The organism is uncultured Aquimarina sp. (assembly GCF_947492115.1).
Lineage (GTDB): Bacteria > Bacteroidota > Bacteroidia > Flavobacteriales > Flavobacteriaceae > Aquimarina.
The window spans coordinates 1-57,671 of record NZ_CANLMM010000011.1 but is presented as its reverse complement, the minus strand read 5'-3'; the positions used below and the strand labels follow the sequence as shown (position 1 = coordinate 57,671).

Here is a 57,671-nt window from a genome sequence, read left to right as displayed (position 1 = left end):
AAAATACCGGGTAAAGGATTAGAATCTATAGTATATAATAAATTGGATCAACCTGTGATGACCCAAGATGCCAATCAAAAGGCAAAAAATGAATGGTTATTTACTAAATATGATGCGTTTGGAAGAGTAACATATACCGGAATAATATCCAATGTAGGAAACCGAGAGTATATGGAACAAATATTGGAAAATAGTGATCAGCAATACGAAACAAAACTTGAGAATGGTGTAACTTTAGCGGGAACAACCATATATTACAGTAATGTTGCAAAACCGATTGGAGTTATTAAAACCTATACAATCAACTACTATGACAACTATACCTTTGATCACTCTGTTACGAATCCGGGTACCGTATTAGACCAAACAGTAACTTCTGAAGTTAAAGGATTGCCTACAGGAACCAAAGTGCGTGTATTGGGCACAGATGATTGGATTACCACAGTAACCTATTACGATGCAAAAGGAAGACCGATTTATGTGCATAGTACCAATGAGTATCTAAATACGGTAGATATTATAGAATCTCGATTGGATTTTGCGGGGAAGGTATTAGAAACCAAAACTACCCATACCAAAGGAAGCAATGCTCCTATTGTTACCGTAGATACGTTTACCTATGATCATATAGGAAGATTGTTAGATCAAAAACAAACGATTAACAATCAAGCTCAAGAACATATGGTAGCCAATACCTATGATGCATTTGGACAATTGGAATACAAAGAAGTTGGCGGTGGATTACAAAAAGTAGATTACACCTATAATGTACGTGGATGGTTAAAAACTATTAATGAAGGAACCACCAATAATGGAGATCTGTTTGGATTTGCAATTAACTATAATACGGTAGAAGGACGTTATGATATTCCTAAACTTTATAACGGAAACATTGCCCAAACCATTTGGAAAACTGCCAATGATAATATTAAAAGATCTTATGGGTATGAATATGATCCACTAAACAGGATAAAAGAAAGTTATTTTAGATATAACGAAAATCTTACAGATGCTTCTCTTAGATCATATGATGTAAGAAATATTGACTATGACAAAAATGGAAATATAAGTTCTCTTATCAGATACAATGAGATGGGAACTAATGATATTATGGATAACCTATCTTATGAATACGACTCTGGAAACAAACTATCCAAAGTTACCGATAGTGGTAATAGTACTATTGGTTTTATCGATGGCACCAACACCAACGATGATTATGTTTATGATCTAAACGGAAACATGACCATCGATCGTAATAAAGGAATTACTGGGATTAGCTATAATCACTTAAACCTACCAACTGCTGTAGCAATAAATGATCAGGCAAGATCTCACGTGGGAAATATTAGCTATATTTACGATGCCACTGGAATGAAATTAAAAAAGATCGTTTCTGGTGGAAGTTCTTTAACAACAGAATATGCTGGTAACTATATCTATGAAAATGGTCAGTTACAGTTTATGAGCACAGCTGAAGGGTATGTAGAACCAGTATTTGCAAGCAATGGCGTGGCAATCTCATCCTTTGACTACATCTACCAATATAAAGACCATTTAGGAAATATTCGACTATCCTACGCAGACAAAGACGATGACGGAAAAATAGACGTGCTAAGAAATGATGTAGACGTAGATGGAGATAATGACTATGCAAATGAGATCTTAGAAGAAAATAATTATTATCCTTTTGGATTAAAACATGAGGGATATAATAGTCTTATCACAAGCACAAATCCTGCATTAAAGTATAAGTATAATGGAAAAGAATTGAATGAAGAATTAGGGCTTGATTGGCATGATTATGGTTTTAGGAACTACGATCCTTCATTAGGAAGGTGGATGAATATAGATAACCTTGCAGAGCAATATCAATCTATGAGCCCATATAATTATACAATGAACAACCCCGTATTCTTTGTTGATCCTGATGGGCAGGAAGTAATTATCCATTTTGATAAGACTAATAATAGATTATATATTTATGATGATGATAAGTGGGATGATAATTTAGAAACTAAAGCAGTAAGTGCAGAAGAATATAAATTTTCTTTTGGAGAAGATGAAGAAAAGTACAATCAGATACTTGTAGTTCATAATGTCTTTTCTGGTGGAAATGATAGTGATGCCGACGGTGAAATTGAATATGGAGCTGATGAAAATCAGAGAGAAATTCCTAATGGAGAATATGATTTAGTTGACAATAAAACAGGTAGCAACCCTGACCACTATAGAATTGATTCAAAAACTGATGGAAATAGATATAATGACCGTTATGATGACCCGTCTGAAAGGAACTCCAAAGGAGAATTAAGAGATGGATTTAGATTACATCTTGGAACTTTGAGTTGGGGATGTGTAACTATTTGTGGTGGGCCTGATGTTAAGAAAAGACAGAAAGAATGGAATGTCTTGGATCAAATAATACAATCTACAAGCACAAGAACTGTTAATGATAGAAGAGGAAGACAATCTTTAAATCCTTTTTCTAGATTAACCGTTTATGGAACTATTACAGTATCGGGACAGAATCCAAAACCAAAAAAAGGTAATTAAAATGCAAAAATATAAGTTTGTTATAATCATTATAGTCGTTTGTTCTTTAAGTATTAGTTGTAATAATTGTGACCAAGTTCAAGGAATTGAAATTTCAGAACTCCTGAATAGACAGATAGATGATTCATATTGCGAAATACTTGACAATGCAATTAACTTGGATAAAAAATCAATAGTTAAAATTTCAAGATATAAGATATCTGATGCTGCTGGTTATGATCATGGTTATGTTTTGGTTCGTTTAATTGAAAAAATTGGAGAAGAAGAGTATTTTAACGGATTTCAAAACCTATCATTGAACGAAAAAAAGTCCGTTCTCTCTTATTTAAAAGCAGGTCTGGAAAATGGTGGAAATAAAATATATAAGTTTAAAAAACTTGATGAAATTTTTCCAATTTTGTCTAAATCGCTGAAATAGGAAATAGAACATAAACTTTAACATTGTAGAAGAATAAAAAAAGCCACCTTCGGGTGGTTTTTATGTTTTAAGAATACGCTTTTTTAGCATTATAATCCCTTATCAAAGCATCAATCACATTAAAAATCTGGTTTTGGTTATCTGTGGGCATATCCCCGCTACCGCTAGTCTTTGACTAGTGGCGTCAAAGATTAGCAATAACAAACAAGCAATCTAAAAGCTATACTACATCGGTATAGCTTTTATTTTATTTGGTAATATGAGTAGAAAGTATAAGTTTCATAATTCATTTGGTGTATACCTTGTGAGCTTTGTTATTGGCTGCTAGATTTTTTTGGATAATATAATAGGAAAACCACTAGTTACAAACTAGCGGCAGCGATTGAGAACTTAAAAAAAAATACCCGATAGCCCGGATTTGTAATCCGTGCAAATGAACAACACATTTAAAAATAAAAGCTGTGGTTACCATATCACAGCTTTTTTGTTTTTCGTAACTTACCCATATGAAAAGTTTTTTATCGTTCTTATTACTTTTACCACTACTCACCTATGCTCAAGACTTAACTGAACACAGATGGCAAGATCGTTTGATCATCATCTCTGCAAACTCATATCAACATCCAAAATTATTAGAACAAGTAAAAGAATTCCAAAATAAAACAGAAGAATTAGCGGATAGAAAACTGATCATATACCAAATAACACCAAGTTCTTACATAAAAGGGATTGAGAAAAACCAACCAACAAAAGACAATACACTTTATAAAAAGTATGATACTACAAATAAAAACTTTAAAGTCATACTGATAGGATTGGATGGAGGTCGTAAACTACAATCCAGCAAAGTAGTCTCCGCCACTCAAATTTTTGATCAAATCGATCAAATGCCGATGCGCAGGCAAGAAATAAAGTTGAAAAATTAATCGTTAGTATATGATACCTGTATCTTGTGGATTCCAGAACAAGTCTGGAATGACATAATTGATATTCTGAGACCAGCTTAAGAGTTATCATTCCGACCGAGGTTCTCGTTACAATTTTTCTACATTCTATTTCGAAAAACCACTCGAACTAACCATTTAATGAGTAATACAGTCTTCAGAGAACTAATTTTAAAGGATCATCAACGTCTCATCGAGTGTTTTTACATAGCCGTAGCGGAGTAAAAATGTATCGAGATGTAATAAACCTAACATTCTAAAAAAGGTTCTCGATACAATTTTTCTACATTCCATTTCGAAAAATCACTCGAACTGATAGTTCTTTAAAAATGGTTATCCTTTCAAATACTCCAATACATTGGCTTCTATCCTACTCTGGATATTGGAAACATCTGCTTTTTCAAAGGTAGTGCCTGTAATATTTTCAAACAGTTCTATATAGCGATCAGATACAGAATTGATGTACTCTTCTGACATTTCAGGAATCTGTTGTCCCTCTTTCCCTTGGAAACCATTACTAATGAGCCACTGTCTAACAAACTCTTTAGACAATTGCTTTTGTGGTTCTTCATTCGCTTGTCGTTCTTCGTATCCTTCTGCATAAAAATAACGCGAAGAATCTGGCGTATGAATCTCATCAATCAAAACAATTTTTCCATCTTTCGTTTTTCCAAACTCATACTTCGTATCTACCAAGATCAATCCACGCTCGGCAGCAATTTCAGTTCCTCTTTGGAATAACTTTCGAGTGTAATCTTCTAATACCAAATAGTCTTCCTCAGAGACAATGCCTTTAGCCAAAATTTCTTCTCTAGAGATATCCTCATCATGCTCTCCATTATCCGCTTTGGTAGATGGTGTGATAATCGGTTCTGGGAACTTATCATTTTCTTTCATCCCTTCTGGCATAGGAACACCACACAACATTCTTTTTCCAGCTTTATATTCTCTGGCAGCATGACCAGATTGATATCCTCTGATCACCATTTCTACCTTAAAAGGTTCGCATAAATGCCCAACCGCTACATTAGGATCGGGTGTAGCAATCAACCAATTAGGCACTAAATCTTCGGTAGCTTTCATCATTTGCGTAGCAATCTGATTTAGAATCTGCCCTTTAAAAGGTATTCCTTTTGGCATGACTACATCAAAAGCAGATAACCGATCCGTAGCAATCATGACTAGCAATTCGTCATTAATATTATAAACTTCTCTTACTTTTCCTTTATATACTGATTGCTGACCCGGAAAATTATAATTGGTATTTGTGATGGTATTCTTCATTGTGATTCCTATTGGAGAATTATTATAAATATTAAGTTTTACTTACTACTACTCTCCAGTTGCTTTAATTTTAAATGTCTTTTAAAAGAGGTAATCATTTTGGTTAATTCAGTGATATCCCCTCTATTCAATTCGTCTTGTTCTTCGGTAATAAAACCTCTTAATCGTGCTTTGGTGCTGCAAACAATACACTCATGTGCGCGATCCCAAGCGATTTGCAAATAGTTATTAAATTGATCATTAGAACTTGCCGAACCTTCGGCTATGTGTAGCGCAATAGCATCAGCCGCTATCGTAAACTGCGATGCTAATCGATTGGCTTCTTCTTTAGGAAACGCCTGAACCTGATCATGTACAGACTCACCAAAATCGATTGCTTTGTTATAAATAATTAAGTCCTCGAACTTAAAATGATATATATTTTTCAACGTACTACTTTTTAACTCAGAATTAGATGTTACAATACTTCAAAAACAAATCTACCATCTAACCATTTCGGTTTTCGATCTCTTTGTAGGCTGCAATTACCTTTTTCACCAATTTATGACGGATTACATCTTTGTCATCCAAATGAATGATTCCGATTCCAGAGATGCCTTTTAATACCAACAAAGCTTCTTTTAATCCAGAAGTTACTCTACGTGGTAAATCTATCTGTCCTGGATCCCCTGTAATCATAAACTTAGCATTCTTACCCATTCGTGTTAAGAACATCTTCATTTGCGCATGGGTAGTATTTTGTGCTTCATCCAAGATCACAAATGCGTTATCCAAGGTACGACCACGCATAAACGCCATTGGTGCTATCTGAATAACTCCTTTCTCTATAAAACTCTCTAGCTTTTCTGCAGGAATCATATCCCGTAACGCATCATACAGTGGTTGCATATAGGGATCTAGTTTTTCTTTTAGATCTCCTGGTAAAAAGCCAAGATTTTCACCAGCTTCAACTGCTGGTCTGGTTAGTATAATTCTTCGTACTTGTTTTTCCTTCAATGCTTTTACCGCTAGCGCAACACCGGTATACGTTTTACCAGTTCCTGCAGGACCAATCGCAAAAACCATATCATTCTTATTGGTCAATTCTACCAATTTGCGCTGATTAGCTGTTTGTGCTTTGATTAGTCTACCGCCTACTCCATGTACCAAGGTTTCTCCACTACCAACAGACGTTTCGTAATCCGCTTTACTATCGCTGGTTAATACACGCTCAATAACATTTTCATCGAGTTTATTGTATTTTCCAAAATGCTCTAAAAGCATATTTAGGCGCATATCAAACTCTTCGAGCATATCTTCATCACCATATACCTTTAGTTTACTTCCTCGAGCAACAATTTTCAGTTTAGGAAAATATTTCTTTAATAATTGAATATTACTGTTTTGGAGTCCGAAAAACTCTCTTGGATTGATTTCTGTTAGTTCAATAATAAGTTCGTTCAAAAGCTATAGTAATTTTTAGTATGATTTGTTTTTTGGATTGACTAAGTTTGTGCTCCCAATGGCTATCGGGATTATTTGAAGTTTTTGTCGGGGAATCAAAAATGAAAATGATAGTACAAGTTGAATTTTAGTAATAATCATATAATGCGTATAGTAGTCTAATATGATAAACTCGTAGGTTTTTATTAATAGATTTCTCGATTCAAAAAAACTTTGAATAACTTCTTAGCAAATTTACATATTTTTAAGCGCTTATAATCAAAAGATATTAACAATTCTTATCGATGCCAATAATAACTTTAACTACAGATTTCGGAATCAAAGATCACTTTGTGTCTGCGGTTAAAGGTGCTATCTATACCGAATTACCAGAAGCTACAATTGTTGATATTTCGCACGAGATTTCTCCTTTTCATATTACAGAAGCAGCATATATTATTCAAAATGCCTACAAAAGCTTCCCAAAAGGCAGTATTCATATCGTAGGAATCGACAGTGAACTCAATCCAGAAAATAAACATATCGCTGTTTTATTAGATGATCACTACTTTATCTGCGCCAATAATGGATTGATTTCTTTAATTGCTTCAGAATTTCGACCCGAAAAAATTGTAGAAATCAATATCCATGATGCCATCGGAACTAACTTCCCGGTACTTGATGTTTTTGTAGCGGTGGCTTGTCATATCGCACGAGGAGGTACTCTTGAGGTAATCGGTAAACCTACAGCCGAAATAAAACTTATTAAAGGAATAACTCCTATCGTAAATCTTGGCGACAAGCAGATCGTAGGAAGTATTATATACATCGATAATTATGGCAACCTTATCACCAATATCACTCGTAAACTTTTTGAGGATATTGGCAAAGGAAGAAGCTTTAAGATTACAGCCAGAAGCGCAGTATTTAGCAAAATCTATGAGCGTTATAGCGATGCCATCAATTTTGATATAGAGAAAAGTAAACGTGAAGAAGACGGTAAGAAATTAGCGGTTTTCAACTCTTCTGGATATTTAGAATTAGCGATCTACAAGAGTAATCCCAGAACCGTTGGTGGTGCTTCTAGCCTATTTGGATTATATTTTAGAGACACGGTTAGCATTACTTTTGAATGATCATATTATAACAATGGCGTTCGAGCGGGCTATCCGTTATATCTTTTTTCTTTACCCTTTTTCCTGAAGATTCAACTCTATTGAGAAAAAAGTATGCCACTGCTATCCCTAACGCAAAAACTTTGTAGCTTTGCTCATCCAGTTATATAAAAATGATCATACGCATTGTAAAATTAGGTTTCGTACCTGAACAGATAGACGCTTTTTTAGAAAATTTTGAAAAAAACAAAGATAAAATCCGAAATTTTGAAGGTTGTAAACATCTGAAACTGATTAGAGATATACACCAAACGAATCAATTTTTCACCTATAGCCATTGGGAATCTGAAGAACATCTCAATAACTATCGTAACTCTGCGTTATTTAAAGATATTTGGGCAAACACCAAAACTAAGTTCAATCAAAAACCAGAAGCTTGGAGTGTGGAAAAAATTGAAGAATTGTAACACCAAGATATAGGAACAGTACAAACAAAATCCTTATTTTCACCTCCTAATAACTTACATCAAAAGAGAGTACCAGCATATGCTTGCAATCATAAGAAAAGAGATTAATACATTTTTTGCATCCGCTGTAGGATATTTAGTGATCAGTATATTTTTAATTCTTAATGGTCTTTTTCTGTGGGTTTTTAAAGGTCAGTTTAATATCCTAGATAGTGGTTTCGCTAGTTTAACGCCTTTCTTTTTAGTGGCGCCTTGGATTTTATTGTTTTTAATTCCGGCAGTAACCATGCGTAGTATTGCCGAAGAGAGAAAACAAGGCACCTTAGAATTACTACTTACCAAACCTATTAAAAATTGGCAACTAGCTCTAGGAAAATATTTAGGAAGCTTAGCATTAATCTGCATCGCATTACTACCTAGTTTGTTGTATGTTATTACTGTTTATCAATTGGGTAACCCCGTTGGAAGTTTAGATAGCGGTAGTACTATAGGTTCCTATATTGCACTCTTATTATTGGGTGCTACCTACACCTCGATAGGAACCTTTGCTTCATCGTTAACTAATAACCAAATTGTCTCCTTTTTGATAGGACTTTTTCTGTGCTTTCTATTTTACTTTGGATTTAGTGGATTAGCCAATTACCAACTATTAGGTGCTGGTGATTATACCGTAGAACAAATCGGAATTCAATTACATTACGAGCGTATTAGTCAAGGAATTTTAGATACCAGAGATATTATCTATTTTTTGAGTATCATTTCGATTTTTATATTTCTTACATCGATTATTCTAAGTAAAAATACTAAGAAAACCATTAGTAAGCTTGCTTCTTTTGCCACCATTACAGTGGTAATTATCAATCTTCTAGGATCGTCATTTTATAATCGTTTTGACCTTACAGCAGATAAGCGATTTACACTATCGGAAGCGACGAAAAAACTATTAAAAGAAGCCGAAGTACCCATTGCGATTGATATACTTTTGGATGGTGACTTTCCATCAGAGTTCAGAAGATTACAAAATGAAACCAAACAAATAGTAGAGGAATTTAACTCGATTAATCCAAAGATTCAGTACGTCTTTACAAATCCTTTAGAAGAGGAAGAATTTAGAAAAGAAACACTCGAAGAATTACAGCGCCTGGGACTTACACCAATGGAAGTAAGTGTACAAGAAAGTGGTAAAACAGAAATCGAAACTGTAGTGCCATGGGCAATCATGAATTACCAAAAGCGAAGTGTAAAAGTCGCTTTGGTAAAAAACACCATTGGAGCCACTACCGAAGAACGTGTAAATAATTCTATACAGCAGTTAGAATATGTTTTTGCCGATGCGCTTAAAAAACTAATCCATCCAAAGAAACACAAAATCGCAGTACTTAAAGGAAACGGACAACTGCCGGATGGAAAGATTGCTGATTTTATTAAAACATTACAAGAGTATTATTTTGTTGGCGCTTTTACTTTAGATTCCGTAGCATCGAATCCTAAGAAAACCTTAGAAGATTTACAAAAATTTGATTTACTAATCAATGCAAAACCGACGGAAGCATTTTCTGAAAATGAAAAATATGTAATGGACCAGTTTATCATGGATGGTGGTAAATCATTATGGATGGTAGAATCTGTAGCAATGGAAATTGATAGCTTGTTCAAACCTCAGTCCAAAGGATCTGCAATTGCCTTTATGCAAGATCTACGATTAGGAGATGCTTTATTTTCGTACGGAGTACGTATTAATCCAGTATTGGTAAATGACTTATACTCTGCCCCGCTCATGCTTGCCTCTGGAGAAGGAAATAATACACAGTTTACACCTCATCCTTGGTACTATGCATCACTAACTAAAAGTAACAGCAATCACCCAATTGTAAAAAATATTGAATCTGTAAAGTTCGAGTTCTCGAACCAGATCGACACGCTTAAAAATGATGTAAAAAAGACCGTATTATTAACGAGCTCCGAACGTTCCAAATTGGAAGGAATTCCTGCAGAAATCAAACTAGACAATATCATCGGACAAAAACCTGATATGGAAAGTTATACAGAAGGAACACATAATCTGGCGGTGCTCTTAGAAGGAAACTTTAAATCAGCTTATAAAGACAGAGTAAAACCTTTTTCATTAAGTGATAATAAAGATCAAAGTGAAGACACAAAAATGGTAGTTATTGCGGATGGTGATGTGATCAAAAATGGAATCAGAAAAGGAAGACCGATTACTCTTGGATATGACCCGTATCTAAATCTACAATATGGTAATAAAGAGTTTCTTTTAAATACGGTAAATTATTTGCTAGACGATTCTGGTTTAACCGAAGTAAGGGGAAAAGAGATAAACATTGCTTTTCTAAATATAGAAAAAGTGGTAGCAACTCGAACCTTATGGCAAGTTATCAATATCGTAGTTCCTTTAGTTCTTCTTGGACTTTTTAGTCTATTCTTCTTTTGGTTGAGAAAAAGAAAATATACCCGATAGTAAGCATACTTAAAACCACAAAACTGATGAGGCTGTCAAAAGAGTATTTAAAACTTGTATTTGTTAGTCTTAGCCTGTCAAAGACAGATTGAAAACCAATAAATTAAAACTTCAACAAGCTCCTTTAGATTTGTTTTTAGATACTTATAAAAGAGAAAGGAAACAAAAGTAACCTATGAAAAGACTCTAAGTTTTAAGAATTAACGAGAACACCATTTTTATCTAGTGTAAATTCCTCCATAAATCTACAATCAGTTGTACTTCTAAAGTGTTATGAAAATGTTATTTAACTATTTTAGAAACCACTACATTATCAAAATGCTTATCTTCTTAATATGAATGGATTATCATATTTAGAAGGAATCAAAAAACAATTTTTGTACTATAAATCCTTAGGAGAACGAACAATAGACCAATTAGATGAAGACATGTTATTTTGGCAATATAATGAGGAAAGTAATAGCATAGCCATTATTGTAAAACACCTTTGGGGTAATATGAAATCCAGATGGACTGATTTTTTAACTACGGATGGTGAAAAGGAATGGAGAGCTCGTGATCAAGAGTTTGAAAACGATATACAATCTAAAGAAGAATTATTAGAGAAATGGAATGAAGGATGGCAATGTTTATTTGATGCCCTAGATAGTGTAAATGACGCAAATTTTGATCAACCGATCTATATCCGAAATATCGAACATTCGATTACTGAGGCTATTAATAGACAATTAGCTCATTATTCTTATCATATAGGACAAATTGTATTTCTTGGAAAAATGATTTGTGATCAAGATTGGAAATCTCTATCCATTGCCAAAGGAACATCCAACTCCTATAACGAAAAACGATTTGCACAACCAAGGCACAAGGCTCATTATACGGATAAATTAATGGATGACGAATAATATTATCAAAACCTTAGATTCCATCCATTTCTTTTGTTTTTTTATCCCAGGCTTTTACAAAATCTGTAGTAAATAATACTTCGCTAGAACTCTTAATCTTTTGGAGCCATTTCTTTTGTTTAGGGCTTAAAAACTGTTGTGTAGGACGACCATCTCCAAGAGCACTATTTATTTTTGTTTTCTGAAGTTCTGTAAGCGGTAGATATACAAATTTAGTTTGTTGTAAGTAGTAATGAATATCCTTTGGCGATGATCGGTAAGACTTATTATGATCCATCAAACTCATCCCACTAGATTTCGCATAATTATCTAGCTCTTTTTTAGTTATTTCATTAGAATTATAAACCACTTCTACTACTTCACTATGATCCATGAATCCTGATTCTGTACTAAGTACTTCGGGCAGTCTTCCTAATTCTTTTTCACCACTCCAAAAACAAGACATTCTGTAATAAGCCTTTTGGGTATTTGTGGCTAATAGTTCTTTTTCTAATAAGTTGATGTATTCTGGCACTACTTTTCCTCTTTTCTGCAAAGCTTCTATAATGCGTTGCGTTAAGGAAATCGCTTCATAGTCATTACCTAATCTTTCCACAATATTATTCCCATTATAATCTACAATACGAACTACAGGATTATTCCAACTGGGTTCTTTATATTTTTTCAATATTTCTGCATCCTTCCCTTTTTTATTATTAAAAATAGCTAAGGGAATAAAAGAGTTTTCAATTGCTTCTACCATCAATGGATGACTAAGTACATTATGACCAAAATTACGACAGGTACTGCAACCTGGCACTTCCTGAAATAAGATCAACACATCCTTGTTTTCCTTTTCGGCAAGTTCTAAGGCTTTGTCATAATCCCGTAACCAGGTCACTTTTCCTAATTCTTCACTTTGGTTATTAGGATTTGTCTTTTGCTGTGCAAAAAGTAACTGCCCAAGAAATAGTAGTAATAGGGAATACTGAAATTTAGATGCCATTATTATCTGAATAAGAATTTTACCGATCAGTCGAATCCTAAGAAGAAAACTAACAAAAATACATTTCACTAACATCTTAATACATTTCCACTATATAAAGTAGTTCTAAACTTGGTAGCCAACCTATTTTTAAGCATTCAAAATCATAACCAGCTCATAGATAATAACAATCACATTCGATAGTGTATCATTTGATATCAAAGAATTTTTAAGTTATCTAAACAACCAATCGAGGATAGTCGATAACTCCTACCCGTTTGTTAATAACTAACGTTTTTAGAATGCCAACAAGCTTGGAGATTACAATTATATTTGCGTTAGCCATTTTTATAATGACCACTGCAAAACAGTATTAATCTAAAAAATTAAACGGGTGAAATTCATAGTTTCCAGTTCGTATTTATTAAAACAACTTCAAGTATTAGGTGGAGTAATTAATAACAGCAATACTTTACCAATTCTAGATAATTTTTTATTTGAATTAGATAACAACTCCTTAACCGTTTCGGCTTCAGACCTAGAAACTACTATGTCAGCTAAGTTAGAAGTAGAATCTGGAGACGAAGGAATTATTGCTGTTCCTGCAAAGTTACTATTAGAAACATTAAAGACATTCCCAGAGCAACCACTTACATTTGTTGCGGGGGATAATAATACTATAGAGATTAGTTCTAACCACGGTAAATATGCACTTGCTTATGCCGATGGTGAAGAATTTCCAAAGGCAGTAGAATTAGAAGATCCTAGTGCTACGAATGTGATGGGTGACATTCTTGCTACTGCTATTAGTAAAACTATATTTGCTACAGGTAATGATGACCTTAGACCTGTAATGAGTGGAGTGTTCTTTCAGTTTTCTACAGAGAGTTTAACCTTCGTAGCTACTGATGCTCATAAACTGGTAAAATATTCTAGAGAGGATGTAAAAGCTTCTCAGTCCGCAGAATTTATTATGCCGAAGAAACCACTAAACCTTCTAAAAGGTATATTGGCAGGAAGTGATACTGATGTTCTTATAGAATATAACGAGTCTAATGCGAAATTTACTTTTGATGAAACACAATTGATTTGTAGACTTATCGATGGTAAATATCCAAATTATGAAGCAGTAATCCCTAAAGAAAACCCTAACAAGCTTAGTATTGCTCGCACACAATTCTTAAATTCTGTACGTAGAGTTTCTATATTCTCGAATAAAACGACGCACCAGATCAGATTAAAAATTGCTGGGGCAGAATTAAATATCTCTGCAGAAGATATCGATTATTCTAATAAAGCTGAAGAGCGTCTAACTTGTGATTACCAAGGAGATGATATGCAGATAGGTTTTAATTCTCGTTTCTTAAGCGAAATGCTAAATAACTTAAATGCTGATGATGTGCAATTAGAAATGTCATTACCAAACAGAGCCGGAATCTTAACTCCGACAGATGGATTAGATGAAGGAGAAAGTGTTACGATGCTTGTAATGCCAGTAATGCTAAATAATTAAAAAAATACATCTTTATTATATCAAACAGAGTCCGATTATGAATTGTAATCGGACTCTTATTTTATACTTTTGTACGTACTCTAAGACTTTAACCATACATGGATATTGCCAACATCTTCAAAGGTTATCATATAGGTAAAGAACATCAACGAATGATTGATGAAAAACTTACTAAGATTACTATTTCCAAAGGAGAAAACTTATTATTTCCTGGTGACACTACCTCGTATCAATATTATGTAGTTCATGGATGTTTGCGATCCTATTTTACCGATATATCTGCTAAAGAACACACTATACAGTTTGCCATTACTGATTGGTGGATAAGCGATTACACTTCTTTTTTTAAAAAGGAAATAGCTATACTCCAGATAGAATGTCTACAGGATGCTGTTTTATTAAAGCTCTCCAGAGATGATATGAATGAAATCTGTGTCACGATCCCAGGAATAGAAGAATATTTTAGATTTAAAACAGAATCTTACATCGGATCCTTCCAAAGGAGAATCATAGGAGATTTATCCAAAACAGCAAAAGAAAGATATCTGGATTTTGTAAATACCTATCCAAATATAGAACAGCTAGTCAAAAATTATCATATCGCTTCTTATCTTGGTATCACTTCAGAAAGCCTTAGCCGAATACGAAAAGAAATAGCACGAAATTAAATTCATTTCTTATCATACATCAATTTTTTGGTTATCACATTATAGTAATTTTGAAAAGTTATATGTAATAACAACTATTCAAAAGAAACTAGCAATGAGAAAACTTACCTATTTTATTATTGCTTCACTACTATTGATTTCTTGTGGAAATCACAATAATGATAAAAGCATAACTAAAAAAACAAATAACATGAAAAATGTATTATTCGTATTAACAAGTCATGATGAATTAGGAGATACGGGAGAAAAAACTGGATTTTGGGTAGAAGAATTTGCAGCTCCTTACTATTTTCTAAAAGATAAAGGGGTAGCTATTACTATTGCTTCTCCAAAAGGCGGACAACCTCCAATTGATCCTAAGAGTGAATTACCAGATTTTCAAACTGATGCTACTAAAAGGTTTGATCAAGATCCAGAAACACAGGATAAACTAAAAAATTCAATCTCACTTTCAGAAATCAAAGCTGAAGATTACGACGCTATTTTTTATCCTGGTGGTCACGGACCATTATGGGATTTAGCTAATGATAAAAAATCAATCTCACTGATTGAAGCTTTTTACAATCAGAACAAACCTGTAGCGGCAGTATGTCATGCACCTGCAATTTTTAAAAACACACAAACCGCTGATGGAGTTTCTCTGGTAAAAGATAAAAAAGTAACTGGATTTTCTAACTCTGAAGAAGCTGCTGTGCAACTAACAGACATAGTTCCTTTTTTAGTGGAAGACATGCTTATAAACAATGGAGCAGAATATTCTAAAGGAGATGATTGGGCTCCTTATGCCCTTGAAGATGGATTAATAATTACAGGTCAAAATCCAGCATCATCTGAACTGGTGGCAGAAAAATTACTTCATCAACTACAATAAAGTAAATACAAGCTCAACTTTTATATACTTTACATTATAAATTATACTTACTAAAAATAACCTCTACTTCATTATAAAGTAGAGGTTATGTATATAACACTTAAAAAGAGATGATTATTCTTTTGTAAACTTTTTGACTAACTTTTCTTCCCCATTCGTCAATTTAATAAAATAGATACCTGAGGATATCCCTTCAAGTCTAATAGGATCTTTTGTAATTAATCCAGTTTTTAGTATTTGCCCTGTATAATTTATGATTTCATATTTTCCAGAAATACTATACTCGGACTGTATCGTTAATGTTTCTTTCACTGGATTTGGGTAAAAACTAAAATCAAAAACATTAGAAACTTCCTTAAAATTAGATTCAGGTACTGAACTTCTTACCGAATTTCCTACACAAAAAGTATTACTTTCTTGTGATCCAAATGACCCTCCTGAAACCAGTGTAGTACCTGTAGCATCCGTTAATGCATAAGAACCGTTACCATAACTACAACAAATACCGTCGCCATAGGTGTCGTAGATAATAAATGTATAACAACCATTATCTAAAGTTCTGGATAAATTGATTGTAGAACCATCTGCTTGTGATCCATACGTACCTCCAGAAAAAACAACTTGATTACTATCATTTCGTATTTCCCAGCTTGTTTCTTCAGGATAATTATCAAAGGTAATTCGTACATTCACATCACTAGTGGTAGATCCACCTCCTGTATTTCCAGAAGTAGACAGTTCTATAGCATCTACAGCCATATCCCCTTGCCAAGTAGTGCCTGTAACTCCATTAAAACGCAATTGTACTCTTTGGCCTACATAATTTTCTAAACTAACATTTGCTGTGTTCCAGGAATTCCCTTGATTTCCAGAAAGACTCCAAATTGTTGTCCAGCTTGTTCCATTAAGACTAGCCTCGAGAGAAAGACTTCCCATATTAGAAGCTCCGTACATATGATATTTAAAAGAAAAGGTAGCCTCGCTTTCATTGGTAATATCAAAACAAGGAGAATATAAAATAGCTCTTTTATTTGAGTAGTTTGGAGTAGATGACTCCATATACAAATAATAAGATCCTTCGCTTGCACTACTTGGTCCTGTTCCTGATGATGGGGTACTACCCGAACGTGTAGCCCAATTAAAATCATCTCCAGAACCAGCTTGCCTCCATTGACCAATAGTATTTTCAAAACCTTGGCTATAAGGAAACGTTGTTATATCTGAACTACATAATGTATTTCCACCACCCGAAGTATTTTCGGTAGTGACATTAATAGAAGTACTTAATCCAGAAACATTACCTGCAGCATCTTTGGCTCTTACCCCAAAGGTATACGTTGTAGCAGGAGATAAAGCTGTTACAGTATAACTTGTATTTGAAGTTGAACTTAACAAAGATCCATTACGATATACATCATACCCTGTAACTCCGACATTATCAGAAGAAGCATTCCAGGATAACTGAGCTGAAGTGGTCGTAATATTAGATGCAGTTAAAGCAGCAGGTATACTTGGAGATTCTGTATCTCCACCAGTATTCCCAAAACGATCTTCGGCCTGTGGTCCACCCCAAATCTGAGTTGCAAATGCCGGATTATCAATAAAAGGATTTCTATTTCCTTGTAAATTTTCTATGATCGGATTCCTTTGTAATTCTAACTGAGTCACAGGATCTTCTGCATTCCACTCTAAGAATAACTGAATCATATCCGTGTCGTTAGCAACTGCAGTTCCTACTCCTACGTTAGAAGGTAAACATCGATTACCATAACGGATATACATAAACATCATCATTCTAGCGACATCTCCTTTAAACTCATCTCCAGGATACCAATATCCCTGTGCCGTTACTCCAGAATTACCAGAACCATCTGCAAATTTTCTATTTCCTCTACTAGAATTTCTTTGCACATCAGAAGGCCTTAAATGATGTGCATCGGAACCAGGACCTGTACTTCCTAGATTCGGATTTCCTAGTGATCTTGGATACACATGCTCTCTATTCCAATCCGTAGAGCCTCCTCCATTATTATCTACTCCTCTTGTTCTATCAGTGGTAGAATTGCCATCGGTATCACTGAAGCCATAGATCAATATCACTCTAGAAGAATTAGAAGGATCTAAATCTGTTTGTTTTAAAGCATCCCATACGCCAGGCGTATATGATAATATTGTTGTTTGCGTATTTGTTACTTTGGAAGCTAGTTCATTTTTTAAAGCTTGTCCTGATAAAGAAAGATTCACATCATTATAATACGATGGAATTTGACCAAAACTAGCAACGGTATAAACCATTACTAACATCAGTAGTATTTTTTTCATTTCGTGTGTTGTGAGTTAGGTTAGTGTATTTTAACGTTCCGAAGCTATGACTATTTTGTTACATTTACCATAGGCAAATGTTATCAAATCATTACGCAATATGTTGACAATCTTCAATTTAGCCTTTACGAAACGTATAACTAATTAAAAAACAGGTAATTAACGATTTACAACCATTGTTGATAAGTTGTTTCCTACAACCAAGTATAAGAATAGTATTGCATTCACGTTTGTCTTATTTCCAATTATCATTTTAAAAACTCTAAAACCACAAGAAGTAAAAGTTTTTCACGTATTTGAATTAGGGAAAATTCAACTAATTTTAAGTGATTAACTTTAAAACATCTTACACAATGAAAAAAATCTTAGAATTAAGCGGAATTCAAGAATTAAGTAAAGCACAACAGAGATCAATTAAGGGAGCTATGACAAGTATTACTTGTTGTAACCCAAACCCTAGAGGAGGAGGAAATAAATGTCGCATTAGCTATCCTGGTGGAAGTTTTTGTGAACCTGGAAGATGCACAAATTGGGGAGGTTGTATTCTATACTAAACAAATCTCTCTTTAATAAATGTTTGTTTTACAAAACAACACTAATCGTTTAGAGAATTGAAAGCACTAAATAAGTTCTTTAAATTTACAAATATCAACAGATTTTATTTACCGTACTATTGATATGTATAGTACGTTGCAGAAAATTAACTTAAATAATTTACACAATGAAAAAAATCTTAGAACTAAAAGGAATTAAAGCATTAACAAAAAAAGATCAAAAACAGATAACAGGAGCTGCAAATCGTCGCTTTGTATACTGTGGACCTCCACGAAAGTGTTGTCAAATGTTTAATGGATTTGAATTTTGTGATTTTGGTTACTGTCAACCAAATGGCACATGTATTTGGGCATAAATAAGCATCAAATTTAGTAAGGAAGTTAAGAGATTACCAATTGTAGAGTTTTGGTAATCTCTTTTATTATGAAACCAATTGAAATGATTGCTTGGCTATTTCCAATTCTTCATTCGTGGGTATGATTACTATTTTAACTTTAGAAGTATCATCACTAATATCTCTTATTTCTTTAGAGCGGATTTTATTTTTTTCCTCATCTAATACTATACCCATAAATCCTAATTCTTCACAAACTAATTTTCTCATTAGATCAGAATTCTCTCCAATACCAGCGGTGAAAACAATACCATCTAAACCATTCATGATCGCAGCATAGGCACCAATAAACTTTTTGATTCGATATGCGTTCATTGCTAATGCTTCCTTACAAGCGATATTACCCTTTTCTGCTTCAGATTCAATATCTCGTAAATCACTATAACCCGTTAATCCCAACATACCACTTTCCTTTTGCAATAGCGAATTAACTTCATCTAAGGAATATCCAAGTGAGTTTACCATGTAGAAAATTACTGCAGGATCAATGTCACCAGATCTTGTTCCCATGATCAATCCATTCATCGGTGCAAAGCCTAAGGTATGATCAATACTTTTTCCATCTTTAACAGCCGTCATACTGCATCCATTTCCTAAATGAATAGTAATAACCTTTGCGTTTTGTTTATCTAAAAACTCTATCGCTTTTTCAGATACATATTTATGGCTTGTTCCATGAAAACCATACACTCTTATGTCGTTTTCTTCTAAAAAAGCATTAGGAATTGCATACTTATATGCTTCTACAGGCATTGTTTGATGAAATGCTGTATCAAAAACTGCCACTTGCTTAGCATCCGTAAATATTTCTTCAGAGACTAAAATACCTTGTAAATTTGCTGGGTTATGAAGTAGTGCCAAAGAGGAAAGTCTATCTATCTCTTCTTTCACTTCTGAAGTTATTGCGGTCGTTTTTGCAAAAGTACTACCTCCATGAACTACTCTATGCCCAACAATATCAATCTCAGATGATTCTGAAACAACTCCTTTTTCGGGATGTAATAAATAAGATGCAACTAACTGCAATCCTATTTTATGATTAGGAATATCTTCGATATCTTCTATGCTAAGACTGGCTGTTTTAAAACTTATTTTAGCATTTTCCAATCCAATACGCTCTACCAATCCAGAACATATAACTTCTTCAGAAGGCATTTGAAACAATTGAAACTTTATCGACGAACTCCCAGAGTTTAGTACTAATATTTTCATATACTATTCTAATTTTACAATCCTTGCGCCTGAATTGCCGTTATAATTACGGTATTATATACATCATCCACAGTACACCCTCTACTCAGGTCATTTACTGGTTTATTCAATCCTTGTAACATGGGGCCAATGGCTAATGCTCCTGTCTCTCGCTGCACCGCTTTATAAGTATTATTACCAGTATTAAGATCAGGAAATATTAAAACACTAGCTTGTCCAGCTACTTCAGAATCTGGAAGTTTACTCTGCCCCACTCGCATATCTACAGCAGCATCGTATTGTATAGGACCTTCAATCTTTAATTCTGGATGTTTTTCTTTTACAATTTTAGTAGCCTCTCGTACCGTTTCTACATCTTCTCCCTTTCCAGAAGTACCTGAAGAATAAGACAACATGGCAACTTTTGGTTCTATACCAAACGCCGCTGCAGATTGAGCAGAAGAAATAGCAATTTCTGCCAATTGTTCTGCATTTGGATTTGGATTAATTGCGCAGTCCCCAAAAACAGAAACTCTATCATCTAAACACATAAAAAATACAGATGAAACTACTTTTACACCTGGTTTGGTTTTAATAAACTGTAAAGCTGGTCTTATTGTATGTTGTGTCGTATGAACCGCGCCTGATACCATTCCATCTGCATGTCCTTTATAGATCATCATAGTACCAAAATAAGAAACATCCGCCATCATATCTCTAGCCATATCGAGATTTACATTTTTATGTTTCCTCAATTCATAAAACGTTTGCACATAATCTTCAAAATATGGTGATTTCGTAGGTGAGATTATTTTAACCTTATCAAAATCTATAGGAATATCAAGTTTTGTAGCTTTCGTTTTTATTTTTTTCTCATCTCCAATGAGCGTTACATCTACAACATTAGAAGCTTGCAACCTGTATGTAGCCCTTAAAATTCGTTCATCAGAACCTTCAGGCAAAACAATATGTTTTTTATTCTTTAGTGCTCGTTTCAGAAGGTTATACTGAAACATACTTGGTGTTAAACTATCTGATTCAAATGTTATCAACGGATCTACCAAACGATCCTCATCCACATACTTTTCAAACGTACTAATGGATGTATTGATCTTTAGAAGATTATCTGCATAAATTTTTGATCGTATAGCACCAATTCTATTCGTTATGGAAAAGGTTCCTTGAGCTACCAAAATAATAGGTACAGAGAGTGAAACTCCTTCAATTAATTTTAAAATTGGTTCTTCAGGAATTATTCCTCCAGTAAGAATAATCGCAGAAATTTTAGGGTAATTATCAGATATATTCGCTTGTAATACTCCTAAAATTATATCCGCTCGATCTCCAGGAGTAATAACTAAACTATTGTCTTTGAGATGTGTAAGGTAATTTCGTAACTGCATTGCTCCAACACCAAAACTCCCCGCTTGATTATTTAAAAATTCTTTCCCAAAAAGAACTTTTCCTTCTAATTCTTTAACTATTTCTTTGATAGTAGGATTGATTAAAGTTCCAATTTTAGGGATTACAATTTTCTCTATATCATTATCAAAATCCTTTTCTAACTTTGCTTTCAGCTCTCTCTCACATCCATCGACCACTTTATTAGCCACTATTGCTAACACTTCTGCATCTTTGCTTGTAAAGGTGTCATATGCTAATTTTAAATTTCCAGAAATCTCATCGTTCGTCTTGTCAACACCACTAGCAACAATAATAGAAGGGATTCCTAAATTTTTGGCAATTATTACATTGATATCAAATTCTATAATACTTCCTTCATCAGAAAAATCAGTTCCCTCTACAAGAATAAAATCAAACTTCTCCTCTAAATTTTTATACTTCTCAATAATACCATCAATAATCGCTCCTGATCTACCTTGGTTATATTTTTGTAAAACCTCGCTTCGTGTAAAAGCGTAGGTGTTTTTAAAATTGATATCTAATTCGAAATGTGAAATTACCGTATTGATATGATTATCGATTTCTCCTTCTTTCGGATCATCTATAATAGGTCTAAAATAACCCACTTTGGCTACTTTTCCCAGTAGCATTCTCATCAATCCTAGTACGACAATTGATTTACCACTATTAGGTTCTATAGTAGCAATATAAACAGCTTTACTCATGTATATAAATTTGGTGGAGCAAAGATATGGTAATACTGTCAAAGTTTTACACCTTTTCTAGAAGCCAAAACTTGCTATTCCATAGTACTTAAATCCTTAACTATTAAATTTTGAAATACATAAAAAAGGGATCAGAAATTTTCTGACCCCTTGATAAACTTGGTTTATTTTTAATGATTTAATTTATATCTTCTCCTTTTTTAAGCTTTTCTAATTCTCCAGACAATCTATTTTTAAATCTTTCTGGTGCTTTACTCATCGCAGTGTTCATAGATTTTATGGCATTTTTATAATCACCAGTTGCTGCATATGCTCTCGCTAGCCCATAATTAGAAGGCCAAGCACCATTACTATTTTTTACATTATTCTTTAAAACCTCCAAAGCTTTATCTTTTTGACCTTGCCCAATAAGCCCATTTCCTAACTGAAACACCTCACTAGCGTTTCCTTTGGCTACTGCTTTATCTACTACTTCCATTGCCTCTTGAGTTTTCCCTTGTTTGGATAAAATTCTTGACTTTAATGATAGATTACCAAATGTTTCTTTACTAAAAAAGTTACCGCTTATTGAAGCATTTACCCACTCCAAAGCCTGATCTAAATCTCCTACATTAAATGCAAAATTAGCAGCATTATCCCAATTAGATTGGGTGAATCCCTTATTACTTCTAAGATCTTCTTTTAATCCTTGCATCACTATAGCATTTACATCTACTTCAATTTTGAATGGTATTTCTTTCTTTTCCCAACGTAGAGCTGCAATCGTACTATTAGCATCAAATGAAGGAAATAAAAATAATAAGGTCTCTGTATGAGGAACATCATTGGTTTTAACATCGACTCTTAAAGCATCTTCTTTTTCATCATAAAAATAACTTCCCCATGAAGAGGAATTCTTAGAAAATATAACCGTTGCACCTCCATCTTCTTTTAGAGCAATATGCAAACCATAAAGCCCTGCTTTGATATCTTTTCCTTCTACCTTTACATCATGAGAAAATTCTATCGTAGAATTCTGATTGGCTCCTGCTCTCCATGGAGCTGCTTTAGACGTACCAAATCCTAGATTATTAAAACCGTAAGGAACCAATTTACCCCAAACTTCACGACCTTTAACACTTGGTCTCCCATAATCTATCGTAATGTCTGTAATCCCTACTCGCTGAGAAACCTTGGCTCTTTGGCTCGCCTCAGGTGTATTTAATTGTGCTTTAGAATCAATTGAAAACAACATTGTTGATACCACCAACAATGTCATGATAAGTTTAGATTGTTTCATCTGTTTTACTTTAGATTTTTACAGATCAGTTATAATTTACCACACAATCAATTAAAAAGTGCCCTTAGATTGCTATAGTAAATTTTGAATACTGTAGTTATAAATGATTTACTTTCAGCTCGTATGACAGAAAAATCATACGAATTAAGCAATGATAAGACGATATTTTTAATCCTGATGTTACGGGATTGTTAAAGAAAAAGAACAAGTACTAATTAGTGTTAAATCATTTATTCATTTAACAGCTGATTAACAAAACTTTCAAATTCTTGCTTGAAATCTAGGTACTTCTGACCAGTAGCAGGACCATTAAAACCTGTATGGATTTTTCTCACCGATCCCTTTTTATCAATAAATACGGTAGTTGGATATGATAACACATGGTTTAGCATAGGTAGTTTCTCCTGGGCTTTTTCTTTATTGGATGTTCCATATTGCGCTAAAAGAATAGGATATTCTACCTTAAGTTTTGTTCTCATTCTTTCGATAGATTTAAAAGCTTTCTCAGAAGTCTTCGCATATTCGAATGCTAATGCAACGAACTCAATATCCTTATTTTTATTTTTGTTATAATAATCCACATAAAACTTAGTTTCATCCATACAATTAGGACACCAAGTCCCCATGATTTGCACCAAAGTTACTTTCCCTTTAAAACGTTCATCTTCGAGAGAAACCTGATTTCCCTTTGCATCTGGAAAACTAAAAGCAAACTTATCATATCCTTCTTTTAAAAAAGTTAGAGAATCTTCTGAAGGTAATTCATATGATTCATTTCGTTTTGCCACAAATGGCTCCTTCCAATGATTGCCCGAATAAAAATACCCGTTCATAGTACTATCAGTAACCTCTGCCTTAAAAAAGAATGCGTGTGCTCCATCAAAAGTCGACAACTCTAGCTTATTGTTATTTATTACTCCTTCTAAATAGCGATAATCTCCAGTAGTAGTTCTAAAAGTTCCTGTGACTACATTTCCATTTTGTTTAAAAATACCTTTTGCAATGTATTTATCTTCTGGAGTATCCGGACTGAATACTGATTCCCAATTTCCCTGAATATTTGCTGTTGGTTTTGCTAGTATTTCGAATCTATCTTTAACACCAAATTCTCCTTTAAAAGGGACAATTCTATCTAAGCTTTCTTTAATAAAACTACCTGTAATTGTAGTAGAATCATTAAATTTTGCAGCGATATATCCTTCAAAAACAGGGAATTTGATATACACAGAATCACCTTTTACTGTAACCTCATCAACATCTATAGTCTCTTCTGCATTAAAAATTCGTAATGTTTGATCTTCAAATACTTCGAAAAGGAATGGTAATTCTTCATTGTCCTGAACGGTCATTGAAGCCTTCCACAAACCACTTTTTAATGTTAAAGGTTCATTGGATGATTTTTTACTGGAAACGTCTTTTTTGCATGAATAAAGTGCTATTACCGAAAATGAGAGTAAAATAAATTTCTTCATAGGAATTGTGTGATATGTGCGAATATAAAAAATGTCTGGAAAGATATCTTAATCTAAACAGACAGTTTTATATAATTTATCAGTTTTTATGATATTACATCATTGCTTATTCCTCTTAGAAGTCGTCTTCTTTTTTCTTTTATTCTCCTCCTTAATTGCCCTCACTCTTTCCTCTCTTCTCTTTCTAGCTTGTTCTTTAGTAAGTTTTGCTTTTCCACTCTTTTTTGATTTTTGAGCGGTTAAAGCCCTAGCATTTTTTTCTTTATCAGAAAAAATCGCATCTCTTTCAAAACCATTCGCACGATTAGTTTTACTCATCTTTTGCTTACTAAATCCAGGATTGCTTTTGGTTCTACTTACTACTTCTTTAGGAATATATTCCTCTGCGTTCTTAGCATTATTATTTTGTGAATAACCTATATGGTTTCCAAGAACAATAGAAAAGACGAATACAATTATTAATTTGAAGGATTTCATTGGGGGCTTGTTTAATAATTTTATAACACTTACAAAGGTAAAAAATATTTTTTTACATTGAAAACCATCAATTTGTGTATGATTTTAATGAAATAAATTTATCCTTCTCACTATTTCTTTACTTTGTTTTTTTCTTCTAATTACAGAAAAGTTTCTGAAATATTTTTCATAATCCTATAAAATTGAATTGAAGTAATTTTCTATGATATAAGAAGGAAATCTTGTTTGTCAACTTTCCCCAAAGTAGTATCTTTACGGCCTAATTTCAGAATCATCATTAATGAAAATTTCATATAACTGGCTCAAGCAATTTATTAAGCTTGATTGGGATGCAGTAAAAACTGGAGAACTACTTACGGATTTAGGGCTTGAAATAGAAGGAATAGAGACTTACCAAAGTATTAAAGGAGGTTTAGAAGGTGTTGTAGTAGGACAAGTAATCAGCTGCGCGCAACACACGAATGCAGACAAGCTAAAAGTGACTAAAGTAGATCTAGGAACTGGTGAACCTGTACAGATCGTATGTGGAGCCCCGAATGTCGCAGAAGGCCAAAAAGTGCCTGTTGCTACCATCGGAACCAAGCTTTATGATAGTGAAGGAACAGAATGGACTATCAAAAAAGGTAAAATCCGTGGAGAAGAAAGTCATGGGATGATTTGCGCAGAAGATGAATTAGGGTTAGGCAAAAGTCATGATGGAATTATGGTGCTGGATAAGGATATTCCTGTTGGAACTCCGGCAGCAGATGTTTTTGATATCGAAAATGATCAGGTTTTTGAAATTGGGTTAACGCCTAATCGTGCAGACGCTATGAGTCATTGGGGTACTGCAAGAGATCTTAAAGCTGGATTACAACAAAAAGATCTTAATCTAGAATTGATTACTCCTTCAGTAAGCAATTTCAAAATTGATAATAGACTTCACAAATTTGATGTAGAAGTAAAAAATAATGAGTTAGCTCCTAGATATTGTGGAGTTTCTATATCTGGTTTAAAAGTAGCAGAATCACCAAACTGGCTACAACATCGTCTTAAGGCAATTGGTCTTACGCCAAAAAACAATGTAGTGGATGTAACAAATTATGTTTTACATGAACTTGGGCAACCTTTACATGCTTTTGATGCTAATCATATCGAAGGAAATAAAATCGAAGTAAAAACCTGTAAAGCTGGTACAAAATTCACAACACTTGATGAAGTAGAAAGAGAATTACACGAAGAAGATCTTATGATCTGTGATGCAAAAAAACCTCTTTGTATCGCAGGAGTTTTTGGTGGTGTCAATTCTGGTGTTACAGAAACTACAACGTCCATTTTCTTAGAAAGTGCTTATTTTAATCCGGTAAGTGTTAGAAAAACAGCAAAACGTCATGGGCTTAACACCGATGCTTCATTTAGATTCGAAAGAGGTATTGATCCAACAATAACAGAATATGCTCTAAAAAGAGCTGCATTACTAATTCAGGAATTGGCAGGTGGAGATATTACAAGCGATATTACAGACCTATATCCAAAGAAAATAGAGGATTTTCAGGTATTCTTATCATTTGAAAATACTACCAAATTAATTGGAGAAGAGCTACCTCAGGAAACGATCAAGGATATTTTGAGCTCTTTAGAAATTAAAGTCAATAGCGTAACTGAAGGAGGATTAGGTCTTACTATTCCATCCTATAGAAATGATGTGCAAAGAGAAGCTGATGTTATCGAAGAAATACTACGTGTTTATGGATATAATAATATTAATTTTAGTCAAAAATTAAATGCTTCGGTATCTAATATAGATAAGTTTTCTGATCATACGATACAGAATACAATTTCTAATCAGTTAGTTGGGCAAGGATTTCATGAAATGCTGGCGAACTCTCTTACTTCTCCAGAATACATCTCGTTATCAGAGCAATTAAATGCTGATCATAATGTAGAAATGCTAAACCCTTTAAGTAATGATTTGGCTGTTTTACGTCAATCTCTATTATTTTCCGGATTGGAGGCAGTTTCTTATAACATTAATAGAAAGCGTTCCGACCTTAAACTCTTCGAATTTGGAAAAACGTATCACAATTATGAAAGTGGTAGGATTGAGAATAAACACCTAAGTCTTGTGATCTCTGGAAATAAAACCAGTGAAAGTTGGAAAGTAACCCAAGAGAAAAGTGATTTCTTTTATCTGAAAGGAGTAATAGAAGCTATACTAGATCGGTTAGGAATTAAAAGATCCAAAACTTCACCAATTAAAAACGACATCTTTTCGGAAGGAGTTTCTTATCATTTGGGAAAATCTAAACTTGTAGAGTTTGGAATCGTAAAAAAATCTGTCTTAAAGCACTTTTCTATTTCTCAAGAGGTCTTGTTTGCTGATTTTGAATGGGATACTATTTTAGAATTTGCTAGAAGAAGTAAGATTAAATTTACCGAAATACCAAAATTCCCTGAAGTACGAAGAGATTTTGCTTTATTGTTGGACAATACTGTTTCTTTTGAGGAAATCCATACCATTGCAAATCAAACTGAAAAGAAACTTCTAAAAAACATTAATTTATTTGATGTTTACGAAGGTAAAAACCTTCCAAAAGGTAAGAAATCTTATGCAGTGAGTTTTACACTTCAAGATGAACACAAAACCCTTACGGATAAGCAGATTGATAAAATAATGAATAAACTTCAGCATAATTTCGAAAATAGATTAGGAGCTGAATTACGATAAATGAAAAGCTAATACTTAGTTTTTATAAAAGCCTTTGATATACTCAAAGGCTTTTTCGTTTTATTACAATAAACAACGCTAACTTTGGATATTTATAAGCCTTTAGCATCCGTACAAACAGCAAAAAAAACCTCCTGCAATCATGTTTCTAAACACCTTAAATCTAAGGCTTAAACAACTCTTAAAGTTCTAATTTGTCTTGTTGTGCATGCATAATAATTGCATTTTTGTTAAAAATTTTGAACTGAAAATTAAGAATATGAAAAAAAATTATGCGCTAATTGTATTTCTGGTTACTAGCTTTTGCTTTTTAAATGCACAAGAAACTCTATGGCAAGTGGATTTAAAAGAATCCTTATACGAAGTTGGATGGATTAAACAGTCTAATGATGGAACTGTCATTGCCTCTGGAGCCAAAGGACTTATTGGTTTAGATCATAAAACAGGTGAAACCAAATGGCACAATAAAGAGCTTAAAGCTATCGACAAGAACACTTTCTTTACCATCGATGGATTACCTCTTTTTTATGTAGAATATATGCCATTAGCCGGAAAAACTAGAGGATTAATTATCAATTCTAGTAACGGCGAAGTTGTTTTTGATACGAAAGATGACAACTATAGAATACGAAATTTTATTCCAATTCCTGAGAAAGGTATTATTCTATTTGAGCTTATCAAGGAAAAAAAACGTAATCTTATGTCTTTTAGTTTGAAAACTTGGGAGAAAAACTGGGTTACTCCTTTAGGAGAATCCAAAGGACTTCTTCAGAGATTGAGTGGAGCTTCTTTTGTAAATCAAGGACCTTTCTTTAACAAAGAAAACAATATTATACTAGGTATAAAAAATGAAATCTTCACTTTAGATTTCAATACTGGAGAAGTTTTATGGAATCATACGGCTAAGAAAAAGATAAAAGCACTAGTCTATTCCGAAATTAATAATAGCCTTTACCTTGGAATTCGTAAATCTAAAGTGTTAACCGTACTTAATCCTTCCACGGGAGAAGATATTACACCTGGGAAACTTAAATTACGTGGAACTCTTATCGATGTAAGACCTGATAATGATAACAACCTTATACTTGTAGAAACTGAAGGTTTTAATATTATCACACCAGAAACCAATGAATTCAAATGGAAAAAAAGTTTTAAAATTGAGTTCTTAGACGAAGTTATTCCGCATGAGAAAGGTTTTATCGCAGTAGGAAAAAGTGAAAAAGACGGTAAGATTGCCCTTGTAAATCCTGAAGGAGAAAAAATATGGGATAGTAAAGTAAAGGGATATTCTTACTACGTAACTACTACAAATAAAGGGGTACTGTATGTCTCCAGTGAAAGATCCAACATTCTAGATTTTGAAAAAGGAAAAGATGTCTGGGACAAAGATGTAAAGTTTAAATCTATTCCTGCGGTTACCTATGACGAAAAGGAACAGAAAGTTGTTTTATTTGAAAATGAAAAAGGATACAAGTTTGACCTGAACACTGGCGATATTGAACTTTTTGCAGAAGATGTTGAATTAGAAGAAGTAAATAAGAAGACTCCTTTAGTTGCAGAATATGTAGACGGTTCTGGTTATTTACTACATGCGGATCAGCATATATCTCTTCTTTCACCAGAAGGAGAACTGAAATACACTCAATATTATCGTCCAGCTGCCTCAGTTGATGGATTTTTAAATATGGCTCAAACTGGTTTAAATATTGTAGGTGTTGATTTAGATATTCAAGGTTCTTTAGATAATATTAATACATTAACAGCATTATCTAATGGTGTATATCTTAGATCCGAAGATCAAACAGATGGAAATACCACATCTACAGTAGTTGCGGGTATGTATACTGGTGCAAATAGCGATCAAATGGCAACAGTATTTGAAGTGACATTAACCAGGTTCTCCAATTCCAAAGCAATTAAAACTCATAAGTTTGTTGTTACAAAAGTAAAAGGAGATACAACAAAGCACTTCATATATATGATTAATAAGAAAACAGGAGCTAAGGATGCTCAGATCGAATTATTGGATAAAACACCTAACTATTTGATTGATGAGATTGACAATGTAGTTTTTGTGAATGAAAAGAATCATTTGATTACTTCTCATAAATTCTAAATACCATAATTTTACAAATAGACTGTCTGGAAAGCATCGAGTTTCTTGTATCTTAAACACTTGACTTAAAAATAACTTTTCAGACAGTTTTTTTGTTTTTACAACTAATACCAAGCATCTTTTTTGATGATTTTGGAGTATTATATTCAACAGTTGTTAAAAACCCTAAAATCTTGGAATCCAGATTCTAAATATTTAATTTAGTAGAGCTAAAGAGAAAGAAAATGATATTCCCTAAAACTAATATTGAACAAAAGCTGGCAAAAGTTCGTGCTAAACATCAAAACGAAACAAATTGGAGATCTCAAGTTGAAGCTATCTTTAGTAGAGAAGATCAAAAAGATAGCCGAATCCTAGATACATTAGAAAACGGAACGCCGATAGAAAAAAATGATTTTATATTCGATCATTTAGATAGTAATAACATCTATCATATCGACCAAATCAAAAAAATATGTATTGATTACAGACTTCGTTTTTTAGCTTCTAAATATTTTAAAGGTAAACTTCCACAAGAAGCATTATCCAAAATAAAAGACCTGGAAAAAATTCACGATCTAGAATTAAAAGGCTTCAAGATAATAGCTCCTTCAAAACTGTTTAAGTTAGAAAATGCAGATGATCCCTTATTATTTGCTCCAATGGGTAATGATTACTATTATCTCATACACAAATGGGGAGAAGACCTTCATCCATTTCGAAAATTGATGATGTGGTTTTTTAAAAGTTTTGAAAATCTGATTGTACTTACATTTCTGGTAAGCGTATTATTAACTTTTATGATACCTCAGGGATTATTTAGTAAAGAAAACACATTTTCAGAATATGTTATGATATTTTTCTTTATGTTTAAATCCGTTGCCGCTGTAGTTTTATTTTATGGATTTGCTTTAGGCAAAAACTTTAATACTGCTATATGGGACAGTAAATATTTTAACGCATAAAGTAAAACCTATGTTTTTTGATAGTGAATACGAACGAGTCTATACAGGAAGTTTTATTAACGTACAATTCTTACAAAATATACTCCAAGAAGGAGGTATAAATTCTATTACACGAGATGATATGAAATCAGGTATGGCAGCTGGCTTTGGTGGTGGAATTCCAGATCACATTCAGCTTTTTGTAAAGAAATCGGATGTAGAAGAAGCAGTTCCTATCATAGAAAAAAGTTTATCTTAGCTTCCATGGAAGAAAGTAATAACAGAACAACCAAAAACAAATATGATTTAATCATAGGTATTTTTGGAACCTTATTTGGAACATTTAGATTATATCAACACTTACAAGCAGCACCTGCGGAATGGAACTATAGAATTTTACTTTCTATTTCATTTATAGGATATGGTATTTTCCTGTTGTATCGTTACTTTCAAAATAATAAGCAATAGCTTACACATCTGATTTATTCGGTATTTTACTCATTGCCCGCTCTGCTATAGCAGTAATCGATAATGATGGATTTACTCCTGGATTTGCTGAAATCATTGACCCATCACAGATATACATGTTTTTATAACCAAAAACCTGATTATTCTTATCGATCACACCCCTTTTTGGATTATCAGACATTACCGCTCCACCTAATATATGTGCTGTAGAAGGAATACCTGCCAAAGGCTCTAATCCAAAAACAGTTTCTTTTCCTTTGGTAATTTTGGCGTATCGTTTTGCTAACCCCAGAGATTCCGAAATAAATGCGCTTGGTTTATCTCCATCATTTACAGAAGTATTAATCTTCCCAAAAGCATTTAGCCTAAATTTCAGGGTACTATCTAAAGTTTGCATAAACAATAAAATTGCTGTGCTCTTGCTCCAATCTTTTACCGTATAAAGTTTTATATATGATAATGGGTTTTTAATAAAACTTGTAACGATTTTTATCACTCTTACTATGGTATTCTTACCATGAGTTAAGGGCAAATGTGACAATCGCCAGAAACCTGAACCTTTTGCATACCTTACGATCTCTAGGTGACTATTCTCATCTGTATGAAGTATAGAACCTATTGCCACACCTTTAGACATATCTTTAGTGCCGTTAAGGTTGGTAACACTTATCAAACTTTCATTATTTGTTCTTATATCCTCTCCCAAGTAATCTGATAATCTTGGTAAAGATTGTTTTTTCAATTTTAGCAGAAGTTTTACAGTACCTAATACTCCTCCAGAAAAAATAACTCCTTTAGCACGCACACGTTTTTTTCTAGGAAAATATCTTGTAGAAGATTTAAAAGTAATGGTATATTCGTCATGGTTAGGAACTACATCTATCACTTCATTTTCTGCAAGAATCTGAGCTCCTTGCTGCTGTGCCAAATACAAATAATTTTTATCCAGAGTGTTTTTAGCACCAATTCTACAACCAGTCATACAACCTCCACAAAAATTACATCCTGTTCTTTCTGGGCCTTTTCCATCGAAGTATGGATCTGCTACCTTTTTATTCGGCGTGCCAAAAAATACAGCTACATCGGTTGCAGAAAAATCATTTTTTATATCCAAACTTGTTGCTAATTCTTCAAGAGCTTTGTCACCGTCCAACAAATGGGGATTTTTTTGTGCTCCCAGCATTTTTAGTGCTATATTATAAAATGGAGCAAGTTCGGATTGCCAATCTGCCAGATTTTTCCAACTTCCGGAAATAAAAAAATCCTTTTTGGGAACCGGTAATGTATTTGCATAAACCAGAGAACCTCCTCCTACTCCAGTTCCTGAAATTACTACTACATGTTTAAAAAAAGACATTTTCATGATTCCGAACCATTTTAAAAAAGGCACCCACAACCATTTTTTAAGATTCCAGTTTGTTTTTGGAAAATCTTCAGGACGATACCATTTGCCCTTTTCTATTACTAAAACTTTATAACCTTTTTCGGTTAGTCTTAACGCACTTACAGACCCACCAAAACCGCTTCCTATAATTATATAATCGTATTCCTGTTCGATATTCATAATTTTAATTTTAGATCGGTTTCTGGTGCACACATACAAGTAAGAATATATCCTTGATCTATTTCATTGTCTAGTAATACCATATCCTGATACGGTTTCCACTGCACTTGGCCTTGTAATAATTGTACTTTGCAGGTTCCACAGTCTCCTTTTTTACAGGCATAAGGAAGCTGTTGCTCATTTCGTAATGCGGATTCTAAAATACTTTCGGATTGATCTCCTTCGTATATAAAACTTTGATCTCTTCCTTCTACCGATATGCTTTGAGTCTTTCCAGATAGTTTCTCAATATTTTGAGAAAATTCTTCGAAATGAATCAACTTTTTGTTCACCCCTAATGCTGTTAATACTTCTTTTGATGCTTCCATCATCGGCGCTGGACCACAAACATAACAATAAGTATCCGTTGATGTTTCTAGCAAGTAACCTTGTTGTGTTTCCTTATCTAAAAGCTGTAAACTTTTTATATAGTTAAATCGATTAGGATATAAAGACGATAGCTCTTGTAATTCATTAGCGAAAATAATATCTTCATTACTTTTGTTACCATACAATAGTTTCACTTCGTTTTTAGATGTTCTTAGTACATATTTTACCATTGATATGATTGGAGTAATTCCACTTCCTCCAGCGATAAAGAGAAATGACCTGTCCAATACTTCTGGTAATAAAAATCTACCGAAAGGACCAGAAACTCTCAACTTTTTACGACTCTTCGTATGGTTTACTAAATGATTAGATAGCTTCCCCTTAGGAACTTTTTTAACGACCACACTTAGTTTTCCCGTAATCGGATCTTCGCATATGGAATAACATCTACTTACTAATTGATCACTCACATAATCCGATATTACAACATATTGTCCTGGCAAAAAAGAAAAAGGTATTTGGTCTAGATTCTTGAAAACTATTTTAACTGCATCTTTGGTTTCATGAAACACATTTTCAACTTCAAGCACGTAATTCCAGACACTTCCGGATATGATATCTTCATACGTATTTTTCTTATCTAACAGAGCTAAATCCTTATTTCTAAAACCTTCTACAATTGATTTTTTTTCAAAAAGTTGTGACTCCACATCTTTAAAACAACTTTTATATTTATAGAAGGGAACTCTAGGATATAAATGATGAATCAAATGATAACTCTGATATAATGACACCAATTCTAATCCTGGAATCGTTACAATTCGGGTATTGTGATACTTACCAAGATTATTATGAGGATAATGTGGCAGCCAATCAAAAGAAAATGCCAATATTGGGGCTGCAATCAGTGCAGATAAAATGAAAACAAAAAACAACGCACTTCCATATCCCATCGCAATTAGTGTACTAATAAGACTTACTATAAAAATCAAAAACACTAAAGACTGATTTTTGATATTTCGCATGGCGGTATTCTTTATACTATTTTTCCCGAAGGTTAAACCAAAATAATGACCAATTAATGTAAGACATCTAAAAAATATAGAAAATGGATTACTGCCATTTACATAATGATCAGGATCATGTTCTGGATCATTGGTATGGGCATGATGTCTCAAATGAATTACTACGAATGCAGAAAATGGAAATAATAAGAAAAAACTAGAGATCCATCCCAGTATCTGTTCTATTTTTTCAAAAGAGGAAACACCACCTGCTATATTACCATGACTCGCTTCATGCGCTATAGTAAACATTCCGTAAGCTATTACAGCACCAATAGTAGAAGTCCAAATTGGTGAAAACCCATTGCTATAAAGTTTCCAAAGCAACATATACGCTAAACACAGAAAGACGAATAAGATTATCGTAGGCCAGGCAACCTTTCCAGAATATTTTTGCCAAACTGCTTGATTTTTCACGTGTCAAATGGTTATGTTTGAAAAAAGATATGTATTTTTTCGAACTATTCAACCAAATATAGTTCGATTTTTACAAATTACCAAGCATGGGAAGAAAATCAATTCATCGAGAAAGAAAAGATAAGAGCAAAAAAGTAGAACAATGGACACAAGCTTTATTGCCTAAACTTAGGAATACCGAGCTTGGAGAGCTTACCATGGATGATCTAGCAAAATTGATGAATAAAAGTAAGTCTACTATTTATCAATACTTTGTTACCAAAGAAGAAATTTTTGAATATGTTACCCAAGTGCGTGTAGATCAACTTAAGGCGTACAAAAATGAAATTTCTATTGAAATTATGGGTTTAGGTTATCAGTATGAAGCTTTAGCTAAAATACTGGCAGAAGGTGTAAAAGATATTTCTCCTTTTTATCTAAAACAATTACAGATGCACTATCCGAGTGCTTGGGATATCGTAGAACATTTTTTACAAGGCTTACTAAAAGACTTAAAAGAATTTTACATATTCGGTATTGAAAATAAGATCTTTAAAACAGTATCTCCAGAACTATTGATCAAGCTAGATGAGTACTTTATTATGCAACTGATTACAGATCATACCTTTTTTAACGACAACCAAAAAACACTCGAATCTGCCATTAAGGAATATATGTTTGTAAAATTTGAAGGTTTAGTCCAATAGCAAAAAAACACCTACTTCTTGTAGATGTTTTTTCTAGAATATTTTTTTTAAAAAGCTGTTTATTAAACATTCACAGCATACATTTTTTCTCGTAATTCCTTGATCTTTTTATCGCTCATATACTCATCAAAAGTAGTATAACGATCTATCACTCCGTTAGGTGTTAATTCTATCACTCGATTAGCAACTGTCTGTGCAAACTCATGGTCATGGGTTGTGAACAATATAGTTCCTTTAAAGTTCTTTAGTGAATTGTTAAAAGCAGTAATAGATTCCAGATCTAAGTGGTTTGTAGGTTCATCTAACATTAGAACATTTGCTCTTGTCATCATCATTTTGGATAACATACATCTTACCTTTTCTCCTCCAGACAATACGTTTGATTTTTTTAGAGCCTCTTCTCCACTAAAAATCATTTTTCCTAGAAATCCTCTAATGTAAACTTCTTCACGTTCTTCTTCGGTAGTAGCCCACTGACGTAACCAATCTACTAAATTCAGGTCATTTTGAAAATACTCGCTATTATCAGCCGGCAAGTACGATTGTGAAGTGGTAACACCCCATGAGAATTTACCATCGTCGGCCTTTTGTTTGTCATTTAAAATCTGATAAAAAGCAGTGGTTGCTCGAGAATCTTTTGAAAAAACTACAACTTTATCTCCTTTTGCTAGATTGATATCTACTCCTTTGAACAATATTTCTCCTTCTATACTAGCTGCTAGTCCTTCTACATTTAGAATTTGGTCTCCTGCTTCTCTATCTCTTTCAAAAATAATTGCTGGATAACGACGGCTCGAAGGTTTAATGTCTTCAATATTTAATTTCTCGATCATTTTCTTACGAGAAGTTGCTTGTTTTGATTTTGCAACATTGGCACTAAAACGAGCAATAAATTCCTGAAGTTCTTTCTTTTTCTCTTCCGCCTTTTTATTCTGCTGCGCTCTTTGTCTTGCTGCTAATTGCGAAGATTCATACCAGAAAGTATAGTTACCACTATAATTATTAATTTTTCCGAAATCAATATCTGAAATATGAGTACACACTGAATCTAAGAAGTGACGGTCGTGAGAAACTACAATCACCGTATTATCATAATTAGCTAAAAAGTTTTCTAACCACGAAATTGTTTCATAATCAAGATCATTCGTTGGCTCATCCATTATCAGAACATCTGGATTACCAAACAAACACTGTGCAAGAAGCACTCGTACTCTTTGTTTTGTATCAAGATCCGCCATGCTTGTATAATGCAGATCTTCTTTAATACCTAAATTAGAAAGCATAGTGGCAGCATCACTATCGGCATTCCATCCATTCATTTCTTCAAACTGCACTTGAAGCTCTCCAATTTTTTCAGCATTTTCATCGGTATAATCAGCGTATAATGCATCAATTTCCGTCTTGATTTTATACAATTCTTTATTTCCCATAATGACAGTTTCCAATACTGTATGCTCATCATAAGCATAGTGATTCTGTTCTAAAACCGACATTCGTTTACCTGGCTCTAAATGTACATGCCCAGAAGTAGGTTCAATTACCCCTGAAAGAATTTTTAGAAATGTAGACTTTCCTGCTCCATTAGCCCCGATAATACCATAACAGTTACCCTGAGAAAAGGTAGTATTTACTTCATCAAATAAAACCCGCTTACCGAATTGTACTGAAAGATTAGAAACTGATAACATAGTAATAAATTGTATTTTCGGCAAAAGTAGAAAAATGGATTCAAACCCTAAAAGAATACTCAGGTATTTTAAATAGTATTTTACAATAAAAAATCAATAGAAAATGAACACAAACTATCTTTCTATTCCGATCCAATATTAATTACAAAATAGATCTAATAACCATTGTAATTAAAATTTAAAACGACAGAGCAAATATATCTAGTCTATAATTTACTTTTTTGAGGGTTTATCAGAATCATCCATACCCATCTTCATTGAGGATCAACTTAATAATTAAAGCTTATTTCATAAAAAAAGCAGTCAAACTTTAGTTTTGACTGCTTTTTATTTATTTCTCTGAAATTTGTTCTTGTATACAGAAAATAAATCAGGGATTTTTTATCCGTTAGTTGTAGGCGAGCAAACTCCTCCCGAACAGAAACCTGTAGGACAATGCGGGAAACCAGTTAAGCAAGCTAAACCATCCGACGTTGGACCACAAGATGACACGTATTCTGTAATAAAACCGCCTAAAACAGACTTCTGAGCGTTTTTATTTAATTGTTTAATTCCCTCGATTTTCAAAATTTTTCTCATGATGATAATATGTTTTAAAAGATTATATTGATTTGGTTTAATCAACCTTTTAAATATACGATCTTAGAACAATGATGTGTCAAAAATCGACACAATATTTTATTTTTTAACTTTTCATTTAGTTTCACTCATAATAATCTTAGAAGAGCCAAAAAAAATCCCGTCATACCCTAATATTAACACAATTAACGTATTCTTAACAAGTCAGAAAAGTCTTTCCATTTATTTTTGAATGTTTGTCAGTATAATAATAGCGCCCAAAATGTTTTTCTTCAGACTAAAGTATTTTTGTTTTATCTGCTTATCTAGTTGTTGTTTATTAAGTTGCGACTCTACCGAAGAGGTTACAAGCAATCACGTATACTTAGGCGGAGAGATTGTAAATCCTAATACAGATTATGTCGTTCTTTTTAAAGGTGATGATTATCAGGACACAATTTATTTAGACAAAAACAACAGATTTCTTCACAAGATTGAAAATATTAAGGATGGGCTTTACTCCTTTAGACATAATCCAGAATATCAATTAATTCTGTTAGAAAAAGGTGACAGCATTTTAATGCGTTTGAATACTCTAGAATTTGATGAATCTCTTGTTTTTACTGGAAAAGGCTCTCGAAAAAATAATTTTTTAATTGATATGTTTCTACAAAACGAAGATGAAAGAAATCAATTATCGAATAGAAGATATACCAAAACACCAAAAGCATTTAAGAAAGAGCAAGATTCGTTATTAGATTTGAGACTTCAAAGATTCACCAATCTGACAGATAAGTATCCACTTAGTGACCTTGCCACGAAAATATGTAAATCTAGTTTTGAATATGACTTCTTTTCTAGGTATGAAATGTACTTATATAAGTATCAGTATTCTAGACTTAAGAGCAGAAATATCGCCAATGACATTCCTAAAAACTTCTTTGAATATAGAGATTTAGTAAATTATAACGAAGATGATTTGATGAGGTTATACTCCTATAATAGATTCTTAAATCATTATTTCACTAATTCTTCATATACCAAGTATATGAATCAAAAATCTTTTTCTAAAAATAAGGTAGAATATACTATGTATAAACTTGACCTTGTGGACAGTGTTATACAACAATCTTATATTAAGAATAACTTACTACGTGGTATTACTACCAATTTTATACTGGACAACAAAAATGATTATACATCTCAGAAAGTACTAGATCATTATTTATCGATTAGTAGTAATAAAAAATTTCAGAAGGAACTTAAAAAATTAGCAAAAGCAACAGCAAGGCTAAAACCCAACAATATTATTCCGGATCAAGATCTTATATCTTCTAATGGTGAAATGACCAAATTATCTGAGCTTTTCGAAAAACCGGTTACCGCACTTTATTTTTGGTCTATCGAAAGAAAAGATCATTATGTAAAAGCTCATAAAAAAACCACTCACTTAAGTAAAGTATATCCCGATATCGATTTTATAGCTATTAATACAGACGACGAACAAACGGACAACTGGTTAAAAACTATTAAACGACATAACTACAATCTGGAAAATGAATATGAATTTAAGTTTCCAAAATGTTCTTCAGATGAATTAGTAATTCATTATACTAATAAGGTAATTCTGGTAAATCAAGAAGGAAAAATAATAAATCCTAATGCTGATCTATTTTCTTCCTTTTTTGAAAAACAATTAATGAGTTATAGCAGAATGGCAAGTATTGATAAACAAAAAACTGTTCTCGATTAAAAGAACAGTTTTTATAAAGTATCGATTTATAGTATACTAGAAATCTAGTTTCCTTTTTTATAGTCTGCTAAGAATTTAGCTAAACCAATATCAGTTAAAGGATGTTTTAATAAACCTTCGATAGATGAAAGAGGTCCGGTCATTACATCTGCTCCAATTTTTGCACAATCAATTACGTGCATTGTATGTCTAACAGAAGCTGCTAATATTTGTGTATCGAAGTTATAGTTATCATACACCATTCTTATTTCTGCGATTAGATTAAGACCATCTGTAGAAATATCATCTAATCTTCCTATAAATGGAGAAACATATGTTGCTCCTGCTTTTGCTGCTAACAAAGCTTGTCCTACAGAAAATACTAGTGTACAATTAGTTTTAATACCCTTATCACTGAAATATTTTATTGCTTTTACTCCTTCTTTGATCATAGGTACTTTCACAATAATCTGGTCATGAAGTTTTGCTAACTCCTCACCTTCTTTTACAATACCTTCAAAATCGGTAGAGATCACCTCGGCACTTACGTCTCCAGTTACTATATCACATATTTTTTTGTAATGTTCTATAATATTATCCTTTCCTGTGATACCTTCTTTCGCCATTAATGATGGGTTCGTAGTTACTCCATCCAGTACTCCAAGATCTTGTGCTTCTTTAATCTGATCAAGGTTAGCAGTATCAATAAAAAACTTCATATTGTTGTGTTTAGATTTATGATTATTTGTTGAAATTCTAGTTCTATATGATTCTTTTTTAGAATCGGGCAAAATTACAATTTATAATGATTCATAAGTAATTTCTCATATACTTTATCGGGCAAAACTCTTTTTAAAACGATAGAAAACTTTTGCATAAACGCTCCTACTTTATAATGCACTTTGGGTTTTGCGGTATTAATTACACTATATACTGCTTTAGCCATTTCATTCGGATCCATTCCTTCATCTACGTGTTCATTCATTAATTTCAGAGAATCTCCGTATGTTTTTTCGTATGGAGAACCATCAACTACAGGTGCGTGATATCTTCCTGCAGCAATATTTGTAGCAAAATCACCAGGAGCTATATTGGTCATTTCGATATTAAAGGTTTTTAGTTCCATTCGCCACGCCTCTGTAGTCACCTCGAGAGCAGCTTTAGAAGCACTATACACACCCCTAAACGGCAATCCCATATATCCAGCGATAGATGTAATATTGATAATTAAACCACTATTTTGTTTTCGCATTATAGGTAATACCGATTTGGCTACATTTATAGGCCCAAAATAATTGGTAGTAAAATTATTGATGATCTCTTCTTCTGGAATTTCTTCCATAGGTCCTGTAATCCCTGCACCTGCATTATTGATCAAAACATCTAATCGTTCTTGTTCTTTTTGGATGGTATTTACTGCATTAGCAATACTATTCTTATCAGCAACATCTAATTGTAATAGGCGAAAATCATTGAAATCTTTGTAGCGAGAAGGGTTTCTACTGGTTCCATAAACAACATATCCTTTAGTCGAAAGAAATTGCCCTATGGATTTTCCAATTCCTGATGAGCCACCTGTTATTAAAACAACTTTAGCGTTTTGATTTGTATTCATATCGGCAAATATACATCTGGATTTACGATTTATGAATTTAGAAGAACGAAATAAACGAAAACATTTAGAAAAGGTAACTTTTGCGCACAAAAAAAGGCAAGCTACCTACATCACACCGCTACGACCGTATACCTTTGCTGCGTTCCCGCCCTGGAGGATTCAACAGGAGCTGGTTGTGTAGGACTTGCCCCTGCAAAGATACAATCTTTACTATATAAAACAATGATTTTTTAAACCCAATTAAAATAAATATCTTGCTCTAAATATTTCCAATATCATGAACAACCGTAACCTATTCGTCATCATAGCATTATGTTTTTTAACCTTTGCTTGTGGAAGTAATGCTGATGCGAAAAAAAAACAATTTTCGATAAAAATTGATGGTGATACGTCCAAATTTAAGCTTGGAGAAACCGTAAAAGCAAGTATTCTTAATCCTAAAAAGATAGAAATTGACTCCGTAACTTACTTTTTTGAAGATACCCAACTTACCACTACTGATAAAACATTATTAGTAGAAAAAATTGATGATGAAAGATTAGGAAAACATCTTTTAAAAGCAATTGTATATTTTGAAGGTAAGGAAGAAGATATTTATAAAAAGTTAACCTTTTACAACAATAAACCTCCTAAGCTATACAAATATAAGATCATTGTAGAATACCCTCATGATCAAACAGCATTTACGCAAGGATTAGAATTTGTAGGAGATACCCTTTATGAAAGTACTGGCAAAAATGGTTTTTCTTCTTTGAGAAAAGTAAATTATACTACTGGAGAAGTACTGATAAAGAAAGATATTGACAAAAAATATTTTGCAGAAGGTATCACTATTATTAAGGACAACATCTATCAATTAACATGGCAGTCCAAAGAAGGTTTTATATACAATCTTAGTACTTTAGATAAAACGGGAGGGTTTACCTATAATAAAAGTAAAGAAGGATGGGGACTGTGTAATGATGGAACTTATATATACAAAAGTGATGGTACCGAAAAAATCTGGGTATTAGATCCGAAAGACTTATCTGAAAAATCATATATCGAAGTTACTACCCATAATAAGGTTAAATCTAAGTTTAACGAATTGGAATGGATTGACGGAAAAATTTATGCGAATACCTGGCAAAAAGATGGTATTGCTATTATTAATCCTAAAAACGGAGCATTAGAAGCCGTTATTAATTTATCTGGATTAAGGGAAAAAGTGAGTCAGCATGAAAATTTAGATGTATTAAATGGTATTGCCTACAAAAAAGATACAAAGCAATTATTTGTTACAGGAAAAAACTGGGACAAACTTTTTGAAATAGAGATCATTAAATAAAAAAATGATTTCCTGCTTGGTGATCAAAAACATTATTTTTGTCACATCAGAATAAGTACTCCGTTATTATTATAGACAGATAATAAACCGTACCTTTGCGGCTTATTTTAGATATATGAATAAATTTGAAGCATTAGGCCTCGGAGAAGCTATAATAAAAGCAGTGAATGAAATGGGGTTTGAGACCCCTAGTGAAGTACAGGAGAAGGCTATCCCTATTTTGCTTAGTGAAGATACTGATATTGTCGCATTAGCGCAAACAGGAACAGGAAAAACTGCAGCATTTGGTTTTCCTTTAATTGAAAAAATCGATGTAAACAGTAGAATTACACAAGGACTTATCCTATCTCCCACTCGGGAACTTTGTTTACAAATTACAAACGAGTTAAAAAACTACGCTAAATTTTGCGACGGACTACGAACCGTTGCCATTTATGGTGGTGCCAGCATTCAGGAACAAGCTAAAGAGATCAAACGTGGTGCTCAAATAATTGTTGCTACACCTGGAAGAATGCAAGATATGATTAACCGTAAAATGGTTAATATCTCTAATATTGGATATTGCGTATTAGATGAGGCAGATGAAATGCTAAACATGGGATTTTATGAAGATATCAATTCCATTCTTGCACATACACCAGAAGACAAAAATACTTGGTTATTTTCTGCTACCATGCCTAAAGAGGTAGCTACTATAGCCAAACGTTTTATGAATGACCCAAAAGAAATAACGGTTGGACATAAAAACACAGGATCTAAAAACGTATCTCATGAGTATTACGTTGTAAATTCCAGAGATCGTTATGCTGCTTTAAAAAGATTAGCAGATGCAAATCCTGATATTTTTTCAGTGATCTTTTGTAGAACCAAAAGAGACACTCAAAAAGTAGCAGAAAATCTTATTACAGATGGATACAATGCTGCTGCGCTACATGGTGATTTAAGCCAAAATCAGCGAGATTTGGTAATGAAAAGTTTTCGTAACCGCCAGATACAAATGTTAGTTGCTACGGATGTTGCTGCTCGTGGAATTGATGTTGATGATGTTACCCATGTAATTAATTATCAATTACCAGATGAAATAGAAACCTATACTCATAGAAGTGGAAGAACAGGTCGTGCTGGAAAAAGTGGTGTTTCTATGGTAATCGTTTCGAAAAGTGAACTTAGGAAAATTAAGTCTGTAGAACGCATCATCAAAAAGAAGTTTGAGGAAAAAGAAATACCTAGTGGAGAAGAAATTTGCCAAGTACAGTTATTTCATCTTGCCAACGATATTGCAAAATCAGAAATAAATCACGAAATTGATAGCTACTTGCCATCTATAAATGAAGTACTAGAAGATTTTTCGAAAGAAGAATTAGTAAAAAAATTCTTCTCTGTAGAATTCTCTCGCTTCCATAATTATTACAAGAAGGCAAAGGATCTAAATGTATCCAGAGATAGTGGAGACAGTTCTAGAGGCAGAGATGGTAGTACACGTTACTTTATTAATATAGGAGAAAAAGATGGTTTCGATTGGATGACTTTAAAAGATTTTCTGAAAGAAACTTTAGGATTAGGGAGAGATGGCGTAAGTCGTGTAGATGTAAAAGAAAGTTTTTCATTCTTCAATACTGATTCTGAACATCAAGATATGATTCTTGCTGTTTTTGAAGATTTTAGAATGGAAGGCAGAAAAGTGAACGTAGAGATCTCTAAAGACTCTGGTAGAAATAGAGGAAAACGAAGAAGAGATAACAATGGAGGTGGTTTTAAAGGAAAAAGAAGAAGCGAAGGTTTTAAACCTAAAGGAAGAAATCGACGTGACCAAAAAAGCAGTGATAAAGGAAATAATAACGGAAGAAGGGATCGAAGAAAACGTAGTGATCGAAGGTAATTTTTTTATGAATTAACTAAACTATATGATTTTTGGTCCGATTTTTATGTTATGTTCGTATAGAACAGCCGTCATATTAGATAGAGTTGATCATTAATTATTAAAAAAAGGGAGCTTTTGAAAAAAATTTTATTCTACATAACACTTGTTTTAAGTATTGGAATATATGCTCAGGAAACTGATCCTGAAACTGTATCCGGACAAGTTCTTAATGCCTCTACAGATAGCAAATTACAGAATGTTCACGTAGTAAATCTAAGTCAGGTAATAGGTACTATCTCTGACAAAGAAGGAAATTTTGAAATTAAAGCAAAAGTTAATGATACCTTATATTTTACCTACATAGGATACAAAGCGCTTAGAGTTAGAGTAACGAATGACTGGAAAAAGTTTGGGGATGTTAAAATTAAAATGACAGAACTTGGAATAGCTCTAGAAGAAGTTGTAGTGGCGGATGTTCAGTTAACTGGTTATTTAGAGATTGATGCTAAAAAAATCCCGGTTTACAACAATTATAGATATAGTATTTCGGGATTAAATTCTGGTTATGAAGGAGGAAGCAAACAACCAGGAGCCGTAAATAAGGTTCTGGGAGCTATTTTTAATCCTGCAGATTTTCTTTATAATATTTTTAGTAAACGATCAAATGAACTTCGGAAACTTAGAAAGATGAAGAAAGATGATGAGATCCGAAATCTCTTAGAGTCTAAATTTGATCGTGCTACTCTTATGGCGTTATTGCAAGTAGAACGTTTGGACATTGATGAAATTTTACGCAACTGTAATTACTCAGTAGATTTTATAAAATTTGCTAACGATCTTCAAATCCTTGATGCTATCAGCGATTGCTATGAGGAATATAAAGTTCTGGACAGGAAATAATAATCCTTATTAGTATTACTTCTGAGAATGTAGCGCAATACGATTCCCTTCAGAATCTATAAATTGGGCAAAAAATCCGTTTTCTTTTGATATTAATTTTTTATCTATAAGTACTTTTCCTCCTGAGACATTAACTCTAGCAATCTCGTTAGCTACATCTTCTGAAGAAAAATATACTACTACTCCATCAGCAGAAGGCTTATAATCCTCTTCTAAAAGAATCAACGTACCAGTAGCCGTACCTACCTGATTTTTGTTAGGAAACCACCCCATTTTAACACCATCCATTTCAACAAGATAAATTTCTATATCGAAAACTTTTTCATAAAAAGCTTTTGCTCGATTCATATCTGTAACCGGAATTTCAAACCAAGTAACCATAATTTGTGTTTTTATTTAGGATAAAAGTTAGTTATTCTAAATAAAAAAAACAATCTGAATGAGCAGCAAAACAAATCCATTACATTTCTGATTATAAAACAATTGCACTTATGATCCTTTTACAAAACACGATTATAGGTTTCAAATTATAATTTGGCACTATTAATTTTTATCGGAACATTATTTTAGTGGATATATAAATATTGGATTATTAGAGGTCTTCACATTTCTTGTTTATCTAAATAACTAAAGAGCTCTTCCATCCTACAGAGAATAAGAGATACATTCAAAAAATGCAAACATGATTATACTTAACGTAAAAACTACTTACGTACCAATTCATAAAGGTATTGCCAAAGATGTAATTTGCCCAATTTGTAATACAAAGGATAGCATAGAAATTACAATATATCAAAAACATATTGATACAGGTCTTGTCTATAATACTACCAATAAACTAAGTGGCACTGCGTACTGTACAAATTGTAAGACTGAAATTCCTAATGTGCAATGGACTCCAGAAATAGAAACTGTTTTTGAAAAATTAAAGGACGAAAGTCAAATCGAAACACCAGGAAAAAAGTATAGCATTATTTTTAAGGTATTACTTGCATTTTTAGCATTAGTAGCTTTTGGTATAGGATACGCACTTTTTAGTGCCAAAGCTACTGCAGATGATAAAAGAGCGATTTTAGAAAATCCAACTATAAATAATAAATTACTCATACAACATCAAGTAAGAGAGAGCTTATCACAATTTAATGATTTGGGTAATAGTTGGGCTGTTATCAGAAATGTAACTGGTGACACCATCATTATTCAAATGCACACCGAAAAAGTACCTTTAGATCAAATAAATGGGGCTAAGCCACCTACTTCTGGATATGATGGTAAACTTTACAAAATAAAAAAAGATGAATTTCGAACCAAAGAGCGTGTTTCTGAATATCATAAAGAAAAAGGTATGGGACTTAATTATGCTTACATCTGGTCATTTCAAAAAGAGTAAATCATGTTTAAAAGAAAAAATGATCATAGCTTTATACAACACCATATGTACGAAGGTAAGCACTCCAAAAGTATTTATAAAGGCTTTAAAACAAGTATGTTTATACTGATATCTTTATTGATCATAGGTGGATTTACATATCGAGAATTATTGCAATACGAAGCTGGATTTATCTCTAACAACTTTTTATTTTGGCTATATGAACATATTGGTTTTATGGACATTAAAATTATGTATGGATTCATATGCCTGTTAGTTGTGTGCATTGGAATTTGGGATGTAAGACGATTGAAAAAAATTAAAAACAATGAACAGTAATTTTAATAAGTAATAAATATTTGTCTTCACATTTCTTAAATTTATAACATCACCCTTAAAGAACTACTCTTCTTTACACTTTATACCTATCCATATGAATGACTACATTATTTTAGATATTTTTTGGGATCATCAGATAGTTCGGGAGCAATCAGGTAAAGAGTTTAAAATTTTTCGCGGTATTGATTACCAAACCGATTGGAAAAAGCTAGGATATGGGTATTCAAAAGACAAAAAACAGATTTATTATTACAATACGGAATATTTTAAAAAATACTATAAAGAAATAGACTTTGAGACCTTTCATATTGTAGAAAGACATGCAGAAAAAAATCCTTATAGTGTAGGTGGAGAATATAAAGAAACCATATATTTCGCTGATAAAAACAACGTGTATGTAAACAGTTATCTGTGTCCTTTTTCTATTATCGAAGGCATTTCTCCAAAAGATCTTAAATTAATTGATATCTCCAAAGGATATGCTACTGATGGAGCTAATGATTATGTGTTTGATCAAAAATTACCCTATAAGATAAAAAATACAAAACCCATTAATGCTGTGTATTTAATAGCTAATGATATTATATATTTTGGGAATACAAGTCCTTTAGAATGTGATGCAAAAAGTTTTGAATTGGTACATGAGGCTGTTTTAAATATTGCAAAAGATAAGAATCATGTTTTCTACAAAGATCAAATTATTGAAGGCGCAGATCCGAAAACTTTTCAATTTTTAGATGCTTGCATTCTTCCCAATAAGGAATATTATCAGGAATGCGATATAGACTTTTATGCAAAAGATAGTAAGCAAGCCTATTTTATAAGCACTCCATTTATGACTAAGATAATTAAGACAAAAAGTCTTCACAATTTTAGATTTGAAGTCATTGATGGTCGTGGATACGCTTTTGATGACATCTATCGATATGATCGTGGAAAAAGAAAAAAAATATAGTAACTCATCTACACATGTTAACCTTTAGACATATTGAACACTAAGTATCGTAATTCAAATAAATACTAAAGGCATGAAAATCTTAAAATTACTAAGCTTATTTTTAATCATCTTTTCTTATTCTAACTGTTCTAAAGAAGATGATGAAATCTTTATAAACGAAACAGAAGTATTAGAAAAAAGCAATCTCTATTCCAATATCAAATGGACTGGAACCTGGAATTCTACATATGGAGAATTAAGACTAGTGGAAAAAGGGCAGCTTATCTATGGAGATTACAGTGATATTGGTGTCATCTATGGATATAGACATTATATCAATGGGAAGGAATATTTTGAAGGCACCTTTGAGAACTATCGAATGAACAAAAATGGTATTATCCGTTTTGAAATGAATAACCCTAATTTTAATAACTCCTTTTCTGGTGAATGGGTATGGAATAACTCTTCTTATTGGTATTCCTGGAATGGCACAAAAACCTCTAAAAAGGAACCAGTGTTACAAAGTTTTTATAATGTAAAAGGGCAGATTATGGATAAAACAACTTTACAGAAAATCACTACTCCGATTACTATTGAAGTATTCAAAAATGGTATCAGACGATTTACTGACGTGTCTGAGAGTGGATTATATGCGCTTCAATTACCAAAAGGAAACTGGGAGATAAGAGTAAATGATTATAGATATCAATCATATTCCAGAAATATCCTGGTAAAAGAAAATTACGATTTCAATAATTATTTTACAGAAAACATCTTTCTAGTCAAAAAATAATTTTTGACTAATCTTAATGTTATTCCAGGTATTTCAAAATCGTTACATTAAAAAAATACCTGGAAAATGGATTAGTTAGTTACGAAGTAGTTGTTCCTTTATGAAAAATATCGTGAACAACTTCAGATGTATAATTGATGGTTGTTTTATTAGATTTAAAACCTGTTTTCACTTGTTTTATAAGTGCTTTCATTTTGCTGGTAGGAGACTTTTTTTTGCTCATGACAAAGATGTTTTATGGGTACTTAACAGTATTAAGTTACTCAAATATAGGGAATTAAATTTTAAATTGTTTGATTTAAGCACATTAACCTTTTACGTGTAAACCTTTTTTTACCCATAAACTACGACATAAAAAAACAGCAAAATCATAGAATTTGAATGTTATTTTTAATTATTCGTAATCAACCAATTAGTATTTGTTATTTATGCTCTTCTTTGTATCTAGCAATAATTTTTTCGTGACTTTTTATCACTTTTTTGGCCCAATCCATTCTTTTTTCCATCTTTTCTGTTTCCGATAATTGCCAAGGAATATCTGAATTTCTTAATAATGAAGTTACATGCTGTAAAATTATCGCCGCAGAAACTGAAATATTAAGACTTTCGGTAAAACCAACCATAGGAATATGTAATTTAACATCCGATTCATCTAGTACTAAATCACTAAGACCTTCTTGTTCTTGACCAAAGAAAAATACTGATGGCTTGCTAATATCAAAGTCTTTTAACTCAACAGAGCTATCATGCGGAGTTGTTGCCACAATCTGATATCCTTTACTCTTCAAGGTATTTATACATTCTCGGGTGGTAGTATACCTATTGATATCTACCCATTTTTGCGCACCCATCGCAATTTCTCTATCAATACGCTTAGCATTTATCTCTTCGATCACATGAACATTCTGAATTCCAAAAACATCGCAGCTTCTTATTACAGCACTTGTATTATGTAACTGATATACATCTTCTACAGCTACAGAAAAATAGTTTGTTCTTTGTGCAATTATATTTTTGTTAAGATTCTGACGTCGTGGAGTAAGAAAAGATTCTAAGTACTCTAATAGTTGAATATCTACCATAAGAGTGCTAAAATATAAAAGATTGGTAATTTATAAATGAAAATGGTCTTAAAGATCATCAAACTATTTCCTTCATAAGGAAGACCTCTCTTACGTTACCCATTCGCATAGAGAGGTCTATACTAATATAAGATCACAAAAGTCTTGTACGAAAATTTTGCTTAACGTTTTTATTCCCATCGTCATATAAAAATAAAAAAACAATCCTTTTTAGAAATTACATCAGCTCCTATTAACAAATCACTTAATTTTCAATTCATTTTGATGTTTTTAGCTACTACAAGTTTTGACTTTCCTCAATTTTATTTTTGTAAAATAAACTCACTTCTTCTATTTTTCTGATGTTCAGCTTCACTACATTGTGTATTATTATCACATCTATTTACCAAAGCTGATTCTCCATATCCACGTCCAGTAAGTCTGGATTTATCAATCCCTCCTTTTTCTACAATATACTTTATAGTACTTTTTGCACGACGATCACTCAATGCCATATTATAACTATCTGGAGCTCGACTATCTGTATGTGATCTAACATCTATTTTTATCTCTGGATATTGTTTCATGGTGGCAATAATTTTTTGAAGTTCTATCTCCGCATCTGGGCGAATGAAAGATTTATCTAAGTCAAAATAAATTATTTGCAAGTCTAATATTTTAGCTAAATCATCTCCAGGTTTCACTTCTTGTTCTTGTAATCCTCCTTTAGACAATTGCAGAGGTACATCATGAGTGTACTCTAATGCAGTATTGGTCTCTAAAAGTTTTTCTGATGGGTTGTAGCTGTTTTTAAGCGCCCTAATAACATATGATTTTTCACACTCCAATTCAAAATTATATACCCCGCTAGCATCACTTGCTACTCTGGATATTTCATTTCCGTCTTCATCCAGTAAAAGTACATCGGCTTCTGACAAAACAACTCCAGATTCGGCATCTGTTACAACACCCGACACGTACTGTCTACAACTGGTAATTAACTCTTCTATTTGTTTAAAACTATAAATATCATCATTTCCTTTTCCTCCTTCTCTATTGCTTGCAAAGAAACCTATTTTGGTCATTTCATTTAATACAAAACTAAAATCATCATCCGGACTATTTACTGGTCTTCCTATATTATAAGGAATTGAAAAACCTTCTTCTTCTGGAACCGTAACAAAAATATCTAAACCTCCCAACCCTACATGGCCGTCGCTTGCAAAATATAGTCTTCCTGTATCACTTATATAAGGAAAAGTTTCTCTTCCTTCGGTATTTATTTTATCTCCGAGATTGACGGGAGTACCAAAGGTTCCATCAGGTAACACATCTACCTTATATAGATCAGACATGCCTTTGGTACCAGGCATATCACTAGCAAAGTATAATTGTTTCCCATCTTTTGTAAGAGCTGGATGCGCTACAGAATACTCCTCACCATTAAATGGTAATTCCTCTATATTCTTCCACTTATCACCTTCTAAGGTTGCTCTATATAACTTTAACAACACTGTTCCTGTTGTATCAGAACCTATTTTTCTTTTCGTATAATTATTTCTCGTAAAATATACTGTTTGCCCATCTGGACTAAAAGAAGTAGAAGATTCATGAAACTTAGTATTTATTTTACCTTTTATTTTTTTTGGTTGAGTTAATTCGTTATCAGGTTCTACAACTTCTGAAATAAAAAGATCTAAAAAAGGCATTTCGTTCCATTCGTGAATTATTTTAGACATGGAACTATATTGACTTCGAGAGGATGCAAATACAAGATTTCCTCTATTATCAAAACTTGGAGCATAATCAGAAGCGCTTGAATTAATATCTATTTTTTTGAGTGTGAATTTTCCAGATTGCATCTCGATAAATCTCAAATAATCTCGTGTACTCACAAAATAAACGGCTCTTTTATCGGTATTTGTTTTCTCATAGAAAATTTCCATGATAGCGTCAGCATCATCATAACGCTTTATGCTTTTGAGGCTTTGTGAATATCTGAATAAATATTCCACATCCATATCATCCGAATACTCCTTCATTAGTTTTTCATACCAATCAATGGACTTTTCTAATTCGCCATTGAAATAATATGAATCGCCAATTTTCTTATACAAATCCGAAGAAGTGTATCCTTTTTCGGCTACATCTAAATATATTTTTCTAGCATCTACGAAGGCATATTTAGCAAAAGTCTCATCTGCTCTTGCTAGTCTTTTTTCCTGTGCTTCTATTCCTCCAAATACAATAACACATAAAGATAGACTTATAAGGGTTTTTATAACTTTCATAACAATCTTATTGGTTAAAAGAATCTAGGAGTTAGCATTCTGTTATATTTTCTAAACAATTCAAAACGTAGCATTACTTCATAACTTCCATCATTAAATTGTGTTCTTCCTAATTCGGTCGATTCTTTATCATATGCAAATCCAATCATTAAAGAATCTGAAATCTGGAAACCAGCCATGGCACTAAAAGCTGCACTCCATCTGTAAGCTGCTCCTAGTGTTAATTTATCATATAACAAGAAATTAGCTGATATATCTACCTGTAAAGGAGCTCCAAATACTAATTTAGATAATAATGCTGGTTTAAATTTTAGATTATCATTTAGCTCAAAAACGTATCCTGTTATTAAATAATAATTAATACGTTCTTCTGCAATAAATGTTGATGAATCATTACTATTTACTGTAGCATCTTCATCGAAATGATTTGTCTCTAATAAATTAGGAGCACTCAATCCAGCATAAAACTTATCTGTATGATAGTAGATTCCAATACCCACATTTGGACTAAATTTATTATCGATATTATTCTCAAAATTCGGGTCATTTATATCAAACTGTGATAATCTTTGGAAATCTACATTAAGGAGATGTCCTCCCGCTTTTAATCCGAAGCTTAACTTTCCTGTGTCCGAAGTAGGAATCGTATAGGAGAAATCAATATCAAAGTAGGTTTCATCTGTAGGTCCAATTTCATCATTTACGATAGAGAACCCTAACCCAACTCGATTATTATCTCCTATTGGAGTGTTTAACGTTAAGGTTTGTGTTCTTGGAGCTCCATCCAATCCAACCCATTGACTACGATGCAACCCCATAATACTCATAACACCTCGGCTACCTGCATATGCAGGATTTACGCTTATCGTATTATACATATACTGGGTATATTGAGCATCTTGCTGTGCTTGGATATTATTAAAAAAACCAAACCACAAAAGAAAGGATAGGAATAGTATAAATATTTTTCTCATTTATTTAAATTTTTAAAGAATGATCATAAGAGCCCTGATTATCGACGATTTGTGTTCGGATCAATTATTTATCTATTTATATACAGGAAACCTGTTTTATTTTTCTTTTCTCCCGTTTCTAACGTATATTCTAAGAAGTAATAATAGGTACCTACCGGAAGCTGCTTATCTTCTTGTATGGTAGCCCTACCGTTAGAAAAACCTCTAAATAAATTATCATTACTTCCATAATTTCTGGAACTAAAAACAATAACTCCCCATCTATTATAAATCTCTAAGGTATTTTCTAGATTCTCGATACCTCTAATGATCAAGGAGTCGTTTATCCCGTCACCATTTGGACTAATTCCCGTATAAACAGTTACTGATTCATCTGAGGTTATTTCGGTGATGGTTTCATCCTCTGCATCTCCATCACCATCGGTATCAACATCTGTTGTATTGGTAGGATCATCAGAAACATCAACCACATCATCTCCATTTGGATCTTGACCTGTTACTGTAGCCTGATTGATCACTTCTCCTGAAAGAACATCTTCTGCCGTTAACACATAGTTAGCTGTAAATGTGGTCATATCAATCTCTCCTACTGCTAAATCAATAGGACCGCCAGTTATAACAATTCCTGGTAATGGATCTGATAATACAATATTGGTGATATCTACATTACCTGTGTTCTCTACTGTAAAAGTGTACTGAATCTCATCTCCAACATTAGGAAGACCATCATCATTTACATCTACATAGATACCTGTTTTAGTAAGTGCTAAATTAGGTAACTGATCAATCTCGGTAATCGTCTCATCATTGGTTGGATCATTATCTCCATTATCATCTACTAATTCATCTCCATTATCTGAAACATCGATCACATCATCTCCATTTGGATCTTCTCCTATCACAGTAGCGCTATTTATAACTTCTCCGTTATTAATATCAACCTGTGTAATTACATATGTTGCCTGCGCAGTACCTTGTTCTCCTGGTGCCAATGTAGATGGTGTAATAGCTAGATTAGTGCTTCCAGTAAGAATATCATCTATAAAAATATTACTTACCGTTACATTACCTGTATTGGTAACAGTGAATGTATAGGTAATAACATCTCCAACATTTGAACCACTTGCTACACCAGTTTTAACTAATATTAAATCAGGATCAGCTATAAGATCTGTAACTGTTGGATCGTTATCCGTCTCTCCATCGGTCGTGCCATCTCCATTTGGTGTCTCAACAGTCTCATCGCCTGCATCGGATACATCTGTTACATCATCTGTTCCACTTGGACTATCTCCTGTAGCTGTAGCACTGTTCTCTATAAAGCCTGCATCCATATCTGCTTGGGTAATCGTTTGATTTGCTGTCACTGTTACACTAACACCTGGTGCTAAACTCGCTATCGGACTGCCTACAATACTTCCCGCATCTGCATTCGCATCCTCTATCTCAATGTCTGTCAAAGTAACATTACCTGTATTGGTCACTACAATATCATACTCGATAACATCATTTAAGGCGCTTCCTGCTACCCTAACTGTCTTAATAACGCTTAGACTTGGATCGGCTGTCAAATCTGTAACTGTTGGATCGTTATCCGTCTCTCCATCGGTCGTGCCATCTCCATTTGGTGTCTCAACAGTCTCATCACCTGCATCGGATACATCTGTTACATCATCTGTTCCACTTGGACTATCTCCTGTAGCAGTAGCACTGTTCTCTATAAAGCCTGCATCGATATCTGCTTGGGTAATTGTTTGATTTGCTGTCACTGTTACACTAACACCTGGTGCTAAACTTGCTATCGGACTGCCTACAATACTTCCCGCATCTGCATTCGCATCCTCTATCTCAATGTCGGTTAATGTAACATTACCTGTATTGGTCACTACAATATCATACTCGATAACATCATTTAAGGCGCTTCCCGCTACCCTAACTGTCTTGATAACACTCAAACTTGGATCAGCAGTAATCGTAGTAACTGTTGGATCGTTATCCGTCTCTCCATCGGTCGTACCATCTCCATTTGGTGTCTCAACAGTCTCATCGCCTGCATCAGATACATCTGTTACATCATCTGTTCCACTTGGACTATCTCCTGTAGCAGTAGCACTGTTCTCTATAAAACCAGCATCGATATCTGCTTGGGTAATTGTTTGATTTGCTGTCACTGTTACACTAGCACCTGGGGCTAAACTCGCTATCGGACTGCCTACAATACTTCCCGCATCTGCATTCGCATCCTCTATCTCAATATCGGTTAATGTAACATTACCTGTATTGGTCACTACAATATCATACTCGATAACATCATTTAAGGCGCTTCCTGCTACCCTAACCGTCTTGATAACGCTTAGACTTGGATCGGCTGTCAAATCTGTAACTGTTGGGTCATTGGTAGGATCTGAATCTGTACTTCCATCTCCATTTGGTGTCTCAACAGTCTCATCGCCTGCATCAGATACATCTGTTACATCATCTGTTCCACTTGGACTATCTCCTGTAGCAGTAGCACTGTTCTCTATAAAGCCTGCATCGATATCTGCTTGGGTAATCGTTTGATTTGCAGTTACGGTTACACTAGTGCCTGGGGCTAAACTCGCTATCGGACTTCCTACGATACTGCCCGCATCTGCATTCGCATCCTCTATCTCAATATCGGTTAATGTAACATTACCTGTATTGGTCACTACAATATCATACTCAATAACATCATTCAAAGCGCTTCCTGCAACTCTAACTGTCTTGATAACGCTTAGACTTGGATCGGCTGTCAAATCTGTAACTGTTGGATCGTTATCGGTCTCTCCATCGGTCGTGCCATCTCCATTTGGTGTCTCAACAGTCTCATCACCTGCATCGGATACATCTGTTACATCATCTGTTCCACTTGGACTATCTCCTGTAGCAGTAGCACTGTTCTCTATAAAGCCTGCATCGATATCTGCCTGGGTAATTGTTTGATTTGCTGTCACTGTTACACTAACACCTGGTGCTAAACTTGCTATCGGACTGCCTACGATACTTCCTGCATCTGCATTCGCATCCTCTATCTCAATATCGGTTATTGTTACATTACCTGTATTGGTCACTACAATATCATACTCGATAACATCGTTCAATGCACTTCCTGCTACCCTGACTGTCTTGATAACACTTAGACTTGGATCGGCAGTAATCGTAGTAACTGTTGGGTCATTGGTAGGATCTGAATCTGTACTTCCATCTCCATTTGGTGTCTCAACACTCTCATCGCCTGCATCAGATACATCTGTTACATCATCAGGACCTCCTAGAGGACTATCTCCTGTAGCTGTAGCACTGTTCTCTATAAAACCAGCATCGATATCTGCTTGTGTAATTGTTTGATTTGCTGTCACTGTTACACTAGCACCTGGTGCTAAACTTGCTATCGGACTGCCTACGATACTTCCTGCATCTGCATTCGCATCCTCTATCTCAATATCGGTTAATGTAACATTTCCTGTATTAGTCACTACAATATCATACTCAATAACATCATTCAATGCACTTCCTGCTACTCTAACTGTCTTGATAACACTCAAACTTGGATCAGCAGTAATCGTAGTAACTGTTGGGTCATTGGTAGGATCCGAATCTGTACTTCCATCTCCATTTGGTGTCTCAACAGTCTCATCACCTGCATCAGATACATCTGTTACATCATCTGTTCCACTTGGACTATCTCCTGTAGCTGTAGCACTGTTCTCTATAAATCCTGCATCGATATTTGCTTGTGTAATTGTTTGATTTGCTGTTACCGTTACACTAGCACCTGGTGCTAAACTTGCTATCGGACTTCCTACGATACTTCCAGCATCTGCATTCGCATCCTCTATCTCAATATCGGTTAATGTAACATTTCCTGTATTAGTCACTACAATATCATACTCAATAACATCATTCAATGCACTTCCTGCTACTCTAACTGTCTTGATAACACTCAAACTTGGATCAGCAGTAATCGTAGTAACTGTTGGGTCATTGGTAGGATCCGAATCTGTACTTCCATCTCCATTTGGTGTCTCAACAGTCTCATCACCTGCATCAGATACATCTGTTACATCGTCCGTACCACTTGGACTATCTCCTGTAGCTGTAGCACTGTTCTCTATAAATCCTGCATCGATATTTGCTTGTGTAATTGTTTGATTTGCTGTCACTGTTACACTAGCGCCTGGTGTTAAACTTGCTATTGGACTGCCTACAATACTTCCAGCATCTGCATTGTCATCTGTAATTTCAATATCGGTTAATGTAACATTACCTGTATTGGTCACTACAATATCATACTCAATAACATCATTTAAGACACTTCCCGCTACCCTGACTGTCTTGATAACACTTAGAACTGGTACTTCTGGTGTAGCACTGGTCTCATCATCTTCTGCAGGGGTATCTGTATCTGCTGTAGCATCAGGACTACTGTCGGGATCAAAATTATCACTCGCAGTGATCTCTGCAAA

Annotated in this window: 48 protein-coding genes and 1 other RNA gene (1 of these 49 running past the window's edge); 26 read left to right on the top strand and 23 right to left on the bottom strand. The window is 33.5% G+C overall.

All coding sequences use genetic code 11. The features are described from left to right. The 3 genes from Q1A73_RS22470 to Q1A73_RS22460 form a co-directional block, all read left to right on the top strand. A protein-coding gene (locus Q1A73_RS22470) for a DUF6443 domain-containing protein (protein WP_299610451.1) crosses the window boundary here: on the top strand, positions 1-2,556 show its 3' portion. Its footprint begins 1,101 nt before the window's first position; only the last 2,556 of its 3,657 coding nucleotides appear in the window; its start codon lies off the left edge, out of view; its stop codon occupies positions 2,554-2,556. Position 2,557: 1 nt separating this feature from the next. Further along, a complete protein-coding gene (locus Q1A73_RS22465; protein WP_299610448.1) occupies positions 2,558-2,974 on the top strand; it encodes a hypothetical protein in 417 nt (138 codons plus the stop codon). A gap of 506 nt (positions 2,975-3,480) precedes the next feature. Continuing rightward, positions 3,481-3,900 carry a DUF4174 domain-containing protein gene (locus Q1A73_RS22460; RefSeq protein ID WP_299610445.1) on the top strand — a complete coding sequence of 140 codons (420 nt, stop codon included), beginning with the start codon at positions 3,481-3,483 and terminating at the stop codon, positions 3,898-3,900. Between the two features lie 351 nt (positions 3,901-4,251). Here the strand turns inward: Q1A73_RS22460 and Q1A73_RS22455 are convergent, their stop codons facing one another. Genes Q1A73_RS22455 through Q1A73_RS22445 form a run of 3 tightly spaced genes read right to left on the bottom strand, consistent with a single transcriptional unit; the run spans position 4,252 to position 6,645 of the window. Continuing rightward, a complete protein-coding gene (locus tag Q1A73_RS22455) occupies positions 4,252-5,202 on the bottom strand; it encodes a phosphoribosylaminoimidazolesuccinocarboxamide synthase (protein WP_299610442.1) in 951 nt (316 codons plus the stop codon). A 38-nt stretch (positions 5,203-5,240) separates the two neighbouring features. Beyond that, the gene (locus tag Q1A73_RS22450) at positions 5,241-5,630 is read right to left on the bottom strand and encodes a four helix bundle protein (RefSeq protein WP_299610439.1); all 390 of its coding nucleotides are present in this window, start codon (positions 5,628-5,630) and stop codon (positions 5,241-5,243) included. 58 nt (positions 5,631-5,688) lie between these two features. Then, positions 5,689-6,645 (bottom strand): PhoH family protein, encoded by a 957-nt coding sequence (locus tag Q1A73_RS22445; RefSeq protein ID WP_299610437.1) that lies wholly within the window; start codon positions 6,643-6,645, stop codon positions 5,689-5,691. A gap of 284 nt (positions 6,646-6,929) precedes the next feature. On the opposite strand from Q1A73_RS22445, the gene Q1A73_RS22440 reads away from it, so the two are divergent. The 4 genes from Q1A73_RS22440 (at position 6,930) to Q1A73_RS22425 (ending at position 11,590) form a co-directional block, all read left to right on the top strand. Beyond that, on the top strand, positions 6,930-7,760 hold the full coding sequence (locus tag Q1A73_RS22440; RefSeq protein ID WP_299610435.1) for an SAM-dependent chlorinase/fluorinase: 831 nt from the start codon (positions 6,930-6,932) through the stop codon (positions 7,758-7,760). 152 nt (positions 7,761-7,912) lie between these two features. Further along, complete coding sequence (locus Q1A73_RS22435; protein ID WP_299610433.1) at positions 7,913-8,206, top strand: antibiotic biosynthesis monooxygenase family protein; 294 nt, start codon at positions 7,913-7,915, stop codon at positions 8,204-8,206. 79 nt (positions 8,207-8,285) lie between these two features. Continuing rightward, a complete protein-coding gene (gldG, locus tag Q1A73_RS22430; protein ID WP_299610430.1) occupies positions 8,286-10,685 on the top strand; it encodes a gliding motility-associated ABC transporter substrate-binding protein GldG in 2,400 nt (799 codons plus the stop codon). Positions 10,686-11,020: 335 nt separating this feature from the next. After that, on the top strand, positions 11,021-11,590 hold the full coding sequence (locus Q1A73_RS22425) for a DUF1572 family protein (protein ID WP_299610428.1): 570 nt from the start codon (positions 11,021-11,023) through the stop codon (positions 11,588-11,590). 13 nt (positions 11,591-11,603) lie between these two features. Here the strand turns inward: Q1A73_RS22425 and Q1A73_RS22420 are convergent, their stop codons facing one another. Beyond that, positions 11,604-12,575: a VPGUxxT family thioredoxin-like (seleno)protein, type 2 gene (locus Q1A73_RS22420; protein WP_299610426.1), complete on the bottom strand. Its 972-nt coding sequence runs from the start codon at positions 12,573-12,575 to the stop codon at positions 11,604-11,606. 373 nt (positions 12,576-12,948) lie between these two features. Here Q1A73_RS22420 and dnaN point away from each other — a divergent pair, with 373 nt between their 5' ends. The 3 genes from dnaN (at position 12,949) to Q1A73_RS22405 (ending at position 15,606) form a co-directional block, all read left to right on the top strand. Beyond that, the gene (gene dnaN, locus Q1A73_RS22415) at positions 12,949-14,067 is read left to right on the top strand and encodes a DNA polymerase III subunit beta (RefSeq protein ID WP_299610424.1); all 1,119 of its coding nucleotides are present in this window, start codon (positions 12,949-12,951) and stop codon (positions 14,065-14,067) included. A gap of 98 nt (positions 14,068-14,165) precedes the next feature. Continuing rightward, on the top strand, positions 14,166-14,735 hold the full coding sequence (locus tag Q1A73_RS22410) for a Crp/Fnr family transcriptional regulator (RefSeq protein ID WP_299610422.1): 570 nt from the start codon (positions 14,166-14,168) through the stop codon (positions 14,733-14,735). Between the two features lie 94 nt (positions 14,736-14,829). After that, positions 14,830-15,606, top strand: a complete 777-nt coding sequence (locus Q1A73_RS22405; RefSeq protein ID WP_299610419.1) for a type 1 glutamine amidotransferase domain-containing protein — start codon at positions 14,830-14,832, stop codon at positions 15,604-15,606. 114 nt (positions 15,607-15,720) lie between these two features. On the opposite strand, the gene Q1A73_RS22400 is transcribed toward Q1A73_RS22405, so the two are convergent. Further along, entirely contained in the window at positions 15,721-17,928 is a 2,208-nt protein-coding gene (locus Q1A73_RS22400; RefSeq protein ID WP_299610416.1) for an endonuclease, read from the bottom strand. Between the two features lie 353 nt (positions 17,929-18,281). Here Q1A73_RS22400 and Q1A73_RS22395 point away from each other — a divergent pair, with 353 nt between their 5' ends. Next, positions 18,282-18,482, top strand: coding sequence for a hypothetical protein (locus Q1A73_RS22395; protein ID WP_299610414.1), 201 nt, complete (start codon positions 18,282-18,284; stop codon positions 18,480-18,482). Between the two features lie 167 nt (positions 18,483-18,649). Continuing rightward, positions 18,650-18,838, top strand: coding sequence for a hypothetical protein (locus tag Q1A73_RS22390; RefSeq protein ID WP_299610412.1), 189 nt, complete (start codon positions 18,650-18,652; stop codon positions 18,836-18,838). Positions 18,839-18,904: 66 nt separating this feature from the next. Here the strand turns inward: Q1A73_RS22390 and Q1A73_RS22385 are convergent, their stop codons facing one another. From Q1A73_RS22385 to Q1A73_RS22365, 5 genes are all read right to left on the bottom strand, one after another. Next, positions 18,905-20,089 (bottom strand): acetate kinase, encoded by a 1,185-nt coding sequence (locus Q1A73_RS22385; protein WP_299610410.1) that lies wholly within the window; start codon positions 20,087-20,089, stop codon positions 18,905-18,907. Positions 20,090-20,103: 14 nt separating this feature from the next. Beyond that, positions 20,104-22,197, bottom strand: a complete 2,094-nt coding sequence (gene pta, locus Q1A73_RS22380; protein WP_299610408.1) for a phosphate acetyltransferase — start codon at positions 22,195-22,197, stop codon at positions 20,104-20,106. Positions 22,198-22,375: 178 nt separating this feature from the next. Continuing rightward, the gene (locus Q1A73_RS22375) at positions 22,376-23,476 is read right to left on the bottom strand and encodes a DUF2911 domain-containing protein (RefSeq protein ID WP_299610406.1); all 1,101 of its coding nucleotides are present in this window, start codon (positions 23,474-23,476) and stop codon (positions 22,376-22,378) included. 230 nt (positions 23,477-23,706) lie between these two features. Further along, a complete protein-coding gene (locus tag Q1A73_RS22370) occupies positions 23,707-24,948 on the bottom strand; it encodes a TlpA disulfide reductase family protein (protein ID WP_299610403.1) in 1,242 nt (413 codons plus the stop codon). Between the two features lie 99 nt (positions 24,949-25,047). Next, positions 25,048-25,425 (bottom strand): hypothetical protein, encoded by a 378-nt coding sequence (locus Q1A73_RS22365; RefSeq protein WP_299610400.1) that lies wholly within the window; start codon positions 25,423-25,425, stop codon positions 25,048-25,050. Positions 25,426-25,705: 280 nt separating this feature from the next. Here Q1A73_RS22365 and pheT point away from each other — a divergent pair, with 280 nt between their 5' ends. The 5 genes from pheT (at position 25,706) to Q1A73_RS22340 (ending at position 31,639) form a co-directional block, all read left to right on the top strand. Next, positions 25,706-28,132 carry a phenylalanine--tRNA ligase subunit beta gene (gene pheT, locus Q1A73_RS22360; protein ID WP_299610397.1) on the top strand — a complete coding sequence of 809 codons (2,427 nt, stop codon included), beginning with the start codon at positions 25,706-25,708 and terminating at the stop codon, positions 28,130-28,132. Positions 28,133-28,391: 259 nt separating this feature from the next. After that, positions 28,392-30,248 (top strand): PQQ-binding-like beta-propeller repeat protein, encoded by a 1,857-nt coding sequence (locus Q1A73_RS22355; RefSeq protein ID WP_299610395.1) that lies wholly within the window; start codon positions 28,392-28,394, stop codon positions 30,246-30,248. Between the two features lie 224 nt (positions 30,249-30,472). After that, a complete protein-coding gene (locus tag Q1A73_RS22350; protein ID WP_299610392.1) occupies positions 30,473-31,192 on the top strand; it encodes a hypothetical protein in 720 nt (239 codons plus the stop codon). Positions 31,193-31,202: 10 nt separating this feature from the next. After that, complete coding sequence (locus Q1A73_RS22345; protein WP_299610390.1) at positions 31,203-31,430, top strand: DUF2007 domain-containing protein; 228 nt, start codon at positions 31,203-31,205, stop codon at positions 31,428-31,430. 5 nt (positions 31,431-31,435) lie between these two features. Beyond that, complete coding sequence (locus tag Q1A73_RS22340; RefSeq protein ID WP_299610387.1) at positions 31,436-31,639, top strand: hypothetical protein; 204 nt, start codon at positions 31,436-31,438, stop codon at positions 31,637-31,639. Position 31,640: 1 nt separating this feature from the next. Here Q1A73_RS22340 and Q1A73_RS22335 read toward each other — a convergent pair whose 3' ends face one another. Together Q1A73_RS22335 and Q1A73_RS22330 are read right to left on the bottom strand one after the other, a co-directional pair. Next, positions 31,641-33,203 (bottom strand): GMC oxidoreductase, encoded by a 1,563-nt coding sequence (locus Q1A73_RS22335; RefSeq protein WP_299610384.1) that lies wholly within the window; start codon positions 33,201-33,203, stop codon positions 31,641-31,643. After that, the gene (locus tag Q1A73_RS22330; protein ID WP_299610382.1) at positions 33,200-35,053 is read right to left on the bottom strand and encodes a fatty acid desaturase; all 1,854 of its coding nucleotides are present in this window, start codon (positions 35,051-35,053) and stop codon (positions 33,200-33,202) included. The genes Q1A73_RS22335 and Q1A73_RS22330 overlap by 4 nt, the downstream gene beginning before the upstream one ends. 86 nt (positions 35,054-35,139) lie before the next feature. Here Q1A73_RS22330 and Q1A73_RS22325 point away from each other — a divergent pair, with 86 nt between their 5' ends. After that, entirely contained in the window at positions 35,140-35,739 is a 600-nt protein-coding gene (locus tag Q1A73_RS22325) for a TetR/AcrR family transcriptional regulator (RefSeq protein ID WP_299610380.1), read from the top strand. Between the two features lie 62 nt (positions 35,740-35,801). Here the strand turns inward: Q1A73_RS22325 and Q1A73_RS22320 are convergent, their stop codons facing one another. Together Q1A73_RS22320 and Q1A73_RS22315 are read right to left on the bottom strand one after the other, a co-directional pair. Beyond that, positions 35,802-37,427, bottom strand: coding sequence for an ATP-binding cassette domain-containing protein (locus Q1A73_RS22320; protein ID WP_299610378.1), 1,626 nt, complete (start codon positions 37,425-37,427; stop codon positions 35,802-35,804). A 381-nt stretch (positions 37,428-37,808) separates the two neighbouring features. Beyond that, positions 37,809-38,006 (bottom strand): hypothetical protein, encoded by a 198-nt coding sequence (locus tag Q1A73_RS22315; protein ID WP_299610375.1) that lies wholly within the window; start codon positions 38,004-38,006, stop codon positions 37,809-37,811. 262 nt (positions 38,007-38,268) lie between these two features. Here Q1A73_RS22315 and Q1A73_RS22310 point away from each other — a divergent pair, with 262 nt between their 5' ends. After that, entirely contained in the window at positions 38,269-39,738 is a 1,470-nt protein-coding gene (locus Q1A73_RS22310; RefSeq protein WP_299610372.1) for a hypothetical protein, read from the top strand. Positions 39,739-39,782: 44 nt separating this feature from the next. Here Q1A73_RS22310 and fsa read toward each other — a convergent pair whose 3' ends face one another. The 3 genes from fsa to ffs all read right to left on the bottom strand — a co-directional run bounded on the left by fsa (position 39,783) and on the right by ffs (position 41,522). Then, positions 39,783-40,436 carry a fructose-6-phosphate aldolase gene (gene fsa, locus Q1A73_RS22305; RefSeq protein ID WP_299610369.1) on the bottom strand — a complete coding sequence of 218 codons (654 nt, stop codon included), beginning with the start codon at positions 40,434-40,436 and terminating at the stop codon, positions 39,783-39,785. 74 nt (positions 40,437-40,510) lie between these two features. Next, complete coding sequence (locus tag Q1A73_RS22300; protein ID WP_299610367.1) at positions 40,511-41,332, bottom strand: SDR family oxidoreductase; 822 nt, start codon at positions 41,330-41,332, stop codon at positions 40,511-40,513. Positions 41,333-41,423: 91 nt separating this feature from the next. Then, an RNA gene (gene ffs / locus Q1A73_RS22295) (signal recognition particle sRNA small type) lies at positions 41,424-41,522 on the bottom strand. Positions 41,523-41,609: 87 nt separating this feature from the next. Here ffs and Q1A73_RS22290 point away from each other — a divergent pair. The 3 genes from Q1A73_RS22290 (at position 41,610) to Q1A73_RS22280 (ending at position 45,420) form a co-directional block, all read left to right on the top strand. Further along, positions 41,610-42,659, top strand: coding sequence for a glutaminyl-peptide cyclotransferase (locus Q1A73_RS22290; RefSeq protein WP_299610365.1), 1,050 nt, complete (start codon positions 41,610-41,612; stop codon positions 42,657-42,659). A 115-nt stretch (positions 42,660-42,774) separates the two neighbouring features. Further along, positions 42,775-44,538: a DEAD/DEAH box helicase gene (locus Q1A73_RS22285; protein WP_299610361.1), complete on the top strand. Its 1,764-nt coding sequence runs from the start codon at positions 42,775-42,777 to the stop codon at positions 44,536-44,538. Between the two features lie 117 nt (positions 44,539-44,655). After that, positions 44,656-45,420: a carboxypeptidase-like regulatory domain-containing protein gene (locus Q1A73_RS22280; RefSeq protein WP_299610358.1), complete on the top strand. Its 765-nt coding sequence runs from the start codon at positions 44,656-44,658 to the stop codon at positions 45,418-45,420. A gap of 15 nt (positions 45,421-45,435) precedes the next feature. On the opposite strand, the gene Q1A73_RS22275 is transcribed toward Q1A73_RS22280, so the two are convergent. Continuing rightward, positions 45,436-45,801 (bottom strand): VOC family protein, encoded by a 366-nt coding sequence (locus Q1A73_RS22275; protein ID WP_299610355.1) that lies wholly within the window; start codon positions 45,799-45,801, stop codon positions 45,436-45,438. A gap of 301 nt (positions 45,802-46,102) precedes the next feature. On the opposite strand from Q1A73_RS22275, the gene Q1A73_RS22270 reads away from it, so the two are divergent. The 4 genes from Q1A73_RS22270 to Q1A73_RS22255 all read left to right on the top strand — a co-directional run bounded on the left by Q1A73_RS22270 (position 46,103) and on the right by Q1A73_RS22255 (position 48,858). Continuing rightward, positions 46,103-46,810, top strand: coding sequence for a hypothetical protein (locus tag Q1A73_RS22270; protein WP_299610353.1), 708 nt, complete (start codon positions 46,103-46,105; stop codon positions 46,808-46,810). A 3-nt stretch (positions 46,811-46,813) separates the two neighbouring features. Further along, positions 46,814-47,128: a hypothetical protein gene (locus Q1A73_RS22265; RefSeq protein WP_299610351.1), complete on the top strand. Its 315-nt coding sequence runs from the start codon at positions 46,814-46,816 to the stop codon at positions 47,126-47,128. 94 nt (positions 47,129-47,222) lie between these two features. Next, positions 47,223-48,083 carry a DKNYY domain-containing protein gene (locus Q1A73_RS22260; protein ID WP_299610348.1) on the top strand — a complete coding sequence of 287 codons (861 nt, stop codon included), beginning with the start codon at positions 47,223-47,225 and terminating at the stop codon, positions 48,081-48,083. 73 nt (positions 48,084-48,156) lie between these two features. Next, positions 48,157-48,858 carry a hypothetical protein gene (locus Q1A73_RS22255; RefSeq protein ID WP_299610345.1) on the top strand — a complete coding sequence of 234 codons (702 nt, stop codon included), beginning with the start codon at positions 48,157-48,159 and terminating at the stop codon, positions 48,856-48,858. A gap of 79 nt (positions 48,859-48,937) precedes the next feature. Here Q1A73_RS22255 and Q1A73_RS22250 read toward each other — a convergent pair whose 3' ends face one another. From Q1A73_RS22250 to Q1A73_RS22230, 5 genes are all read right to left on the bottom strand, one after another. Further along, a complete protein-coding gene (locus tag Q1A73_RS22250; RefSeq protein WP_299610343.1) occupies positions 48,938-49,081 on the bottom strand; it encodes a hypothetical protein in 144 nt (47 codons plus the stop codon). Between the two features lie 199 nt (positions 49,082-49,280). Then, entirely contained in the window at positions 49,281-49,940 is a 660-nt protein-coding gene (locus Q1A73_RS22245) for an RNA methyltransferase (protein WP_299610340.1), read from the bottom strand. A 302-nt stretch (positions 49,941-50,242) separates the two neighbouring features. Continuing rightward, positions 50,243-52,210, bottom strand: a complete 1,968-nt coding sequence (locus tag Q1A73_RS22240) for an OmpA family protein (protein WP_299610338.1) — start codon at positions 52,208-52,210, stop codon at positions 50,243-50,245. A gap of 14 nt (positions 52,211-52,224) precedes the next feature. After that, complete coding sequence (locus tag Q1A73_RS22235; RefSeq protein WP_299610335.1) at positions 52,225-53,184, bottom strand: type IX secretion system membrane protein PorP/SprF; 960 nt, start codon at positions 53,182-53,184, stop codon at positions 52,225-52,227. Positions 53,185-53,252: 68 nt separating this feature from the next. Then, the coding region (locus Q1A73_RS22230) for a gliding motility-associated C-terminal domain-containing protein (protein WP_299610331.1) at positions 53,253-57,671 on the bottom strand (4,419 nt) is incomplete at its 5' end.

Coding starts and splice junctions, on each gene's coding strand:
- Q1A73_RS22465 (WP_299610448.1), top strand. CDS start 2,558: ATGCAAAAATATAAGTTTGTTATAATCATTATAGTCGTTTGTTCTTTA.
- Q1A73_RS22460 (WP_299610445.1), top strand. CDS start 3,481: ATGAAAAGTTTTTTATCGTTCTTATTACTTTTACCACTACTCACCTAT.
- Q1A73_RS22455 (WP_299610442.1), bottom strand. CDS start 5,202: ATGAAGAATACCATCACAAATACCAATTATAATTTTCCGGGTCAGCAA.
- Q1A73_RS22440 (WP_299610435.1), top strand. CDS start 6,930: ATGCCAATAATAACTTTAACTACAGATTTCGGAATCAAAGATCACTTT.
- Q1A73_RS22435 (WP_299610433.1), top strand. CDS start 7,913: ATGATCATACGCATTGTAAAATTAGGTTTCGTACCTGAACAGATAGAC.
- gldG (WP_299610430.1), top strand. CDS start 8,286: ATGCTTGCAATCATAAGAAAAGAGATTAATACATTTTTTGCATCCGCT.
- Q1A73_RS22425 (WP_299610428.1), top strand. CDS start 11,021: ATGAATGGATTATCATATTTAGAAGGAATCAAAAAACAATTTTTGTAC.
- Q1A73_RS22420 (WP_299610426.1), bottom strand. CDS start 12,575: ATGGCATCTAAATTTCAGTATTCCCTATTACTACTATTTCTTGGGCAG.
- Q1A73_RS22410 (WP_299610422.1), top strand. CDS start 14,166: ATGGATATTGCCAACATCTTCAAAGGTTATCATATAGGTAAAGAACAT.
- Q1A73_RS22405 (WP_299610419.1), top strand. CDS start 14,830: ATGAGAAAACTTACCTATTTTATTATTGCTTCACTACTATTGATTTCT.
- Q1A73_RS22400 (WP_299610416.1), bottom strand. CDS start 17,928: ATGAAAAAAATACTACTGATGTTAGTAATGGTTTATACCGTTGCTAGT.
- Q1A73_RS22395 (WP_299610414.1), top strand. CDS start 18,282: ATGAAAAAAATCTTAGAATTAAGCGGAATTCAAGAATTAAGTAAAGCA.
- Q1A73_RS22390 (WP_299610412.1), top strand. CDS start 18,650: ATGAAAAAAATCTTAGAACTAAAAGGAATTAAAGCATTAACAAAAAAA.
- Q1A73_RS22385 (WP_299610410.1), bottom strand. CDS start 20,089: ATGAAAATATTAGTACTAAACTCTGGGAGTTCGTCGATAAAGTTTCAA.
- pta (WP_299610408.1), bottom strand. CDS start 22,197: ATGAGTAAAGCTGTTTATATTGCTACTATAGAACCTAATAGTGGTAAA.
- Q1A73_RS22375 (WP_299610406.1), bottom strand. CDS start 23,476: ATGAAACAATCTAAACTTATCATGACATTGTTGGTGGTATCAACAATG.
- Q1A73_RS22370 (WP_299610403.1), bottom strand. CDS start 24,948: ATGAAGAAATTTATTTTACTCTCATTTTCGGTAATAGCACTTTATTCA.
- Q1A73_RS22365 (WP_299610400.1), bottom strand. CDS start 25,425: ATGAAATCCTTCAAATTAATAATTGTATTCGTCTTTTCTATTGTTCTT.
- pheT (WP_299610397.1), top strand. CDS start 25,706: ATGAAAATTTCATATAACTGGCTCAAGCAATTTATTAAGCTTGATTGG.
- Q1A73_RS22355 (WP_299610395.1), top strand. CDS start 28,392: ATGAAAAAAAATTATGCGCTAATTGTATTTCTGGTTACTAGCTTTTGC.
- Q1A73_RS22350 (WP_299610392.1), top strand. CDS start 30,473: ATGATATTCCCTAAAACTAATATTGAACAAAAGCTGGCAAAAGTTCGT.
- Q1A73_RS22345 (WP_299610390.1), top strand. CDS start 31,203: ATGTTTTTTGATAGTGAATACGAACGAGTCTATACAGGAAGTTTTATT.
- Q1A73_RS22340 (WP_299610387.1), top strand. CDS start 31,436: ATGGAAGAAAGTAATAACAGAACAACCAAAAACAAATATGATTTAATC.
- Q1A73_RS22335 (WP_299610384.1), bottom strand. CDS start 33,203: ATGAATATCGAACAGGAATACGATTATATAATTATAGGAAGCGGTTTT.
- Q1A73_RS22325 (WP_299610380.1), top strand. CDS start 35,140: ATGGGAAGAAAATCAATTCATCGAGAAAGAAAAGATAAGAGCAAAAAA.
- Q1A73_RS22320 (WP_299610378.1), bottom strand. CDS start 37,427: ATGTTATCAGTTTCTAATCTTTCAGTACAATTCGGTAAGCGGGTTTTA.
- Q1A73_RS22315 (WP_299610375.1), bottom strand. CDS start 38,006: ATGAGAAAAATTTTGAAAATCGAGGGAATTAAACAATTAAATAAAAAC.
- Q1A73_RS22310 (WP_299610372.1), top strand. CDS start 38,269: ATGTTTTTCTTCAGACTAAAGTATTTTTGTTTTATCTGCTTATCTAGT.
- fsa (WP_299610369.1), bottom strand. CDS start 40,436: ATGAAGTTTTTTATTGATACTGCTAACCTTGATCAGATTAAAGAAGCA.
- Q1A73_RS22300 (WP_299610367.1), bottom strand. CDS start 41,332: ATGAATACAAATCAAAACGCTAAAGTTGTTTTAATAACAGGTGGCTCA.
- Q1A73_RS22290 (WP_299610365.1), top strand. CDS start 41,610: ATGAACAACCGTAACCTATTCGTCATCATAGCATTATGTTTTTTAACC.
- Q1A73_RS22285 (WP_299610361.1), top strand. CDS start 42,775: ATGAATAAATTTGAAGCATTAGGCCTCGGAGAAGCTATAATAAAAGCA.
- Q1A73_RS22275 (WP_299610355.1), bottom strand. CDS start 45,801: ATGGTTACTTGGTTTGAAATTCCGGTTACAGATATGAATCGAGCAAAA.
- Q1A73_RS22270 (WP_299610353.1), top strand. CDS start 46,103: ATGATTATACTTAACGTAAAAACTACTTACGTACCAATTCATAAAGGT.
- Q1A73_RS22265 (WP_299610351.1), top strand. CDS start 46,814: ATGTTTAAAAGAAAAAATGATCATAGCTTTATACAACACCATATGTAC.
- Q1A73_RS22260 (WP_299610348.1), top strand. CDS start 47,223: ATGAATGACTACATTATTTTAGATATTTTTTGGGATCATCAGATAGTT.
- Q1A73_RS22255 (WP_299610345.1), top strand. CDS start 48,157: ATGAAAATCTTAAAATTACTAAGCTTATTTTTAATCATCTTTTCTTAT.
- Q1A73_RS22250 (WP_299610343.1), bottom strand. CDS start 49,081: ATGAGCAAAAAAAAGTCTCCTACCAGCAAAATGAAAGCACTTATAAAA.
- Q1A73_RS22245 (WP_299610340.1), bottom strand. CDS start 49,940: ATGGTAGATATTCAACTATTAGAGTACTTAGAATCTTTTCTTACTCCA.
- Q1A73_RS22240 (WP_299610338.1), bottom strand. CDS start 52,210: ATGAAAGTTATAAAAACCCTTATAAGTCTATCTTTATGTGTTATTGTA.
- Q1A73_RS22235 (WP_299610335.1), bottom strand. CDS start 53,184: ATGAGAAAAATATTTATACTATTCCTATCCTTTCTTTTGTGGTTTGGT.